This is a genomic window from Paenibacillus sp. GYB003 (assembly GCF_036577625.1).
GTDB lineage: Bacteria > Bacillota > Bacilli > Paenibacillales > NBRC-103111 > Paenibacillus_AB.
The window spans coordinates 1-57,671 of sequence record NZ_JARBDC010000065.1 but is presented as its reverse complement, the minus strand read 5'-3'; the positions used below and the strand labels follow the sequence as shown (position 1 = coordinate 57,671).

The following is a 57,671-nucleotide window of genomic DNA, read 5'->3' as shown; positions in this document are numbered from 1 at the left end:
TCATCCAACCGCCCATGTACATTTTTCGACGGGACGAACGAAAATCCTGCAACGACTTACACGAATTTGCCAATTTTTAACCGGACTCTTCCTTTTTTCGTCTCTCCCCCGGCTTCGAGCAGCTTGAATCGGCCGAATCCTTGGAAGGAGACGACGTCGCCTTCCCGAAGCGGCTTGGACGGGTCCTCTTCGGGCTTCCAGTTCACTTTGCACCGTCCGGACTTGATCGGAGCGAGCACTTTCGCCCGGCTCAGCCGATAGACGTCGCTGACGATGCCGTCCAATCGCATCGACGCGACCGTCAAGTACATTTCCTCGAAAGTCTGCGACGCGGGCAGCAGCTTCTCCGTCGGAAGCGTTTCGGTAAAGACGCGAACCCGGCTCACTTGCCGCAGGTTCAGGTGGACGTAATCGATAATTTCGCCGGCAACGAGACAGTGACAGCCGTCGCCGCGAACGTGAATGTCGCCGAGCTTGTCGCGTTTGATGCCTACGCCGAGCAGCGAGCCGAGAAAATCGCCGTGGTCCAGCTGCGAAAATTTCGCATCGTCGGAAGTGATCGACAGCAGTCCGACGTTCGCCTCCTCCGCTTCAATATCGCTGTAGAGCGGAGCGATGATGGCCCGTTTGCGCTCGGCCTGCTCGTAGCCTCCGTCGAACCGGACCCGGACGTCGCCGCTGCGGCCGGCGAGCGACTGCACGATGAACGACTGCCTCGGGTCCAAAAAATCGGTCAGCTTCACGGCGTGCTGATCGGCGGCGCGCCGAATCCAGTCCTCCGCTTTGTCGACAAACCGGTGCTCGTCGGGATGGAAATGGGAATACAGCTCCGTCGTCGCCACAGCCGTCACCCGAACGCGTTCAGCACGTAGGCGACGACCGTCTGCAAGCCGAAAATGACGAAACGAAGCGCGATCAGCGCGATGATCGGGGAAATGTCGATCATGCCGCCGATCGGCGGAATAAAACGGCGGAACAGCGACAAGTAAGGTTCGACCAGCTTGCCGAGCATTTCGCCGATAAAGCTGTCTCTGGCGTTGGGCAGCCACGACAGCAGCACGTACGCGATCACCAAATACGTATAGACCGTGCCGACCTTGTCGATATACCCGAGTATGTTAGCGATCACTACATCACTCAATAACATTCACCTCTATCGAATAAATTCATCCTGTTCGCTTAGCATCTCCGAGATGGCCCCCTGAATTTCAACCGAATCGGGGGTGCAGAGGAAAATGTTCGGTCCGATCTTCGTTATGCCGCCGTTCAAGGCGTATACCGTGCCGCTCAAAAAATCGACGATCCGGATCGCCTGATCGGTGCGCACGCGCTGCAAGTTGACGACGACAGGACGCCGCGAGCGCAAATGGTCGGCGATCTCCTGCGTTTCTTCGTACGAGCGCGGTTCGTTCAAAACGACGCGGATGTTTCGCTGCGAATGGATGCTGACGATATTCCCCTTATTCGTTTTACGCGCGTCGGCCGGAGAGGTTTCATGCTCCTCCGTTTCTTCCGCTGCGGGCCGCGTATCGCGTTCGACGATTTCTTCCTCGTCCTGCAGGCCGACAAAATTCAAAAAACGATTCATAACTCCCATTACGATTGTCCTCCTTTACATCGTTCGGTTTATTCGTTCCGTCGGCGCTCCCGTGCAAACGCGAGCGGGCGGAATCGCCGGACGCGAGGCCGGACGATCAGCCTTCCTTGCCGACCAGCACCGTCCCGAGCCGAACCCAGGTGGCCCCCTCTTCGATGGCGACCTCGAAATCGTTCGACATGCCCATCGAGAGATGCTTCACCTCGTAACCGAGCGTCCCCGCGCGGTTCAAATCGTCGCGCAGCCGCTTCAAGCCGCGGAATACCGGCCTCGTCTCCTCGGCTTCCGCTTCGAACGGCGCCATCGTCATCAGCCCCGCGACGCGCAGGCGCGGGAAGTCGGTCAGCCGTTTCGCGAACGCGCCGAGCTGCTCGGGAGCCAGTCCATATTTCGTTTGTTCGCCGGAGACGTTCACTTGAATGAAGCAATCGACCGTTATGCCGAGCTTCGCGGCGCACCGGTCGAGCTCCTCCGCCAGCGACAGCCTGTCCAGCGAATGAACGTACGCGAATTTACCGACGACATATTTCACTTTATTCGTTTGCAAATGCCCGATAAAATGCCAGACGGCATCGGGCCCGATCGACAGCCATTTCGCCTCCGCGTCCTGCCAGCGGTTTTCCCCGATATGGCGCAGACCGCTTGCGACCGCTTCCCGCGCTGTTTCGGTCGATACGTATTTCGTAACCGCGATGACGTTTACATCCTCGCGATTACGCCCGCTTCGCGCGCAAGCATCGGCAATCCGCGCTTCGACTTGGCGAATTCGTTCCAGCATACCCAAGGCGCCTTCCAGTCCTTTCCGTCACCCGATCGCGCCCCATTGCATCGATCGCTGATTTGTTCGTCGTTATTCGGCCTAGGAGCCGTTCAGGCGAAGTCCGATCCAGGACGCCATCCGGCCGGTCGATCCGTTTTCTTTCCGATGGGAATAAAACAGATCGGTGCGGCAGCCGGTACACATCCCACACATTTCGATATGCATCGGCAATATTCCTGCTTTTATCATAATTTGTCTGTTCAATTCTTGCAAGCCGAGCATCGCCTTGCCGCCTTCCGCCGGCGTATACACGCGCGCCCGCGCCTCCGCGTCCGCTCCGATCCCGGTCAAGCAGTCTTCGATACGTTCGATGACGCGGCCGTCCACCTCGTAGCAGCACGGGCCGATCGAAGGCCCGATTGCGGCGAGTACGTCTACCGGCTTCGTTCCGAACGCCGCCGACATCGCTTCGACCGTATGGCGCGCGATTTCCAGCACCGTTCCTTTCCAGCCCGCATGCGCCAGCCCGACCGCTCCGCGGACCGGATCGAAAACATAAAGCGGCACGCAATCGGCGTAAAACGACGTCAGCCATATTCCCGGCTCGTTCGTGATGAGCGCATCCGTATCCGGGATCGCGTCCTCGCGGGCGAGAAGCCCCCGGCCCCGGTCGCTTCGCCGGACGACCGCCACGTTGCGGCCGTGCACTTGTTCCCCGCACGTCCACGCTTCGAGCGGGACGCGAAGCGCGTCCGCGAGCCTTTTGCGGTTTTCCGCCACATGCTCCGGAGAATCGGCGACGTGCAGCGCGCAGTTCAGCGAATCGTAATGTCCGGCGCTAACCCCGCCGAGCCGAGTCGTAAAGCCGGCGCTAAGCCCGGGATAGTCCCGCTCCCATCGTTCGATATGCAATCGGGCCGGCTGCCCCGGCGTCGTCGTCAAGCGAAACGGTTCCAATGCTCGTCCTCTCCTCTCGGTTACCAGTATACCATATGCGCGCCGGAGGGGTTGCAAATGCGCGGGCGACAAGCCGGACGCCGACGAAACCGCACGACGCGGTAAGCCGCCGGCCCGCCGCCGCGAGCCGCAGCGGCTTCCGGGACGGCAACCGGTACGTCGCCCGCTTCAATAGCTTCGTTTATACTCTACGGCCGACTCGCCTTCGTTTTCGACGCGGTACGTTTTCGCCTCGTCGAGCTTGACGAGCACGACGTCCATCCCGATTTTGACGATGTTGCGCCAGGGGATGACGACGTCCGTTCCGCCGCCGAACATGCCGAAAAATTTGCTCTGGTTCGGCACGACGATCGCGTCGATGCGGCCTTGACGCAAATCCAGCTCGAGATCGCTGATTTGGCCCAGCTTTTTGCCGTCGACGATGTTGATGACGTCCTTCGATTGGAAATCGGAAATTTTCAAGGCGAATCACCACGAATCGCAGAAGTTGGGAGCCTATTCGCTCTACTTCATGTATATGTGGCGTACCGGCAAAATGTCCTGCATCTTCCCGCGGACGGGCTCTAATTTGTTCGAGCGGCGCGGACGGGAAAAACGCGGGTCCATATGAAAAAGCCGTCGACTGAAACCAGCCCGACGGCTTTGCTCGTTTGCCAGATATGGTACCGGCCCGTCCGCCGGTTACGTTTTGACGTGCTTCTGCATTTGCGAAATCGCCGACTTTTCGAGACGCGACACTTGCGCTTGCGAGATGCCGATCTCGTCGGCCACCTCCATCTGCGTTTTGCCTTCGAAAAAACGCATCGACAATATCATTTTTTCGCGGTCGTTCAGCTTTCGCATCGCCTCCCGCAGAGCGATTCCTTCGATCCACGAAACGTCCTTGTTCCGTTCGTCGCTTATTTGGTCCATGACGTAGATCGGATCCCCGCCGTCATGGTAGATCGGTTCGAATAACGATACCGGGTCCTGAATCGCGTCGAGCGCAAAGACGACGTCTTCCTTCGGCACGTTCAGCGCCTCGGAAATTTCGTATACGGTCGGCTCGCGCGAGTTCGAATTCGTCAGCTGGTCGCGCACCTGGAGCGCCTTGTAGGCGATATCGCGAAGCGATCGGGAAACCCGGATCGGATTGTTGTCGCGCAAATAGCGGCGTATTTCGCCGATAATCATCGGCACCGCGTACGTCGAAAATTTGACGTTCTGGCTTAAGTCGAAATTGTCGATAGCTTTCATGAGGCCGATGCACCCGACTTGAAACAAGTCGTCGACGAATTCGCCGCGGTTGTTGAAGCGTTGAATGACGCTGAGCACTAATCGCAAATTGCCGTTTACCAATTTCTCCCTTGCTGCTCGTTCGTTTCTCGACTGAAGCTCTACGAACAATTCCCGCATTTCCGCGTTGGACAGAACAGGCAGTTTCGAAGTATCGACACCACATATTTCGACTTTGTTTCGGGTCAACGTGTATACCTCCCAAGGAGAAACATTACTGTTAATTATCTCCCTGGAAGTTTTTTTTATGCGCTTCGGAGCGGGAACGGACGTTCGCAAAATGCCTCGGAAATCGCTTACAGCCTACTCTCCGTAATGCCGCGCTCCGCCAACTTTTTGACCGGGGGCGAAAGCGAAAAGAGAAGCGTCCGCCTCTCCTTCGTCACACCATTTTATTGAATTCTTTGCGCAGACGTTTGATGATCCGCTTCTCCAAACGGGATATGTACGACTGGGAAATGCCGAGCAAATCGGCGACGTCCTTTTGCGTTTTCTCCTCGCCGTCCTGCAGACCGAAGCGAAGCTCCATAATGATGCGCTCCCGCTCCGTCAATTTGTCCAGCGCCTTATGCAGCAGCTTCCGGTCGACCTGCTCCTCGATGTTGCGGTAAATCGTATCGTTTTCCGTCCCGAGCACGTCCGACAGCAGCAGCTCGTTGCCGTCCCAGTCGATGTTGAGCGGCTCGTCGAACGATACTTCCGTCCGCACTTTGCTGTTGCGCCGCAAATACATCAAAATTTCGTTCTCGATGCATCGCGACGCGTACGTGGCCAGCTTGATTTTTTTCTCCGGGTCGAACGTGTTGACGGCTTTGATCAGGCCGATCGCGCCGATCGACACGAGGTCCTCGATATTGATCCCGGTATTTTCGAACTTGCGGGCGATATAGACGACAAGCCGCAAATTCCGCTCGATCAGCATGGCGCGAATGGCCGCGTCTCCCGTAGGAAGCTTGCCGAGCAAATATTCTTCTTCTTCCCGCGTAAGCGGGGGAGGCAGCGCCTCGCTGCCGCCGATATAGTAGATTTCCTCGCTTTTCAATCCGAGCAGGAACAAGATTCGGTAATACAGCAGTTGGACCGCCAGTTTCCATTTGAGCAGCATGTGGGTTCCTCCTAAGAGCTTTTCCCCGAAAGCGGCTTGGTCGAGTTTAAGGGAAAAGCTGGCTTCGTAAGCATCCGCCGAGCTTTTCCCCGAAAGCGGCTTGGTCGAGTTTAAGGGAAAAGCCGGCTTCGTTAGCATCCTCCGAGCTTTCGGCTTCCTGTATAGGGACCCGCGCCGCGCAAGAGCGGCAGCTTCCGCCGCTTAAGCTTCCAGCTGCACGAGCGTCGGGTGAATGATCGCCTGGTACGATCCGTCGGCGCAAAGCTTGCCGCCGTCGAGGCCGACGAGCACTTTCTCGTTCACGATTTCCGCTTCGTTATGGACGATCACCACCTTATCGGGCTTGACAGCCAGCATGAATTGCGTTCCGCGGTTCACCCCCCGATAAGGAATAAGGCGGAGCCGGTCTTGCCAGACGAACGTATCGTCCGCGATGCCGGCGACGAGCTGATCGACCTCGCTTCGCTTGATCCGGTTCAGCCACGAATCGGGCAGCACCCCGTTCCATTGCGCCGCTTCGATCACCATGACCGGGGTTCGCGTCAGCGGGTCGTACAGCCGGTTGCCGGTATCGATCAAACCGGTGCAAACCGACTCGAAGTCGTCGATGCGGATGCGCACCTCGGCCAAATAATGCGTCAGCTCCTTCCTTCGCTTCGCGCTGACGAACACGGACTTGAACATCCAGACGAGCGGCGGAACCGTCAGCAGGACGAACAGCAGGCCGACGTCGATTCGGTGCGCTAGGCCGCCCGAGCTCGTAACGAGTATGCCGTTCATCACTTGGCCGGGCGACCGCATGAAGTAGTGAATGCCGAACATGCCGCCCGCCACGGCGAAGTTGACCAAATAAAACGTGCCCAAATTGCGCAAAAACGTCTGCAGTCCGCCGAAGCCGAAGGCGATCGCGATCATCGCGAGCGAAAATAAGCATTTCACGGCGAACGTAAACATAAAAGATAATGACGGCATCAGCATCATGACGACGTAGGAGGCGCCGAGCACGGCGGATGCGAACAGCCGCCACGGGCTTGGCCGGATATGCCGGATGCGCGCCGTGACGGACAGGATGGCGCCGTCGATCAACAGATTGGCAAGGAAGATCAGATCCAAATATACGACCATACACTATCCCCCCGCCCGCGGGAAAGCCAAAGACGGCGAACGCGCCGCTGCGGCGCGCAAAGCCTGTACGCGGTATGAAGCCGCGGCGATTTCGAACGGCTTTCGAATCGCGAAATCGATTTTAAGTATATAGTAAGCATATTTCAAAGTCTGTCTAAACTTGTCACTGGGCAGCGTCTTTTTTTAGCGAATTTTTATCGGAATAGTTGCGGGCGGAAACGGCATATACGTAAAGATCGAACAAAAAAAAGACAACTACGCCATGCGTAAGTTGCCTTGTTCGTACGTATTCGATTGTCCGGTCAACGGCCCGGATTGTTTTTGCCGCGATTGCGCAAAAACGTCGGAATGTCCAGCTGATCGCCGGAAGGCTGGGCTCCGAACGGACGCACTCCGCCCGGAGACGAAGGCCGTTCGACGCTTTCGGCCGACGACATTCCGGCAACGCCCCGCCGCTGAGGCTGGGACGGCGCCGGTTGATGCTCGAAGCCGGTGGCGATGACCGTGACCATAATTTCGTCGGTCAGCTTATCGTCGATCCCTGCGCCGAAAATCATGTTCACTTCCGGATCCGATGCGGTGGCGACAATATCCGCGGCCTCGTTCACTTCGTACAGGCTCAAGTTGACGCCGCCCGTAATGTTCATCAGGACGCCGCGCGCCCCGTCGATCGACGTTTCCAGAAGCGGGCTCATGATCGCCTTCTTGGCCGCCTCGGCCGCACGGTTTTCGCCCGTGGCGATGCCGATGCCCATAAGCGCGGAGCCTCGCTCGGTCATGATCGTCTTCACGTCGGCAAAATCGAGATTGATGAGACCCGGTACCGCGATCAAGTCGGAAATGCCTTTGACGCCTTGGTGAAGGACGTTGTCCGCTTGGCGGAACGCTTCGAGCATCGGCGTTTTCTTATCGATAATTTCGAGCAAACGGTCGTTCGGAATGACGATAAGCGTGTCCACTTTTTCCTTGAACGCCATAATGCCTTGTTCGGCTTGTCCCGCGCGCTTGCGGCCTTCGAACGTAAACGGCCGGGTGACGACGCCGACGGTCAGCGCGCCGCATTCCTTCGCGATCTCCGCGATGACCGGAGCCGCGCCGGTGCCGGTTCCGCCGCCCATGCCGGCGGTGACGAACACCATGTCCGCGCCGCGAAGCGCGTTGACGATCTGATCCCGGGATTCCTCGGCCGCTTTTTTGCCCACGTCCGGATTCGCGCCCGCTCCGAGCCCGCGGGTCAGCTTCTCCCCGAGCTGCAGCTTGATTTCGGACTTAGCCGTTTGCAGCGCTTGCGCGTCGGTGTTCGCCGTAATGAATTCGACGCCCTTCAGGCCGAATTCGATCATGCGGTTCACCGCGTTGCTCCCGCCGCCGCCGACGCCAATCACCTTGATCTTGGCCAGCGATTCCATCTCCACATCAATTTCAAACATAAATGTTTTATCCTCCCTCAAGTGCTCGTGATCGCCTTAGTCGCGAGAGCTAAATGAATTCGCTCAAATAATTTTTGATCCGTTCGAACAATCCGGGCTTATTCTCGCTCGTCGCCTTTTTGCTCGCCGTCGGAAGCTTCTTGACCGTCGCCCCCGGACGCTGACGCGAAAACTTGGATACGAAATGAACGATACCCACGCCGCTCGTATAAGCGGGGTCGCGAACGCCGATGAAGTCGGGAACCGCGAGCCGGACCGAATTTTCGAGCTCCGCCTGCGCGATTTCCAGCATGCCGGGCATCGACATGGCGCCGCCGGTCAGCACGTAGCCGCCGGGCACTTCGACGTAGCCGAGACGCGCTACTTCGGCGCGGATCAGCTGGAATATTTCCTGCACCCTCGGCTCGATAATATGGGCCAAATCGACCTGCGAAAATTCTTTGTCGACGTTGCTGCCGATCCGGTTCACTTTGAACAGCTGGTCGGCCGCCGCGTCTTCCGCGACCGCGCAGCCGAATTTCAGCTTGATTTTTTCCGCGATATCGAGCTGCGTGCGAAGTCCGATCGAAATGTCGTTCGTAATGTATTCCCCGCCGATCGGCAGCGTCGAAGTCGCGACCAGGCTCCCTTCCTCGAACACGGCGATCGTAATCGCGCCGGCGCCGATATCGACGAGAACGGTCCCGACCGTCTTCTCGTCCTTGGACAGCGACAGTTGCCCGGAGGCCAGCGCCATAAGAACTACGCCGGATACGCGCAGCCCCGATTTCTCCACGCAGCGGAGCAGGTTATGTATGGACGTCTTCGCGCCGGTAATGATGGTCGCTTCCACTTCCAGCCGAACGCCGATCATGCCTCTAGGATCTTGAATTCCCTCCAAGCCGTCAACTACGTATTGCTTCGGTACGACGCCGATGATTTCCCTCTCCGGCGGCAGCGCGATCACTTTCGAAGCTTGCAGCACGCGCTCGATGTCCTCTTCCCCGATTTCCCGGTCTTCGTTGGAGACGGCCACCACGCCGTGGCTCGACTGCAAGGCGATATGATTACCGGCTATGCCGACGTACACTTCCGATATTTGTATGCCTACCATCCGTTCGGCATGGTCGATCGCCCCGCGGATCGATTGCACGGTTTGATCGATATCCACGATCGCTCCTTTGCGGATACCTTCCGAGTCGGCCGAGCCGACCCCGATTATATTAATGGCGCCGTTGTTCAATTCGCCGATAATCGCTCGCACTTTGGACGTACCGATGTCCAGACTCACAATGATGTCATTGCTGCTCAACCTTTGGCACCTCCTAAAGATTCCTCATGATTGGTAAAGGTGTATAAAACGCCTTTGTACTTATTCCACACGGTTACTGGTTTCCCTCTTTTTTTCACAATTTTTTATGCGGTTTCGGCCTATCAATTATTGGCAATTTGCGAGTATAACCGACAAGAGCTTACACGATCCCATAATTACAATTCTACCATTTATTAAAACGATTGAGTAGTTTTTTTTAGTAGGCTGCAAGACCGATGCCGAACCCGAAAATAAGCCAAAAAGAGGCCTAAGACTCGCCTCTTTCGACCGGCTTCTCCGTTATGTTTGCGGCTTCCGCGGCGCGCCCTCCCGCATCCGCCATCCTTACAGCTTTCGTATCAATTTCCTTTTTTCTGTGGATCCTTGGCGTCCGATTTTTGTCCGCCCGCGGCCGTACCTTGCGGCTTGCCGTAATACATCTCGAACGGGATGAACGTGTCCGCTTCCAGCAGCTCCAAAACGCCCGGATCGGTTTGCTTGTCCATCACCTGGAAATCGATCATTTCTTCCACGTACTGAATTTTGTCGGGCAAATAAGTCACCGTCGTATACACCTCGAATTGCGAGCGGGTGTACATCTTGATTTTATCCTCGTATGTATTCGTCGGAGACGGCCGGATTTCGGATATTTCCGCAAGCATTTTGTCCGATATGCGCCGGAGCGCACCGCAAAGCTCCAGCTTCCAAGGGTTCGCGTCGTCCCAGCCGGACAGGATCGGCTTGTCCATCACGATGTTGCGCTCCTTGACGGGCAGAGCGAGGCCGTTTGCGAGCACCATTTCTTTCTCGCCGGTCGGCCGGATTTGAAACGCGACGTGCGGATATTCCTGAACGGCGATGCGGAGCGAGCCGGGAAACTTTTTCGTGACCGTCACGCTCTCGACCGCCGGCAGCTGCCGGATGCGGTTCTCCACCGCCGAAGAACGGAAGCCGAAAAAATTGTCGCCGATCGCGATCGCGGCCGCTTGTCCGACCTCCTCCGCGGTCAGCGCCTTGTTGCCGGTTATGTCGATGCTGGCGATTTTGCTCAAGGAGGAACGGAAAAACAGAACGGCCAGCAGCGTAACGAACAGAAGCAGCAAAAAGAAAAGCAGCTTTCGGCTGCCGCGGCGCGGTCTCGGTTTCTCCTCGCGGAGCACGGGCATTCTTTCCTGCAATGGTAACCCTCCAATCGCAAAAAGCGGATGTCGCTATGAAACGCCGTACATCCCCTTCCATCCAGCAAGAAGGGGACCTCACGGGCGAAATATTTGTCTTTTCGGTTGTTACGGTACTTTCAGCTGCCGGATCGGGCTGTAGCGCTCGATTTTGGCGCCGAGCCGCCGGAACATGTTTTCGATCCGGTCGTAGCCGCGGTCGATATGATGAACTTGCTCCACGACCGTCGTGCCGCTGCAGGCCAGACCGGCGATGACGAGCGCGGCTCCCGCCCGCAAATCCGTCGCTTCGACCGTCGCGCCGTACAGCCGCGGCACTCCGCGAATGTACGCGCAGCTGCGATCGACCCGGATGTCGGCCCCCATGCGCGTCAGCTCGTCGACGTGCTTGAACCGTCCTTCGAAAACCGTCTCCTTCATGACGCTCGTTCCTTCGGCAAGCGCCAGAAACACCATCATCTGGGCCTGCAGATCGGTCGGAAACGAAGGATAAGGCGACGTAATGACGCGCTCCACCGCTTTCGGACGGGACGAACTGCTTACGGTCATTATATCATCGCTCGCGGCGATTTGAACACCCGCGCGCTTCATGACGTGTATGACGCTCGTCAGATGAGCGGGGTTTACGCGTTCGAGCGTAACGCTGCCTTTCGTTACGGCGGCCGCGATCATGAGCGTTCCCGTCACGATCCGGTCGGGGATGATCCGGTACGCCCGCGGAGTCAGCCGCTCGACGCCTTCGATCGTAATCGTATCCGTTCCGGCGCCGATCATTTTCGCGCCCATCGCGTTCAAAAAGTTTTGCAAATCCTGGATTTCCGGCTCGCGGGCGGCGCCCGAAATCGTCGTGATCCCCTCGGCCAACGCCGCGGCCATCATAATGTTTTCCGTTGCGCCGACGCTCGGATAATCGAGCGCAATGTCCGCCCCTCTCAGCCGGCCGGCGCGGCACGTAATCGTATTGCCCGATTCCTCGATCGTCGCGCCGAGCGCATGAAGACCTTTCAAATGCAAATCGATTTTGCGCTCCCCGATCGCGCAGCCTCCCGGCTGATGCACCTGCACCTCTCCGAAGCGGGATAGAAGCGGCCCCATCAAAAAGATGGACGATCGCATCTGCCCCATCAGCTCCTCGGGAACGTGCGACGAGTTCATGGACAACGTTTCCAGCGAAACGACGTCGCCCGCCAGCTCCGCCTTGCAGCCGAGCGCGCGCAAAATGTCCAGCATGACGTGAATATCGAGCAAATCCGGCACGTTCCCGATCCGGTGAACGCCCGCCGCCATCGTGCAAGCCGCCAAAATCGGCAATGCGGCGTTTTTGGCGCCATGAATCCGGACGCTGCCGGATAAAGGTTTCCCGCCTTCGATAACGAGCTTCTCCAATGTGTATACCCTCCCGAAAGCCTGCCTTGCAAGCCGGGAACCGGATCATACCGCGAATTACCGTTCGCCTACGACGAGCACTTCGGGCGTGAGCGACACGCCGAACTTGTCGCGTACCGTGCTCCTGATGTGATCCATCAATTGCAAAACGTCGCTCGCCGTGGCGCCGCCGGTATTGATGATGAAGTTGGCGTGCAGCGGCGACACTTCCGCCCCGCCGACGCGGTACCCTTTCAGGCCCGCCTCCTCGATCAGCCTGGCGGCGTGATGATCGTCCGGGTTGCGGAACGTGCTGCCGGCAGTCGCCAAATGAAGCGGCTGCGTTTTGATCCGACGTTCTTTGTTCGCCGCCATCGCCTGCGCGATTTGCTTGCGGTCCGCGCGAGCAAGCTCGAGCACCGCTTCCGTCACGATGCCGGGGCGGTCGTGAAGCAGGGAATGGCGGTAAGCGAACTTCATTTCATCGTTTCGCAATCGAACCGTTTCTCCGGTTTCCAGCACAATTTCGGCTTCTTTGAGAATACGTGACATATCCGAGCCGTGAGCCCCCGCATTCATGTAGACGGCGCCCCCTACGGTGCCGGGAATGCCCCCGGCGAATTCGAGCCCGCTCAATCCTTGCTTGCCGACCACGTTGGAGAGCGTAATGAGCGAAACGGCGCCACCGGCCGTAACGGCGGTATCGTCGATCCGAATGTGGTCCAGTCCTTTGCCGAGCTTCACGACGACGCCGCGGACGCCTTTATCGGAAACGAGCATGTTCGAGCCTCTGCCGATCGTCAGGAACGGCTGCCCGCTGCGTTGCAAAATGCGGATCGTCTCCGCCAGCTCCGCTTTCCCGCTCGGAGCGACGAGAACGTCCGCGGGGCCGCCTATTTTCCATGTCGTATACGGGGCAAGCGGTTCGTTCGGAAGAATGTCGCCCACTCGGGCTGCAAGCAAATCTTGTATAACCTGGCGCATAGGGAACCTCCTTCACGAAGTCGGGGGACTTGGCGAGTCGCCGCAGTCGTCTGCAGTCGTTTGCGGCGTTCCAAGTCCGAACACGATGAGAAAAACGGCCATTTTTCCGCAAGAAGTGCTTCCGCGGTATCCCGGTATATGTCACGGCTATAGTGTATAGTATGTAAGCCGGCGGGATGTGTGACAAACGCCCAGAGGACGGGCGGCCCGCTGTTCGGACGCGTCAACCGCGCGGAAGCGGCGAAGCCGGCGTCAGCGGGCCGATTGCTCGATCAGCCCGATAATGCGGGCGATGCTGTCCTGGTTCGAGTGCGATTGCATGCGCGCGATATACGTGTCGCGATGTTCGTACAAGCGCAGCAGCTCCTCGGTCAGCGAGTCCGGGGTCATTCGCTCTTCCTCCAGCACTTCGCCGAACCCTTGCGAGCGGAACGATTCCGCGTTCAGGATTTGGTCGCCGCGCGAAGCGTTTTTGGTCAGCGGGACGAGCAGCATCGGCTTGCGAAGCGACAAAAACTCGAAAATCGAAGTCGAGCCGGAGCGCGAGACGACGACGTCGGCCATGGCCAGCAGGTCCGGCAGCTCGGCCGTGACGAATTCGAACTGGCGGTAGCCGCGAACGCCGGCCAGCTCCGACGCGATATGGCCTTTGCCGCAAATGTGGACGATTTGGAACCGCTGCAGCAGCCGGTCCAAGCCGCCGCGCACCGCATCGTTGATCGCCTTGGAGCCGAGGCTGCCGCCCATGATGAACAGCACCGGCTTTTGCGTATGGAACTCGCACAGATGGCGACCTTTGACGGCGCTGCCGCGCAGCATCTCCTCGCGGATCGGCAGGCCGGTGCACTCCGCCTTGCCGCGCGACAGGTGGCGCATCGTTTCGGGAAAGGTGACGCAAATCCGGGACGCGAACGGAAGGGACAGCTTGTTCGCCAAACCCGGCGTCATGTCCGATTCGTGGATAATGACGGGTACCCGGTTCATCCATCCCGCGACGACGACCGGAACGGACACGAAGCCGCCTTTGGAAAAGACGGCGTTCGGCTTCAGCTTGCGAATGATCCGGTAGGCGTCGACGACGCCTTTCATCACCTTGAACGGATCTTTGAAATTTTTCGGATCGAAGTAGCGGCGGAGCTTGCCCGACGAAATCGGGTGGTACCGGATTCCGGCGCCTTCGATAATCGACTTTTCGATGCCGTCCGTCGAGCCGATATAGTCGACCCGCCAGCCGCGTTCCTTAAGTTTGGCGATCAACGCCAAATTGGGGGTGACGTGTCCCGCCGAGCCGCCGCCGGTGAAAACGATCGATTTCAACATCATTCACCTCGCATAGCGGGAAATATTGAGCAGCACGCCGATGGCAGTCAGCATAAGAGTCAGGGACGATCCGCCCGCGCTGATCAGCGGAAGCGTAATGCCGGTAACCGGAAACATGCCGATCACGACGCCGATGTTGATGACGACCTGGACGGCGATCATCCCGACGATGCCGACCGCCAGCAGGCTGCCGAACGTGTCGGGAGCCGTGATGGCCGTTCGCATCCCTCTCCAGACGAGAAGGGCGAACAGCAGCAATACGGTCGCGCCGCCGATGAAGCCGAGCTCCTCGGCGATGATGGAAAAAATGAAGTCCGTTTGCGGCTCCGGCAAATAGCTGTACTTTTGCCGGCTCATGCCGAGTCCGAGCCCGGCCAGTCCGCCCGGTCCGATCGCGTACAGCGATTGGATCGATTGGTACCCGGCGCCGAGCGGATCCTGCCACGGATCGAGAAAGGCGGTAATCCGCTTCAGCCGGTAAGGCGCGGCCGCGATCAGCCCGACGAACCCGACGAGTCCGACCAGGCCGAGGTACGCCAAATGCGAGATGCGCGCGCCCGCCGTATAAATGATGAGCAGCGAAGCGCCGACGAGCACCGCGCCCGTGCCGAGGTCCGGCTGTAGCATGATCATGCCGAAGGCGAGGCCGATGAGGCCGAGCGACGGCAGCAAGCCGCGCGTAAAATGCGTAATTTTCGACTGTTCCTCGGAAAGCAGCTTGGCGAGAAACACGATCATGCCGAGCTTCATGAACTCCGACGGCTGAATGCCGAACGAGCCGATGCCGAGCCAGCTGCGGGCGCCGCCGCGCACGACGCCGACGCCGGGAATAAGCACGATGACGAGCAGCGCGAAGCAGACGATCAGGCCGACCTTCGCGTACTTTTTCCATACCCAATAGTCGACGTTCATCGTAAAAAACATCGCCGCAATGCCGAGAACGGCAAAGATGAGCTGCCGCTTCAAATAGTAAAAATGATCGCCGTAGTCGTGAAAGGCGAGAACCGCGCTGGCGCTGTACACCATCACAACGCCGATGGACAAAATGAGCAGCGTGGATATGAGGATCCACGGATCGGGGAACGAGCGTATCTTCGACATCGCCGCATAACCTCCATAGACGGGGGGAGCGTGAAAAGGGGCGTTCGGCCCTCGGCGCTCGGCACTCGGCCTGCGGCCTGTCCGGTCCGGCCCTCTTTTCTGCTTCCCTCTCTCGGGCTTGTTTGCAGCGATGATCCGTCGTGCGCCAATCTCCTTTTGACGGATTAGGGAAACGAAATGAACCGCCGAAGGGACGGAGGAGTACAGCGGAAAGTTTACGGCCCGCCTTTGAAACGGCGTCCTCCCCGCATCGTCCAATCCAAAGGACGCCGTTTCAACAGCGGGTGGAGCGTACTTCCCGTTCCTGTCATCCGCCGCTTCCTTTTCGTTTTCCCGGTGTTCGTCAAAAGCGCTCGATCTAGGCGCATGCGGCAATCGAAGTAAACAAGCCCTCTCTACAACTTATGCACCGACTCTTTAAACATGCGTCCCCGAATCTCGTAAGATTCGAACATATCCCAACTGGCGCAAGCCGGCGAGAGCAGCACGACGTCGCCGGGGCCGGCGAACGACCGGGCGTCCCGGACCGCTTGTTCGAGCGTTTCGGCTGCGCTACTCCCAGTATCGACCGTTTTGACGAGACTAATCCCCGCCTCCTTCGCCAGCCGGGCGAATTTGTCGCGCGTTTCCCCGATCGCCACGACCGCTTTCACGCTCCGCTTCAAATAAGGGAGCAGCGGCGTAAACTCGGACCCGCGGTCTTTGCCGCCGGCGATGAGCACGATCGGCTTGTCGAACGACTGCAGGTCGGCGATCGTTGCCGACCAATTGGTCGCCTTCGAATTGTTGTAATAGGCGATGCCGTCCTTCTCCTCTACGAACTCGAGACGGTGCTCGACGCCGCGAAACTCGCGAAGCGCCTTGCGAATCGGCTCCAGGCCGGCTCCGGCGGCAATCGCGACGGCGACGGCGGCCAACGCGTTTCCCGCATTGTGCTTGCCGGGAATGCCCAGCTGCTTCGCGGGCAGCACGACCGTCTCGCCGCCGGCCTCGTCCTTGTAAACGATCCGATGCGACTTCGTCAGCGCCTCGTCGGCCGAGGCGAGAGGCGGCTCCATGTAAACGCCCCTCGCCAGCCGCTCCTTCATCGAGAACGGCACGAGCCGCGCCTTAACGGTCGGCGCGATGCCGCGGCATACCGCATCGTCCCAATTGAGGACGGCGACGTCTTGCTCCGTTTGATTCGCAAAAATTTTCGCTTTGGAGGCGATATAGTCCTCCATCGTGCCGTGATAATCGAGATGCGTCTCGCATACATTCAGAAGGCAAGCGATGCTCGGGCGAAAATGGACCGTCCCTTTCAGCTGAAAGCTGCTCAGCTCGACGACCATCCGGTTCGCCCCGGTCGCCTCCATCGCCGCTTCGCACAACGCGCGGCCGATATTGCCGGCCACGATTGGCCGAAGCCCGGCTTCGTCCAGCATGAGGCCGACCCAAGTCGTCGTCGTCGTTTTGCCGTTCGAGCCCGTAATGCCGATGATCGGCGCTTCGCATATGTAGCTCGCCACCTCGACTTCGGTGACGACCTCGATGCCGAGCCGCAGCGCTTGCCGGACGGGCTCGATCGAATAAGGAATCCCCGGGTTTTTCACGACAAGCTTCACGCCGGGATGAATCAACGTATCCGGATGACCTCCGCATAGAACAGAAATACCCAGAGCCGCCAGTTCGTCGGCCTCAGGGCATAAAGAACGCTCCTTCTTATCGTTAACCGTGACGACGGCGCCGCAGTCCGCAAACAGCTTCGCGACCGCAACGCCGCTTCTCGCGAGGCCCAATACGACGACTTCCTCGCCCCGGTATCGCTCGGGATGATTCATACGTGTGCAATCCCACCTTTACAAGTTGAACAGCGCAAGCCCCGCGCAAACGAGACCGGCAAACCAGAACGTCACGACGATCCGCCATTCCGACCAGCCGACCAGCTCGTAATGGTGGTGGATCGGGCTCATGCGGAAGACGCGTTTGCCGCGCGTTTTGAACGAAACGACCTGGATGACGACGGACAGCATTTCGACGACGAAGACGGCGCCGACGATCAAAATGAGCAGCTCCGATTTGGTCAGAAGAGCGGCCGCGGCCAGTCCGCCGCCGATGCCGAGCGACCCCGTGTCGCCCATGAACACCTTCGCCGGATGGGCGTTGAAGACGAGGAAGCCGAGCACCGCCCCGACCATCGAAGCCGAAAAGATCGCCGTCTCCATCTCGGAGTGCACCATCGCGACGATCGTATACGCGCCGAACGCGATCGCGCTCGTGCCCGCGAGCAAACCGTCCAAGCCGTCGGTGAAGTTGACCGCGTTGGACATCCCGAGCATCATGATGACGACGAACGGCACGTACAGCCACCAGCCGATTTCGATCGAATAATCGGTGAACGGGATCGCAAGACTCGTAGAATGCCCGCTCCGATATAAAAGGTAGCATACGACGCCGGAAAAAAACAACTGCCCGAACAGCTTCTGCTTGGCGGTAAGGCCGAGCGACCGCTTGAACAAAATTTTAATATAGTCGTCCAAAAAGCCGACGAGCCCGTAACCGAGCGCAGCGACCAGCAAAATGACGCTGTCGATCGTCATATCGGTAAATCGCAAAAAAGCGATCGATAATGCAAGCAAAATAATGGTGCCGCCCATAGTCGGGGTACCGGCCTTCTTCAGATGCCCTTGCGGACCGTCGGTGCGTATTTGCTGGCCGAATTTGAGTCGCCGCAATATCGGAATGCAGATCGGCCCTAAAATGAGCGCGAGCAAAAATGCGGCTCCCATCGTAAACAAGATCACTTTCATTTCCATGACGGCCTCGCTCCCCCTCCTATCTTACAGTCGTGCGGCCACCAGCCCGTGGACGGCTTCTTCCAGCTTCATCCCTCTCGAGCCTTTGACCAGCACGATATCGGACGGCTCGGCGACGCCCAGAATATCGCGCAGCAATTCTTCCTTGCGCTCGAACCATTTGACCCGCCCTTCCGGAAACGCGGGCATGGCCGATTCCGCCGTATATTTCGACAGCGGTCCGAACGCGTACACGTAATCGAACCGGTCCGGCGTGAGCAGCGCGCCGATATCGCGATGAAACCGCTCCTCTTCCTCGCCGAGCTCCAGCATGTCGCCGAGGACGACGATTTTTCGCCCGTAGCCGGTCAAATCCGCCAGAAGCTCCAATGCGGCGCGGGTCGAGGCCGGACTGGCGTTGTACGCGTCGTTCAGCACCGTGAAGCCCGACTCCGCCTCCAGCTTCTCGATGCGCATCCCGGTCGGCCGCATCGCGGCGAGACCGGCGGCGATCGCCGCCTCGTCCATGCCGAAATGGCGGCCTATGGCGATCGCCGCCAGCGCGTTCACCGCGTTATGCCGGCCGAGCAGCGGAATGCGGTACGTCCGCTCCGAGAGGCCGCCCGGTACGAACTCGGTGCCGTCGGGTCCCATCCCGACGTCCCGCAGCCATAAGTCGTTGTCCGCCGATTCGCCGAACCGGACGCTCGTCATCGCATCGGGCTTCGCCGTCTCCGGGAGCAGCGAGTCGATCAGCGGCTCGTCGCCGTTATAGACGAACAAGCCGCCTCGCCGCAGCCCGCCGAGTATTTCCAGCTTCGCCCGCGCGATGCCTTCCCTCGAGCCGAGCCGCTCCAAATGCGCCTCGCCGATCATCGTCACGACCGCCGCCTCGGGGCGGGCGATTCGAGTCAGCAGCTCGATTTCCCCGAATCCGCGCATCCCCATCTCGAGCACGGCGATTTCGGTCGTGCCGTCCATTTGCAGAATCATGAGCGGCAGTCCGATATCGCCGTTCAAGTTGCCTTCCGTTTTATGCACGTGAAACCGCTGGGCCAATACGGCCGCGATCATGTCTTTCGTCGTCGTCTTCCCGTTGCTGCCGGTAACGCCGACGATGCGCACCGGCAGCTGCTCGCGATAACGAGCCGCAAGCCGCTGCAAGGCCGCCAGCGAATCGTCGACGACGATCGCCGGCACGCCTTCCGGCGGCTCGCCGCGGTCACGCTGCCACAAAGTCGCCGCCGCTCCCCGGTCGTGCGCTTCCTTCGCGAAGTCGTGTCCGTCGAAACGCTCCCCGATGATCGGGACGTACAAGTTGCCGGCCTGAATCGTTCTCGTGTCTTTGGAGACGCCGCGAACGACGAGCGAATCGTCGCCGTTTGTTCCCGTTCCCGATACCATGTCGGCGATTTCGCCGAACGTGCGAATGATCACTTCGATCTACTCCTTATCGCTTCCTGGGCAACCAGCCGGTCGTCGAAATGATGCTGGACGCCGCCTACGATCTGAATCGGTTCATGCCCTTTTCCCGCAATTAATATTACATCGCGGGGGCTTGCCATTTCAACTGCTTTATAGATCGCCTCGCGCCGGTCCGCGATAAGCGCGTAGCGTTCCGCCGAGGCGCCCTCCGCCGTCAGGCCGGGCTCGATGTCGGCCATGATCGCCTCCGGCCGTTCCGATCTCGGATTGTCGGACGTGACGATGACGTAGTCGCTGCCGCGGGCGGCGACCGCCCCCATGAGCGGCCGCTTCGACCGGTCGCGATCGCCGCCGCAGCCGAAGACGGTAATGATCCGGCCTTCGCAAAATTCGCGGATCGTCTCGAGCGCGTTTTGCAGGCCGTCCGGCGTGTGCGCGTAATCGACGACGACCGAATAACCGGCGGCCGCGCCGGCGTCGACCGTCTCCATCCGTCCCGGGACGCCGCTCACCCTCTCTAAACTATTCGCGATCGCCGGAAGTGGAATCCCTTCGATCAAAGTTGATGAAATGGCCCCGAGCGCGTTGTAGACGTTGAATTTGCCGACCAGCTTCATCGATACGTCGGCCCGTTCGCCGAACGCCGTAACGGTGAATCGGGTTCCGCCGGGAGCGATGCGAATGTCGGTCGCCCGCACGTCGGCGCCTTCCCCGAGACCGTACGTGACGACCTGGGCGCTCGTCATTTTGGCGTAATCGGCCGAAGCGTCGTCGTCGCCGTTCAGCACGGCATATACCGCTTCGTTCGGATCGCTCGAAAATTCGTTGCCGAGCCGCGAGAAAAACAATCCTTTGGCCGCCTTGTACCGGTCCATCGTCCCATGGAAATCGAGATGGTCCTGGGTCAAATTCGTAAACAGCGCGGTGCGAAACCGGCACCCTTTCACCCGGCCGAGTTCCAAAGCGTGGCTCGACACTTCCATGACGGCGTAATCCGTGCCGGCGTCCCGCATTTTGCGCAGGTTCATTTGCAAATCGGCCGCTTCCTGCGTCGTCCGCTCCGCTTCGAACCAGGCGTCGCCTATTTTCATGCCGATCGTTCCCATCAGGCCGGTGCGCAGCTTTTGATCGCGCAATATATGTTCGATCAGCGAGGCCGTCGTCGTTTTGCCGTTCGTTCCCGTCACTCCGATCAGCTTCAGCTCCCGGCTCGGGTACTCGTAAAACCGGCAGGCGATGACCGCCATCGCATACCGGGCGTCTTTGACGAACAGCTTCGGAAGAGAGACCGGAACGTCCCGCTCCACGACGAGGGCCGCGGCTCCCGCCTGCGCCGCTTTCGCCGCAAAGTCGTGGCCGTCGCTGACGAAGCCGGGGACGCAAATGAACAAGTCTCCCGGGCGCACGCGGCGCGAATCGGTTTGGATGCCGGTCACGGCCGTTTGCCCGTCCCCGTCGATCCGGGAGCCGATGAATAGCGATGCTAGCTGCTCAAGCCGCATGGAACCACCTTCTTTTTTCCGTCACATTGGTTATGCCGTATGAAATCCAAGTGTTACCAGTATTGACACGTTTGCCTGCGAAAACACGGCCGGACCGCCGATTTTTCCGCGCGGGTCACGATTCCGGATGATTGCCCATGTAAATACGGATCGTGCTGCCCTGTTCGACGCGGTCGCCCGCCTTCGGCGCCTGGCTGATCACTTCGTCGCCGGTGCCGAACTTTTCCAGCCGGAAGTTCATGTTCATGTCTTCGTAAATGTCGCTGACCGAATGACCGATCAGATCGGGCACTTCGACGACCTTCGTCTCTCCGTACCGGTATTCCCGCTCGATCTGGTCTTTGCGCGGCTCGACGCCCATATACCGAAGCGCGTCGGTCATGATGTTTTTGACGACGGGAGCGGCGACAAGCCCGCCGAACTGAATGCCGGCCGGGTCGTCGATCGCTACGTACACGACGATTTTCGGATCGTCCGCCGGCGCGAAGCCGATAAACGACACGATATGCTCGTCGGGCGAATAACGGCCTCCGATAACTTTTTGCGCCGTACCGGTTTTGCCGCCGACCCGGTAGCCGTCGATGAACGCGGGACGCCCGGTTCCTTTCGCCACCACGCTTTCCAGCGCTTCGCGCACCTGCTTCGACGTCGACTCCGAGATCACTTGGCGAACGAGCGTCGGCTCGACCGTCTTCACCTTCTCGCCCGTTTCCGGGCTGTACCACGCCTTCGCCACGTGCGGCTGGAACAGCTTGCCGCCGTTAACCGCGGCCGACACCGCGGCGATTTGCTGAATCGGCGTCACCGATACGCCTTGGCCGAACGACGTCGTCGCCAGCTCGACCGGTCCGACCTTCGACAGCTTGAACAAAATGCCGTTTTCTTCGCCGCCGAGATCGATGCCCGTCTTCTGCCCGAAGCCGAACCGGCGGATGTAATCGAACAGCGTTTCTTTGCCGAGCCGCTGCCCCAAGGCGACGAAGCCGGGGTTGCACGAATTTTCGACGACCTGCAAAAACGTCTGGCTGCCGTGCCCGCCCCGTTTCCAGCAGCGAAGCCTGGCGCCGCCGACCTCGACGAAGCCCGGGTCGAAAAACGTGTCGCGCTGCAGGTTCACCTTCTTCTCTTCCAGAGCGGCGGCGAGCGTTATGATTTTGAACGTCGAACCGGGCTCGTACGTCATCCAGATCGGCAAATTGCGGTTGTACACCTCGCTCGGATAGTCGAGGAAGTTGGTCGGGTCGTACGTCGGCCGCGCCGACATGCCGAGTATTTCGCCGGTGTTCGGGTCCATCGCGATGGCGATCGCGTTTTTCGCCTGATGCTGCACCATCGCCTGATCGAGCTCGCGCTCCAAATACGACTGGATGTTTTTGTCGATCGTCAGCTGCAGGTTCATGCCGTCCCGCGGCGCCCGGTAATGCTCCGACGAATTCGGCATGACGCCGCCCGACGCGTCGGCCAAAAACGAAACGTTGCCGTTTATGCCGGCCAGCTCGCCGTTATAGGAGGCTTCGACTCCGGTCAGCCCTTTGTCGATGCCGGTAAAGCCGAGAATGTGCGAAGCGAGCGATCCGAACGGATAATACCGCTTGTTGTCCTCCGCCACCTTGATGCCAGGCAAATTCAAATTGCGGACTTCGTTCGCCTTCTCCTCGGAAATTTTACGTCCGCCCGGCCGTATATAGACGCTCGATTCGCGCTTCGTAATCATTTTATAGACGTCTTCCTCGTTCATCTGCAGCACGTTCGCGAGCTGCGCCGCCGTAGCGCGCGCATCCTCGATTTGCGCCGGAATGGCCAGGATGGACGGGGAGCTGACATTGTAAGCGAGCCTGACGCCGCTTCTGTCCCAAATTTCGCCGCGCTTGGCGGCGAACGGGATTTCCCGGCGCCACAAATCTTCGGCTTTCGCCGCCAAATCGCTGCCGATGACGAGCTGCACGTAAGCGAGGCGCACGACGAGCGCGGCGAAAATGATGCCGCTGCCGAGCAGCGCGATAACCAATCTGCGTCTGACCGTTACGCTGGATACTTTCACGATGGATACCCCCTCCGATCCCTGTTCCGATAGCTAGAGCGTTTCATAACATAGCTATTCGAGGGACGAAGGGGTTAGAACAAGCTTATGGCTTCTTCGACGACTGCGACTGGGTTTGCGATTGCGTCTGCGTTTGCGTCTGGGACTGCGAGCGATTGCCGCCGGCCTGCCCCGAGCCCGACGTCTGCACGTTTTTGCCGGAAGCTTGAGACTGGGTTTGCGACGCCGTCTTGGCCGCTTCCGCCTTCGCCTTCTCCAGCTCGTTCCACGGCACGAGCTGCAGGGCGACCGTCTTGTGCTCCCCGCCCGCAACGATCGTTTGCGAGGCGACGTAGCCTTCGCCGCTAACCGAGCAATCGACTTTCATAAACGAGCAGACGGCCAGCGCGTCGCGAAGCGATTTGCCTTCCAAATTCGGCAGCTCGACGCCTTCGCTCTCTTCGGTCAACAAATAGATTCGTTGGTTCGGGCTAATTTCCGTACCGGCCGCCGGAAATTGGGCGATTACTTTGGCGCCTTTGCCGAGAACGTCGTAGCGCAGCTTCATGTCGCCGAGCTGCTTCTTGGCCTCTCCGATCGTCTTGCCGGCCGAATCCGGGGCGACGACCTTCTTCTCGACGCCGGACAGCTCCTGCGTCACGGTCGCCTTTACGTTCATATATCGCAAGCTTTGCGACATGATTTCCTTGAATACGACGGGGGCGACGAGACCGCCGTTATGGTAGTTCCCGTGCAAATCCGGCTGGTCGGCGAGAACGAGCACGACGATTTTCGGATCTTCGACCGGAGCGTAGCCGGCGAATGTAATAACCCACTGATCGTCGGCATATTTGCCGTTGATAACGATGTTCGCCGTACCGGTTTTGCCGGCGACCCGGTACCCTTCGATGGCGGCGTTTTTGCCGGTGCCGTATTCGCCGGAGACGACCTGCTCCAAATATTCCGTCACTTTGGCGGCCGTTTGCGGCGAGACGACTTGGGCGACCTCTTTCGGCTCGAACGTCTGAATCGGCTCGTTCGTTTTCGGATCGAGCACCGCTTTGACGACGTGCGGCTGCATCATTTTGCCGCCGTTTGCGATCGCCGCGTAGGCGGCGATTTGCTGGATGGCCGTGACCGAAACGCCGCCTTGGCCGTACGTCGCGGTCGCATAATCGACCGGATAGCCGAAACGGATCAAGCCTTTCACTTCGCCCGGCAGGTCGATTCCGGTTTTTTGGCCGAAGCGGAACTTGTTGATGTATTCCTCCAGCTTGGCCGGCTTCAGCTTCTCGTAGCCGAGCTTGACGAACGCCACGTTGCTCGATCGCTTCAGCCCTTCCAAATAGTTAATCGTCCCCCAGCCCGCGCCGTTGTTATGGTCCTTGAGCGTCCGGTCGTAAATTTTGATCGAACCCGACTTGAACGTTTCGTTCGGATCGAACAGCCCTTCCTCCACGGTGCCCGCCAGCGTCACGAGCTTGAACGTCGAGCCCGGCTCGAACTGCGACGAAATGGCGTTGTTGCGGAACGCATCCGGCTTCGCTTCCCAATATTTGGCCGGGTTGAACGTCGGCATGTTGGCCATCCCGAGTATTCCGCCCGTTTTCGGATCCATCGCGATCGCCGTCATGCTTTTCGGCTTGAACTCGTTGAACGACCGCTCCATCGCGGTTTCCAGGTACGACTGAATATTGCGGTCGATCGTCAGCTTGAGCGTCTTTCCGTCTTCCGCCGGCTCGTAGCTTCCTTTGGCGTCCGGCAGCTCGTACCCCATCCGGTCTCTTTCGGTAATGATTTGTCCGGGCTTGCCCTTCAGCAAGTCGTCGTACATGGCCTCGAGCCCCATGACCGCCTTGCCGTTTTTATCGAAATAGCCGATCACGTGCGCGGCAAGACTGCCGCCCGGATAGTAGCGCTTCGGCGACTCTTCCAAATAGACGCCGCGCGTATACAAATTGCTTTGATTGTTAAGCGGCGTTTCCAGCTTGAGCGCCGTGGCGATTTTATCGGCCGTTTCGGCGTCGACTTTCCAGCCCTCGCTTCGCACCTCCACCCATGTTGCGAGCGTGCCGTCGTCTTTGCGCTTCGTGATCAAGTCCGTCAGCTCGGATTCCGGCTTGCCGAGTATCGCCGACAGCTCCCTGACGACCTCTCTTCCGTTTTTAAGCGAATCGATGATTTTCGGGTTGACGACGACCGTATACGACGGGCCGTCCTCGGCCAACACTTGGTTGTGGGAATCGACGATCGAGCCCCGAACCGGCTGAATCGTTTTCGTCCGCTCCCACATGACTTGCGCTTTTTTCAGCAGCTCCGACGCGTTCACCACTTGAACCCAATATATTTTACCGATCAGGACAATAAAAAATAGGGTGAACAATCCCCCTATCCATACGGTGCGCAGCTTTACTTTTTTGGTCATCGTCTACTACCTCTTTATTCTTTTTTCATCGCGACCGAATCGCTGCCGGAAGACGACTTCGTCACCTGGTTCAGCTCCTCGTTCGGCACGAGCCCGAGCGACTTCGCCTGATCGAGCAGCCGTTTCGGATCCTGGTATTTCGTTATTTCCAGCTTCAGCTTGTTGTTTTCGATTTGCAGCGCTTTGATCTGGCTCTCTATTTTTTGCATTCTCGTGTTCAGCTCGTAGATTTGCGCATAACGCCATATGATGACGCCCGCCACCAAGACGCACACGATGACGGTGAACAAGTACAGCAGCTTCTCCTGTACCGGAATCGTTTTGCGTTTGACGACGACCTTCTTCTTTTCCTGCACCTTCGATTTTTTCGTGGGCTTCGGCTCGATCGCCAAGTTTCCGTTAATGTATGCCGACATTCGGGCGTCTCCTCCTTCGGGCTATCCCCATATGGTTCGTGCTTCGTGTTACGTCTCCAGCTTTTCCGCTACGCGCAGCTTGGCCGACCGCGCGCGCGGATTTCGCTCCAGCTCTTCGCCTGTGGGCAATATCGGCTTCCGGTTCACAAGGCGAATATTCCCCTTTTTTTGACAAACGCATACCGGAAAATCGGGCGGACACGTGCATGTTTCAACAAATTTCGCGAATTCGCGCTTGCAAATCCGGTCTTCGAGCGAATGGAACGTAATGACCGCCGCCCTTCCGCCCGGCGCGAGACAGGCGATCGTTTGCGACAGCGCGTCCTCGAACGCGCCGAGCTCGTCGTTGACCGCGATGCGGAGCGCCTGGAAGCTTCGCTTCGCCGGATGCGGTCCGGTGCGCCGCGCCGCCGCGGGAATCGCCTCTTTGATCAGATCGACGAGCTGCCCGGTCGTTTCGATCGCCCCTTCGTCGCGGCGGCGAACGATCGCCCTGGCGATTTTGCGCGAAAACTTCTCCTCTCCGTACTCGAACAAAATGCGGGCGATGTCGCTTTCGCTCCATTCGTTAACGATCGTTCGGGCCGTCAGCTCCGTGCTACGGTCCATCCGCATGTCGAGCGGCGCGTCATGGTTGTAGCTGAATCCGCGCTCGGCCTCGTCGAGCTGCGGCGAAGAAACGCCCAGATCGAACAAAATGCCGTCCACCTGCGGCACGCCGCGTTCCTTCGGCACGAAATCGAATTGCTCCAGCACTTCGCGCAGCCGGCGAAAGTTGCTTTTGACCAAACGAACGCGCTCGCCGTAAGGAGCAAGCCGCTTCTTTCCGTTTTCAAGCGCGGCGTCGTCCTGATCGAACGCGATCAGCTTGCCGCCGTCGCCCAGCTTCGAGGCGATCAGCGAGCTGTGTCCCGCTCCCCCCATCGTGCAATCTACGTAAATGCCGTCAGGCCGTATATGCAAGGCGTCTACCGATTCTTCCAATAATACCGTCACATGCTCGAACAATCGCAAATCCTCCTGCCGCTGTTTCCGGCACCCCGCTGCAAACCGGAGCCGAATTACAAATCAAAGTTGAAGTCGACGAGTTTTTCGGCGATTTCGTTGAACGACTCTTCCGACTGTTTGAAGTAGTTTTCCCAATTTTCCTTGCTCCAAATCTCCACCCGATTCGAAACGCCGAGCACGACGCACTCTTTGACCAGCTTGGCGTGTTCGCACAAATTGTTCGGAATGTTGATCCGGCCCTGCTTGTCGAGCTCGCATTCGGTCGCGCCGGAGAAGAAAAAGCGGGTGAAGGCGCGCGCGTCGGCCTTCATCAGCGGCAAGCTTTTCAGCTTTTGTTCGAGAACGCTCCATTCTTCCTTCGGGTAAACGAACAAGCAGTTGTCGAGACCGCGGGTGACGATGAACTGGGGGCCGAGAGCTTCGCGGAATTTGGCGGGAACGATCATGCGACCCTTCTCATCGATCGAGTGCTGATATTCCCCCATGAACATTCCGAGCGCCCCCCTTTCCCTCCACTTTCCCCCACTTTGCACCACTCTGTTTGTTGTATTCGGCAAAGACAAAAAAAATCCTGCCTCGTTCGGGCAAGATTTTTTGAAATAAATAATTCGCCAACCGCGCTCCGGGAGGAAACGCGATTCATTCCGCGCCGGGCGGCAGCGGTTCGGCCGCCGTTTCCGCCGCGGCGGCGTTTTGCCGCCTCAGTTGTTTCGCCCGCTCCTCCATCTCCTTCATCCGCCTTCTGCGGGCTTTGTAGACGAAATAGAGCGGAATCCCGATCACCGCCAAGACGGCCAATACGGGAAGCGCCCCGGCCAAGACGATGAGCAGCCCCTGGAAAAAGCCGAACACGACGCCGGCGCTCCCGTTAAGCGCTTTGGCCAGCTTCGCGCCGAAGGCGGCGTCCGGCTTTTCCGCGTCGACCTTCGCCTTCTCGATTTTTTGGTACAGCCGGATTTCCACGGTCGAGTAGGCGACGTTTTGCTCCAAATAGCGCATCCGTCCTTTAATTTGCTCGATCTGAGTCTGCACGCTGCCGATTTGCGAGGAAAACGCGACGAGCTCGTCGCTTTTCGTCGCTTTGGCCATAAAGTCGAGCAATCTCGCTTCCTCCGTCTGCTTCGATTTCAGCCGCGCCTCCAGGTCGACGAACTCCTCCGAGACGTCCTGGCCCTGCACGCTGCGCTGTATCGATTTCGGCTTCATCCCTTCGAGATCGGCGAGAAAGGCGGAAAAGCCGTTTGCCGGCACTTTCACGACGAGCGTGCCGCTCTGCTCGTAGTCGGTCCGGTTTTCCGAAAATTGCAGCAAATAGCCCCCCGCCAAATGAATCCGGTTGTTGATTTCCGTATTCGCGCTCCCGAAATCGGCGACTTCCATCGTCACGTTCGCCTTATACATGATTTGCCGCTGCACGCTCGTTCCCGCCGTCGCCGTTGCCGATACCGGCGCCATTTGCGCCGCCGCTCCCGCGCCGGCTCCGGAGGCGACCTTGTCGCTCGGCGTGGCCGAACCCGATTCTCGCGTCTGGCTCGAGGCGTTCGCCAGCTCCCCGCTCCTGGCGGCGTCCGCTGCGGTGCCCGCCTGCGGCGCCGGCAAGCTTTCGCCGACGGACGCTTTATCGTTCGAGCCTCCGCACCCTGCCAGCGCCAAGACGATGAGCAAGCTTGCCGCCGCGGCCGCCGTTCGTTTCCTATTCGTGCCTTTTGCCATTTGAATCCCCCCGTTTATCAGTAAAGAAAACGCTGACAACTTCTAAACGGAACGGACGAACGAATGGTTGCAAAGAATTGGATTCGCGTAAAAAGATTTCCACCCTCCGACTGACTTCCAAGCGCCGCCTGACGGCGGAAAATGCATAAACGCGGCCTCGGAATGGGATAACAAAGAGTGAAAACCATGACGACCAAAAGGAGGCTTTCGCATGGTAACGAATCTCGTCTGGCTGATCGTGCTCATTACCGCCATCGGCCTGGTGCTTTCGTTCGTGTTGAACCGAAGGCAGCAGAAGCGGACGTACGACGGAGGCACGAACGAAACGACGGCCAAGCATCCGTTTTTGGCCAATCCGATCGTAATCGCCTATGTTCTGTTTCCCGTCGTGATCGTGATCGGCGCCATCATTTTGATGTTTTATTCTTGACCGGAGGAGGCGTTCCAGCATGGAGAAAAAAACGTATTATGTATCCGTACAAGCCGGATCGGTGCTCGAAAACAAGGAAGACGCCGCTTACGAATTCGAAATCGTCGCCACCGAGCAAGAAGTCGAGCAATTGGCGGAGCAGTTCGAAATGCTCAGCGACGCGGACAACGCGACAGCGGCGCGCGGCATCCTTCCCGGCGTGCCGTACCACCAGGATGACGAGCAGGATATATACGACCATACGCTGACCGATATATACCGGAGGCTGTACGAGCTCGGCACCGAAGAGACGCGGCACGCGATCGCGAGCATGAGGCCGATCGGGGATCAGGACAAGCCGGTGAATTAAACCGCTCGAACAATGGAGCGGTCATAGTTGTGGGCGCAAAACTTCGATTCCGTTGCACAAGCGGTTTCGGAGTTTTTTAACATCGGGCTGCGGCGTGATATAATAAAAGCGTCTACTCGGAGTTCGTCTACGGGAGGAGGACACCCCATTCTTTCTGCGGCCAACAAAAAAATCGAATCGTTCGAAGGAAAGCGCTTTCCATTCAAAATGAGCATCCAGCGCGACCGCTCCGTCCTCGTCGCATCCCATTGGCACGAGCATTTCGAGCTGATCATAGTCTTACAAGGTCCGGTGCAAATCCAAATCGATCAACACAGCTTTACCGCCCAAACGGGCGAAATATATTTTATTAACAGCTGCCAGATTCATTCCGTCACTTGCGTTCCCGGACAAAACGGCGTCATTCAAGGGATGGTGTTCGACAAAGCGCTGATGTACGCCTTGGAACACTTGGAAATGCGGCATTTGCTGTCCCTGTTTCTCCGATCGAATAAGGTTGCCAACCGCTATCCGGGCACCCATCCGCTATGGACGGATCTGAACGCCGAGATGGATAAAGCTTATGAGGAGTTCACGAAAGCGCAAATCGGGTACGAATACGCCATTCTTTCGTGCCTGTATCGGATCGTCGTCCCGATGCTGCGGTTATACCGGCAGGAGTTGGACAGCAGCCCGCCTTACCGGTATGCCAACCAGTATATGCGGCTGAAGCCGGCTATCGACTACATGGAGGAGCATCTTGCCGAGAAAGTGTATATGGAATCGGTTTGCAAAAAAGTGAATATGAGCCTTTACTACTTTTCCAGCCTGTTCAAAAAAGTATTCGGCATGCCGCCCGTTCAATATTTGGTGCAATTGCGGATCGACCATGCCAAACGGCTGCTGCTCGACGAGGAACGATCGATTTCGGAGATCGCCGAGCTTTGCGGGTTTTGCAATATTAACTATTTTGACAAAGTGTTCAAAGAAAAAAGCGGGGTAACGCCTATGGAGTTTCGCAAGCGTTATGTCCGGCAGGAGACTTAAAAGAGACTGCCCCGCATCGGGCAGTCTCTTGCTTCTCGAATCGCATATCGCCCGCGTCGCTACTCGGCGAAAGTGGTTACGCTTTTCGGCGCAAGCGTGTACGTAAAGCTGCCGCCGCCCGTCGCATAGCTTCCGATCGAGGCGATCTTTTCGGTGTCGCTCGTCCGGTATATCGAGACGTCCGAACCGCTCATCCCGTTGATTGTCACCGTTATCGGCTCCGTGGAGCTGTTGGCCGCAACGAGCGTCGCCTTGCCGGTCGTCATGTTTTTGGCCGCCGTCACGGTGACCCGATTATCGCCGCTTTCCGCCTTCACGTTGTAATCGCCCGGACGGATGAACCGGCTGAACTGTCCCATCGTATGCAGCCTCTTGTTGATCGCATACGTACGGTCCAGCATCAGGTTGACCAGTCCTTCCCGCATAGCGGCGGAAGTCGGCGCCGCAGGCTTCGTCACAAACAGCCAATACAGGTAGGAGCTATAGCCTTGCTCCAAGGCGGCATTGATCTGATCGGCGACCTCAAGCCCCCCGTTCATCGTGGAATCGTTCGGACTCGGCATGCTGTATTCCATCATGAACAACGGTTTGTCGAACGAGCGCAAGTCATAATTATACGCGTCATACGTATTCCACGTATAGAAGTGGGTACCGATATAATCCAGCTTTTGCACTGCCGCCGGGCCCATCTGATTCAATAATTTCCACGTCGAGCCCAAATGCCCGCCTTCGGGAGCGCCCAGCCCCACATCGATTCCATCCGCGTGGAAAGCGTCGTACACGGCAGACACCACGCCGGCGAGCTCCTGCCCCGTATAAATAGCCGAGGCGTAATCGACCAATGCTTCGGGCTCGTTTTGCATGCTTAGCCAGCGCAAATCGTATCCGTAGTCCTCCTTATATTTTTTTGCCCAGGTCCGCAAATATTCGGCAAAATCGTTAACATGCTCCGGCTTCAAGCGTCCCCCGCGAACGGCCGACCCGTTGTCCTTCATCCAGGCGGGCGGGCTCCAGACCGATGCGGCGAACCGCATGTCCGGATTTCGGCCGACGGCCTCATCGGCGAACCACCTTTGATGATGATCCGTATCGAAGTCCCATACCCCCGGCGACGGCAGTATCGTGGCCTGCAGCGCATTTCCCGGGTCGGGGTCGTCCTTCGTGAACGGGTTGACCTCCAGTCTGACGATCGAAAGACCGGCCTGGTCATCCTCCATGCCGAACAGTTGATCGAGAATGAATTCCCGGGTCGAAGCGTCGGCATTCATCAAATCGTGAACCGGGCCGTTGGCGGTTGCGCCGAATCCCCAAATTTCCTGCCGAACCTCGCTCGTATCGACATCGATCACATTTACTTTCCTGGATTCGATCGAAACGATTTTTTGCTCCGCATCCCAATGCACTGTCGCTTCCAGCGCATCCGCGACATACGACGCCGGAACCATCAGCACGCCGTCCTTCACGTAAGGCGGAGCGGCCAGACCGACGGTCGTCCCGTTCACATGGGCAGTCGGATCGCCGGCGGCAATCGTGCTCGTTCTCCCATTTTTCACGGCGGTCGCCGTTTGCGTCAGCTCATCCCACGTCACATCCGCTCTCAACGCAGCGAACGTTTTCGGCAATTGCAGGAACGGGATTTCGTCTTTGACTTCGGGCTTGGCGTTCAGGTAGACGACCGGCTTGCCGTCCACGACGATCCGCATCTCTTCGGGCGGGATTCGCGATGGCGGAATTTCCGTCGTTACCCCGGTTTTAACGAGCTCTACATCGTCGAAGTACACATCGCCGACAACTCCGGCGTATCCGGGAAGCGATATTTGCTCGACGGCAATTCCGTACAGGGGATCGACCCCGACCGTATAGGGCAGCGTTATTTTGACCCAGTCCTGGTCGGTGACCAAGGTCCGATGGTTCGTTCTGTCGTTGTAGTAGGACATGCTTCCGGTCAGGGTGCCGTCGATGTCGATGACGGAAATATAAAAGTATCCGGCGTTCACGGGACTGGCCGCGCCTACTTTCGCATATACGGACACGTCATACTGGGTTCCCGGGGTAACATCAAGCCCCGTAAACGCATCGTTGAATTTGATTCGGTTGTAGTGCCGGGTCCGTTCGGCGACATGAAGGCTTTTGCCGCCATAGACGCCGCGCACGACCGTATTGTCGAGAGACAACCCCCAGGTAGGCTGTCCGCCTCCGACTCCGATATTCGCCTGCTGCCAGCTTGAGGCATGATCGAACGTAATGAGCTTCGAAGCGGGCGGCGGCACTTCCGCAATCTCCACATCGTCGATATGGATTGCCGGCACCGTCTCGGTCCAGCTTCCGGAAGCGATCTGCTCGACGGCAATCCCGTATACCGCGCTGCCGGTCGTCAAGTACGGAAGCGTAATCTTCGTCCACCCGTCCTGACCGACCAAACATTTGTAATTGGCCGGATCGGCATAATATGGCGGGTCCGACGGGCCGCGGAACCCGGATACGTAACGACGGACAGGAAAAAGTATCCGTTCGACACGCTGCTGTCCAAAGCGACCTTGGCCCAAACGGAAATATTGTAATGCTTGCCCGCCTGCAAATCGAGTCCGTCGAAAGCGTGCGGTTTTTTTACCCGGTTATACGGTTGCGTCCTTCCGCTGATTTTGACGCTCTTCCCGGAATCGCCGCGGTAAACGGCGGAATCCAGACTGAGAACGGACGATCCGCCGCCGAGGGCCAGGTTTGCCTCGGAAATATCCGAATAGTCGTCGAAGGTGATGCTGACGCTTGGCAGGGACGATCCCGCACCGCCTTCCTCCGCCGCCGCGGAGACGATTCCGAACGTTTGCAGCAGCAGGCAAACGATCAGGAATAAGCTTGCCTGGCGTGCATACTGCCTTTTCCATGCCCGGTTCATTCGCAAAGCTCCTTTCCAACGCAATGGAAACGCTTTCATAAAGGCGAATTCGCTTGGAGCCTCCAGCCTTATGCTTCGTTTATTTCATTTTGTTCGTTTCGATCCATTGGTTGATCTTTTCCTCCGCTTCTCTTAAAGCGGTGTTCAGGTCTTTGCCCTTCATATAGTCTTCGAAGCTTTTGAACGATATATTTCGTACATCCGAAGAATCATATGGCGAGAAGGCGGGAGCGGGCGGCGCGGTGCTTTTGAAAATGGACTTCAAATTTTTTCCTTGCAAAAACGGCATGTCCGCTCCCAACGCTTCCTTCATCGCGGGATTTTTCAAGGAGGACAATCGGGCCGTCTTTCGCGCGCTCAGCAGCTGCACCTCGTCCGAGGTCACGACGCTGAGCAATTGCGCCGCCTGTTCCTTGTATTTGCTCGTTTGGGAAATCGTAAATAGTTGCGCGTCGACGAACGCATACAGATTCGGCTTTTCCTTGTAGCTGGGATATTGGACCAGATCCCAGTTCAATCCGTTTTTCGTCGCTTCCTCCAGACCGATATTGAGCAAATTGTTGTAGGGCAGCATCGCTATATTTTGCTCTTTCATAAACCAGTTCCGCGCCTGAAACGTATTCAGCTTTTCCGGCATGTTGTTCGGAATCGTCCATATTTCTTTGGCCAGCGCAAAGACGGTCCGCCATCCGTCCGAATTGATCGACGCCCGGTTCGTCTTGGCGTCGACGAGCGTAATCGACAAGGGCATCGCCAGTCGGGCGATCGTATCGGGATCGAGCCCCTTGTACGTGACGCCGCTTTCCACGCGAGACACTTTCTTGGCCAATTCGATGACGTCCTCCCATGTCATGCCGTCCTGCGGATAAGGAACGCCGAACTTGTCGAAAATCGTTTTGTTGTAGTAATTGGCGTTGAAGTGCGCGAAGAAAGGCAGCCCGTATACTTCTCCCTGCTCCGACGAGGCGCCGGCCAGCATCTGCGGATCGAATCGGCTTAAGTCCACCCCGTACGTTTTCAGTAGCGGGGTCATGTCGCCCAGCAGGCCGTACCTTTTGTATTTGCCGATATCGGCGATGTTCGTGTAAAAAATATCCGGCGTTTGGCCCGAAGCGAGCAGCTCTTCGATCGTCGTTCCTTTTCCGTTTTTGATCGTTTCAATGCTGATATGCGGATACAGCTTTTTCACCGGTTCCTCGATCAGCATCGTAACATCCTGGTCGCTCAACGAGCTGTTGGACAAATACAGCTTCAGCGTCGCCGGGCTCGTATTGACGGCCGGCTTTTTGGCTGCGTCCGCGGATTGGCTATTGTCGCCGGCGGCTCCCGGGCCGGTTCCCCCGCATCCGGTCGCCACAACGAACGCGGCGAGCGTGGACAAACCGGTTATCGCGTAACTCCTTCTCATCAGGCTCTCTCCCCTTCCATTAACTTAAAGCGCCCCGTGCATTTACACTATAACAGATAAACCGGGCTCGACTCTACGTAACTTTATTGCAAAAATTTATGTTTTTTTGCTATGCCCACAAACCGAAGGTTGAGAACGTTCGCGTACTTCGTGTATAGAAACGAAAAACGTTCGCCATCGATTCCGATCCCCCCGTCGCTGCTTGATGCAAAGGTTACCGGTAAAACCTCCTGTTAGTGTTACCGATCTGCCCTTGCTGGCTTTTTTTAGAAGGAAATCCTCCCGATATATTCGCCTGAGCTGCGCTTTTTGCCAGTGCATTGCCAATTTATCGGTAGCTTTTCCCGTTGATGCGAACCGACACCGATTTATAAACGAAATAGATGGAGAAATTCCGGTTAATCTAGAACGCCGGAATAGGTTCGGCATGACACTATTCGCTTTACCGATTGGCGATTTTTAAACCTAGCAAAACGCAAACAAAAGCCCCTTCGACGAAGGGGCTTTCTTTCTGCTTGCCTATGGTTTGCGGGCGATGGCGCCCGGCCGATCAATGCTCGACCCAGCTGTCCAAATACGCTTTCTGCTCGTCGCTGAGCGAGTCGATGCCGATGCCGAGCGACTCCAGCTTGAAGCGGGCGACTTCCTCGTCGAGCTCGTACGGCACGTTGACGACCTTGTTGCCGATCGCCTTGTACTGGTCGTTCACATACTTGAGCGACATCGCCTGAAGGGCGAACGTCATGTCCATAATTTCCGCCGGGTGGCCGTCGCCCGCCGCCAAATTGACGAGGCGCCCTTCGGCGAGCACGTACACTTTGCGGCCGTCCTTCAGCTCGTATTCCTCGATGTTGCGGCGAACGGTCCGTTTCGATTTGGACAGCGCCTCGAGCTCCGGCTTATTCACTTCGACGTCGAAGTGACCGGCGTTGGACAAAATCGCGCCGTCCTTCATCACTTCGTAATGCTCGCCGCGAATGACGTCGCGGTTGCCCGTAACCGTCACGAAGTAGTCGCCGACTTTGGCCGCTTCGACCATCGGCATGACCGCAAAGCCGTCCATATACGCTTCGACCGCCTTGATCGCGTCGATCTCCGTCACGATGACGTTCGCGCCGAGCCCTTTCGCGCGCATCGCGACGCCTTTGCCGCACCAGCCGTAGCCGACGACGACGACGGTTTTGCCCGCAACCACGAGATTCGTCGTCCGGTTGATGCCGTCCCATACCGATTGGCCGGTGCCGTACCGGTTGTCGAACAAATATTTGCAGAACGCGTCGTTGACGGCGACCATCGGGAATTTCAGCTGGCCTTCCTTCTCCAGCGCCTTCAGACGCAGAATGCCCGTAGTCGTTTCTTCCGCGCCGCCGCGCACGCCGGCGAGCAAGTCTTGACGCTCGGAATGCAATATCGTGACGAGATCGCCGCCGTCGTCGATAATGAGATCCGGCTTCGTTTCCAGCGTATGGATGAGCAGCTGCTTATACTCCTCCGGAGACGGATTGTACTTGGCGAAAACGGTAATGCCGTCCTCCACGAGCGCGGCGCATACGTCGTCCTGCGTCGACAGCGGGTTGCTGCCGGTAATCGTGACGTCGGCTCCGCCGGCTTGCACGACTTTGGCCAAATAAGCCGTTTTCGCTTCCAAATGGAGCGAGATGGCGACTTTCAGCCCTTTGAACGGCTGTTCCTTCTCGAAACGGTCGCGGATCCGGTTCAATACCGGCATATGAGCCCGCACCCAATCGATTTTCAAATGGCCGTCCTTCGCCAGCGACGGATCGGCGATTATACTGCGTTCCTTTGCGCTCAAGCTCATGTTCGTATTTCCTCCTCGACCTGTTTAGAAATATACTATTCGGTGACTGCCGTCGCGGGACAAAGGCGTTTCCGCCAATTCGCGAAGCCAGCCCCCGCCGTATTTGACCCAATATTGAAACACGTTGTAAACGCGTTCCTGCGGCTTGCCGTTCGGCATGACCGACATCCGGATGCGTTCCCAATGCCGCAAGGCGGATTCATGCTGGGAACGGAACCCTTCTGAAGCCTTCGCCTCCAAAAACTCGATCTGCTCGACGATTTTTTGCATATTCGTCTCCCCGAGCTTGCGCAGCCCCGGATTGATGCCCGATACCGAAGCGACGACCGGTTCGTACAGCGCGGCGAATTTCGCCTTCGTCTCCGCGAACAGCTCCTCGACCTGCAGCGAGCCTTGCGCTTCGAGCCAGGCGGCCTGCTTCTCGTCCAAGCGATGGACGACGTCGTCGAACTCGAGCCCGAATTTGCCCATCTGCTTCTGAATCGTTCCTTCCAGCAGCGTAAATTCGTACCTCGGCACGACGACCGGCATTTGCAGCCCGAACAGCGAAAAAGCGCGGCGCAGCAAGCCCCAATACGCGATCTCCGACGGTCCGAGCACAACCGACAGCACCGGAAACAAATAATCCTGCATGAGCGGGCGCGACATGACGTTGTTGCTCAGCCTCTCCGGCGAACGTTCGGCCAGCTCGACAAGCTCCCGCTCCGTGAACGAAACCGTCCCTTTGCGATCCGCGAACAGCTCGCCCTGCCTCGACAGCAGCAACCGTTCCCCTTCGTGATAAACGAACAAATGCGCCTGGCCCGGCTGAAGCTCGACCTGTGCCTTATACCCGAGACGCTCCAGCTCGTCCTTCGAACGAAGCAGCGTTTCGCTGAACTCGCCCTGCTTCCGCACGATCGACGCGAACAAGCCGCTTTCCAGCTTGCGCAGCTCCGGATCGTCGGAATCGACCAGGATGAGCCCGAATTCGCCGAACAGCCATGCCATGATCCGCGCGAACTGGCCGGTCAAGGTGGACGATGCGTCCGTCAGCGAGCGAAGCCGCTGCATCAGCTCCGGCTTAAACTCCGTATTCATGAGCGACTGCTCGAGCTGGCCGAGCGCATCCTCCCACGCCTCCGGCGAAATGGTCCATTTGCTGACCGACGATTTTTTGTTCTGGGCGGCGTTCAGCTTGATCTTTTGCGCGGCGAGCGCATCGGTCAGCACGTACGTATGGTTCGCCTCGTCCAAATCGTGGTCTTCCCCGGCGATCCAAAATACCGGAACGACTTGGCGGCCGAGCCGCTCCGACGCCTGCTTCGCTTCGGCAATGACCGTGATCGCCTTGTATACGACGAGCAGCGGTCCGGAAAACAGCACCGCCTGCTGGCCGCCGATCGCCACCAGCGTATCCCGGTCGCGAAGCGCCTCGATATGCCGAATCGCCGCTTCCCCGTTGCCGATCGATTCGTTGTAGGCGAGCAGCGCCTTCACGAGCCCGTCGCGATCCGCCCGGGGTCTCGATTCGTCGCCCAGCCAAGCGGCGCGCTCGCGTTCGCTCGCTTCGTTCCAAGGATTATGCTCGTACAGGGAAGCCACGGAGGCATATTCGTATATATAATCCCGCGTTATCGGCTGGGATGGCTCCAGGCGGAATCGTTCCACTCTCATACGGCATCCCCTTCTGTGCAATATGTATCGGATTTGCCGGCTGCAAGTCGCGGCATCGTTTTTTGCACAATACGATTGTACACGCAAGGACAATTTTCGTCAAAGAAGCGGTTCTTGCCGCGGAAACGGTCATAGAAAAGCCGTCTTCTCCGCAAACGCGAAGGTCGACGGCCCATCGTAACGGATATCGGCGCCCCCTGCTTAATCGGCCAACACTTTGTCGATCGCGTATGTCAATTCGCGGTACACGTCGGTTTCGACCTGGGCGCGAAGCTGCGTCTTGGCGAACATTTCGCCCTTCGACGTCGACACGTATTTCGGAGGCAGCTTGTTCAACGCGAGCGCCATAATGTCGCTTTGCTGCTTCACGTCCAGGCCGCCGAGCGGCTCCCGGTTCGCCATCAGCTCGTTCAAACAGTTGCGGACGATGTCTTCCATCATATTGTGCACGTTCATGCGATAACCCGCCCTTATGTAGAGTCACACCGATAGAATCGACTTGCCGAGCCCGACGACGAGAAACAGCAAGTACACGACGCTCAGCGTCAAAAAGCCGAACCGCCAAAGAAGGCGGAATATGCGCCGGTTGTCGATTTTCCCTCTGACCCGGTATTGGAAATTGCCGAGCAGCCCGTAGCCGATCAGGAAAAAGAGCAGGATGAGGAAAAAGCCGAAGCTCGAGCCGAGCAAATCGTGAAACAAAAACGAAACCGAACCGATCAACAACAGCGTCGTGACGTCCATCGCCAGCTTCGTCGCCTTTTTGCCGTCCCTGCGCCAAATATACGTTCCGATCCACAGCACGAAAAACCATAAAAACGGCACCGACGCGGAAAACGCATAAATATGGATCAACACGTTTACGATTCCGTTCAACCTGCACCACCCGGTTTTCAGCTTCCTCTATATGTTCGTTCTTGCCGGCCGTCCCGACCGGCGGCCGGTTCGGCCGCTTTCACCAACCGATAGATCGTCTCGTGCATGGGCGCCGGAATGCGCAGCCGCCGCCCGGTACGAACGATCGCTCCGGTAATCCAGTCGATTTCGGTCGAACGGCCGTCCGACAAATCCTGCAGCATGGACGACGCGTTATCGGCCGTCTTCGCGCATACGTCGATAAGCTGCTCCCACAAATCGTCCCGGGTCGGAATTCCGGCGCCGGTCGCCACGGCGATCCCTTCGTCCAGCAGCGTGCGCATAAGCCCGATCCGGTGTTCGCCGACGGGCAGCTCGCCGTTGCGGACGCGAAGCAGAGCGGTCAGCGGATTGACGACCGAATTGATCAGCAGCTTGTTCCATACGATCTCCTCCATTTGGTTCGACAGCGAAGCCCGGAATCCTGCCTCGCAAAGCGCATTTTGCAGCAAATTTTGCGCTTTTTGTTCGGCCGGGGGCGACATTTGCCCGCGATCTCCCGATTGCGCCGGTCCGATCCACGTGATGCCCGATCCGGTATGGGCGACCCGGTTCGGCGCCAGCTTTTTCGCCCCTTCCGTCGTCACCGCCAAATATAGGCGCTCCCGCGGCACATGCCGCTCGATCGCCTCCACATGTCCGACGCCGTTCTGAAAGCACAGCAGCCGTCCGCTATCGCCGAGCAGCCTGCTTGCGGGTTCGAGCAGCGAATCGGCGATATGCTTTTGCTTGACGGTAAGCAGCACCCAGTCGAAGGGACCGTTTTTTTCTATACCGGCCCCGGCCCGCTCCCCGGGCGCTTTCAGCCGCTCGAACGAGATCGCGCGAACTTGCATCGTCTTCTCGGCATCGCGCTCGACCAGCGTCAAGCCGGCGCCGGCGAGCAGCGACGCCTGTTCGTCGGTATGGGCGATCAGCAGGACGTCCGCTCCGGCGGCCGCCAGCTTCGCCGTCACGAGCATGCCGATCGAGCCCGCCCCGATGCACGCGATATTCATTTTGCCCATTCGCCCCACGTCTCCCGCTTTCGAATACAAACCCGACGCGCAAAAAAAGCCCGCCGTCCCACATAGTTCGGCGAGCCTTCCTTTATTTCCTTCGCAGCGACTCGAAAATCAGTCGATCCGCTCCAGGTTTCCGTTTGCGTCCATTTTGAACCGCGCCTTCTGCTCGTCTTCCTCCTCGGCGAGAAACGCGAGCTTCCGGGCCCGATCCATAATTTGAATGAGCGCCTTGTAATCGTCGTTCACGACGCGGTAATCGGTCTGCACGTTGTTGATTTGCTTATCGAGCATTTCCTTCTCCCGGCGCAACTCCTCGAGCTCCTCGTCTTTTTCCTTCAGCTCTTTTTCGAGCGCCTTGATCTGCCGGGTCATTTCCTGATAGGTTCCTTTCCATTGGCGCAAAAAGCGGATGACCGCGTCGATCGATATCGTTTCCTCGCTCACGCCGTCATGCTTGCCGGCCGCGCCCGCTTCCCCGGATTCCATAAGTGCGATCGACGAAACCGACGATCCGCTGACCGCGCTTTTCCGGTACTGGCTTCTTTTTTGCCGTTGCATTTTCGCGATCGAAATCGCGGCGTCGTATTTTTTGCGTACGCAGCTGTTCCAGCGGAAGCCGCAAGCCGCAGCGGTTCTTCCTATCTTTTCGCCTACTTCTTCGAAAGCGGCAAGCTGGGTTCCGCCTTCGCGAATATGGCGAAGCGTCACCTCGGCCAGAATGAGATCGTCTTCCTCGCTCCATGCATCTTGTCTAACCGCAGTCATGTACCAAAACCTCCCAACAAACTGATATCGCCACTACTTATCTCTATGCCCAAACTAGATTTCATAGAATCTATTTGATACTACTTGGTATTACCATTTTTTTGACCGCTCATACATGTTTTCGGGACGGGCGGATAAGCTAGGGATGGGCGACCGAAAAAGTTTGCATTTTCGTCACGAATGATCGTTTACATTTTGAAAAGGGAACGGTTATAATGGACAATAGGATTTTGTGTACATGACCGCTTCAACAGAGAGGGGGAGTAATGGTGGCTCGCATGTTCAGAGTGCTCGGATTTTGGACGCTCGCGATCGGTCTGATGGCGCTGGCCGGCGACATGAAGGAGATGGCGCTGCTGTTCTTTTTCCAAACCGCCGCTTTCGTCGTCTTAGGGTATATGAATTTGTCCGAACGTACGTACATTATGCTTTTCTGGGGATATATGATCCTCTCCTTCCTCGGATTTACGTATTGGTCGTTTTTCCAGATGGAGGTTTAATACGGCCCGTCCGCACAATACGCAAAAAGGTGACCTACCGGAGCATGTCTGTACATAACCGGTCGGATCACCTTTTTTTCGTTTGCACGAGCACTTTGAACAGCTCGGCCCCGCTGTCGCCGAGCAGCAGTTGGCGCACCGCGCGGTTCCGTCTCGCCTCCGGGCCGAACGGGTCGCGGCCGTCGTGCGCCGTCAGCATGTCCAGGACGCCCTCCTCCAGCAAAAACTGCCTTTGCGTCCGGAGCGTCCCGCCGGTCAGGCCCGCCTCCCGTCCCGCCCGTTCCAATGCCGTAAAATTGACGTGCGACGTCATATCCTGCTCGCCGGGATAAGCGAACGGATCGTCGTGGGCCGTATGGTTCCGGTAGCAAAGCAGCGTTCCGCGCATGCGATGCGCGGCGTACAGCTCGTCCGCCGTATCGCCGTAGTCGATCGTTATGACGGCGCCTTCGGAAAGGCGCTTCCCGATCCGCCCGATCCACTCCAAGGCGCCCGGGTTCGCTTCGACGAGCTGGCCCTCGCGCGGGACGATCGCTTCCCGCTCGATGTAAACGGCGGCCGGGCTTCCCGGCTCGAGCGGGAGCCGGACCGGAACGAACCGGTCCGTTCGTTCGTCCCGGCCGACGTGCCATTCGAGCAGTTCGCCGTTCCGGCGTTCGACGATATGAACGGGAAACGCGTCGAGCAGCTCGTTCGAAAAAACGATGACCGCTCCTTCCCCGGCTTCGTTCAACCAGTCGTCGGCCTCCGCGTGCCGCACCATGCGATGCCGCCGCAGCTCCTCCCGCTGCAGCCGGCGATGATACGGACTGATCTCGATCATGACGTAATCGAGCCGCTCGTACAGGTCGGGCGATCGGGCCGCGATCGTGTCCAGGACGATTCCCGCCAGCCGGCCGGTCCCGCCTCCCCATTCGACGACGGCGATCGGGCGGTCCGGGTCGTACCGCTCCGCCAGCCGCGACATGTAACCGCCGAGCACTTCCCCCATAATCGTTCCGACCGAAACGTTCGTATAAAAATCGCCGTCCTTCCCGACTTTCGCCGCCGGACGGTTATAATAGCCGAAGGGGACATGGTACAAGCACAGATTCATATAGTCGCGAAACGAAATCGCGCGCTGCGGACTGCGGTCGATCGCCTCGCGGATCGCGTCCGCGACCGGCGAAACGCCGGCATCGGCTTGTCGGGTCACGGCCGGACACCTCCATGTTCGTTCGATAAAATCGCTCGTACTTACAGTTATAGCAAAACGGCCGCGGCGTTTCCACTCCGCACGCATAATTCGTCCGTCCCGTCGATACATTTAGTACGGATAGGACGGGGGGACAAACCGATGCCGAAACGATGGATGGGCCTGATCGCGCTCGGCTTGCTTCTGTTTCATGCCGGCGCCCGGACCGCCGCGGCCGAGCCGGAATCGGGCGACAAGCGGCTGCTTATGGAAAAAGGGCTTGCCGTCTACGAGCTGGACCGCGAAATCGGGCGGCTGGAAGACGAACGGCGGCAGCTGAACGTCCGCCTGGAGGAGACCGGCCGGCAGGTCGAACAAGCCGCCAAGCAAGTCGAGGAGCGGAAGAAGAAAACCGGGGACGTGATCCGTTCCTACTACAGCGGCGAACGAAACGCCCTATGGGCCGCCGCGTTGAACGTCCGCACGTTTCAGGACGCCTTGTACGTATGGGATCAGCTGCAGTTCATTTGGGAAAGCGATCGCGACGCGATCGGCCGGTATATGGAACGGTACGAGGAGCTGAAAAAGGCGAAGACGGAGATGGAGGATCAGCGGCTTTGGCTTGAGGCGGCGAAGTCGGCGTACGCCGCCGAAAAAGCGAAGCGGCTGCAGGCGCAAGCCGAAGTCGACCGGCTGCTGGCGGCGAACGCGGAACGGTTGAGGCTGGAGAACGAGATGGAAGGCGTCCGGACGCAGTGGGAGGAGCGCGGCCTGCCGCTATTCGAGCGATACTTTTCGGCGCTGTCGGAATCGATGCAGCATGTGCCGGAACTGTTCGGGCAAAACGGCGGCACGGTATCGGTCAAAGGGCTATCGCCCAAAGTGACCGTCGCGGACGACGAGCTGAACCGGTTTTTGCAGAACAAAAGCAAGGAGCTCGCCGGGTTTTCGTTTCGCTTCGAAGACGACTCGGTGACGGCGGGCGGCAAATCCGGCGCGATCGATATCTCGGTCAAGGGGCGCTACGCCGTCGAAAACAAGCCGGTCAACGCCGTCAAATTTTTCATCGACCGTCTGTCGTTCAACGGGTACGCGATGCCGGACAGCACCGCGAAATCGCTCGAGCGAAAATTCGATCTCGCCTTTTATCCGAGCAAGCTGGCTCCGTTCCTCCAGGCGACCGACGTGAGCATCGAGCGGGGACGGATGACGGTGACGCTGCGGATCGGCTTATAGCGGGACCGCGAGGCGATGTCCCGCTTCATTTCGAAGCCGGCGTCGACGGCGGAACGGTCGTGCTCCATTCGGCCGTCGTCCGCTCGACGAACGTTTTGAACGAAACTTCGCCCTTCCATAGCTGGTCGAGCTGCGCCTGCAGCGCCGTCATCTGCTTCGCCCGCTGCGGGGCGTAAGGAAGCGCCTCGTCCTGATCGATGTAGGCGGCGACGTTTAGAAAGGCCGGATCGTTTTTGATCCCGCTGGCATAGGCGGCCGTTTGCGCCGGCAGCCCGTCGCCGACGCTCCAAAATCGGAGCGCCGCCGGCGTCGATACGAGGTCGCGAATGAGCTCGAACGCTTCCTTGCCGTTTTCCGTCCTGGCGGATATCGTATAGCTGGTGCCGGTCAGCCAGGCTCCTTTCCACAGCTCCTCACCTTTGGGCAAAGGCAGCTTGTCCATGACGAAAGCGGACGAATCGTTCTGCCTCCAGTCGGAAAACTTCGTCATATAGCCGGCGAGCTTCCCCGCCGCCAGCTGGTCCCACGCCTTCCACGCCGCGCCTTGCACCGGAAACGATTTCACGAGCGGCTTCGCTTCCTCCTTCGCCCCTTCCGGCTGGGCGAACAAAAAAGCTTCGAGCGATTTGACGACGGCCGGATCGGCCAGCTCGACGGGCGACGTTTTCGAAGCCGTTTTGGCGCCGCCCAGCATGCGGGCCAAACCGACGAACGAACGGGCGTCGGGCGCGTTGAAATAAATGCCGTATTTCCCTTCGTCCGGCTTGTGCGCGGCCTTATGTAAAGCGAGGAGCTCGTCCGCGGCCGCCGGCGGCTTGCCGCCCCATTCGGCCAACCGTTTCGCGTTGTAAACGATCACGTACGCGTCCAAATTTTTCGGGACTCCCCACAAGTAACCGTTCCATTTCACTTGGGCGATCGCTTTCTCCATCTGTTCGGCCTGCAATCCGCTCGACAGCATGCCGTCGACGGGCAGCAAATAGCCGAGGGCGGCGAACTCGCTTACCCAACTATTGTCGAGCAGCATCACGTCGGGAGCTTCCCCGAGCTGGGCCGCTTTTTTCAATTTCGTATACGCCGTCTCGTCCGGGATGTTCTCGAGAACGATCTCGACCCCGGGATGCGCGGTCTGGTACTGCTCCTTCAGCTGCTGCAGCAGCGCGAACGGCTTCGACGGCATGGATACCGCCATTTTGAGCCGCATCGCCTTCTTGCCCGCCGCGGGAACGGGCTCGTCCTCCGCGATTCCCTCTCCCGCGATCGGCTGCGAGCGATTGCCCGCGCCGCCGAACAGCGCGGTGGCGACGATGACCGTAATGCATGCGGCAGCGAGCAGCAGCAAATATTTCGAGCGGTACAAGGCTACTCCTCCTTTGGAAAACGACAATCGCGAAAAGGTTGCTAGTGCGAAAGACTTATTTTTCTTAATACTATATCAAAAAAGCGCTTTCGGGAACCTTTTTTTGCGCGTTCGTCGAACCGGAAGGCGGCGCGTCGCCGCCGTCCCTTGGTCGACACGGGGAGGCGGGATTGTTACAATATGGTAAACGACGCGAAACGGAGGCGCACTATGCGGAACTACGGTTTGGAGCCGATATGGCCCGAGGGCGGGGCGCGGGAAGACTTTGACGGATTCGTCGAAGAGCTGAAGGCGCTGGCCGCGCCGACCGACCGGGACGGGGAGCTGCTGATCGCGGACGGCGAACGGGAGCGCGACGCCGTCGCCGCGCTGCTGCGCAAGCGCCGGATCGAATTCGAGGAGTTCGAGCTGCTGCGGCTGCCCGAAGGAGCGGAGGCGACGCCGCTGTTCGTCGATTACGGATTCGTGTCCGATGCGGGAGCCGCTTACGTATACGGCCATTTATGCGCCGTCTTCCGCTTTGCCGGCGGCGAGGCGGACGCCGAACCGGCTCAGGCGGAGCTGCAAATGGAGGAGCATCTGATCGCGAAATTCAAGGACGGCGGGCACCTCCTGTTCGTCGCGGACCGGGCGCAAACCGACCTCCATCGCGGCATCGCCAAGGCGTACCGGTGCAGGCTGGAGTTCGTGTACGGCGGCGATACGCCGTAATCCCCGCGACAGGCGCCTTGCCCCGGGGAGACGGGACGAGCATATTTAGAAAATCGGTCGGAGGAAACCGCAATGCAGCGTTTATGTGCGACTTCGATGTCGTCCCCGTGCACAGCGAATCCAAAATCGCCGATAACGAGCGTCGAATCGTTATTTCGATCCAAAATAGCGGAAACGGGGCAATAAGAAATCTGTTGACCGACCGCCCCGATGCGTCGATCGGCTTAGAAAAACGTCTATCGACGTATTTCGAGGATGAGCGAAAACGGTCGGCTTCCGCAACGTAACGGACGCCACGACGCTTATTTCGCGAAAATCGGCCGTTTTCCAAACGTAACGGACACCACCTGCGCTTATTGGCTCCGAACACCTTCCAAAAGGGGGATTTTCGCCAAATAGCCGCGCCTGTGTCCGTTAGAATCAAAATAAGCCGAAATGAGGCTCGATAGCGGCCGCCATGTCCGTTAGACACTTGGAACTGAGGCCCGTCCCGCCGCCGCCCCATGCTCGCCCCCTTGCCCGAATCCCGACGACGCCGGCGCATTTCATACGCGCCGTATCGCCGTATCCCGCCGCCAAGCGAAGGTCGGGACGGACGGTCTTTTCTGTTGGTTGTGCCGAAACGGCGGCGGAGCGGGATGGAAATGCTCCCGCTATTTCCGGTCGTTTCCCGTTTCCGGGCAAAACAACGGGAAAACATCCCGTTACATTCGTCCAAACCGCGCTTTTCGCCGATTCGACGCGATTTTATCGGGAGCTTTTCCAGTTATTTCGAAAACGACGCCACTAGGAGAGCGAGTCAGCGGGAGGTTTTCCCGTTCGTTCGATTCCGGCGGCCCGGCAGGTTTCGGATCCGTCGGACGCGGAAACAAAAGGCGCTGCTTGCTGCATCCTTTTCGTCAAAAAGGAACCCGAAAAGATATACATTCTTTACGAACTAGAAAAACCGTCCGGGAACATACCCGGACGGTCCTTCGGACGTACAAAATCCGCAAAGAGCGCATACGTTGCGATTTCACCCGTTTCCGATCCGGATCGTAAAGCCGTCATAAGCGCACAGTGCTCCGTATCGTTTCAGCTACTCCTCCATCTCCTCGCGGGGATGCGCGCCGGCCCGATCCATCAATCGTTGCAGTCGTAAATCGTTCTCCCGTACGCTTCCTGCCGGTATTCGGTCGGCGACCGGTCGAACCGTTTTTTGAACTGCTTCGAGAAATAGAGCGGGTCGGTAAAGCCGACCGAGGCCGCGACCTGTTCGACCGTTAGCGGCTCGCGCAGCAGCAGCTTGGCGCGCTCCATGCGGATTTTCAGCAAAAACTGGGTCGGCGTCATGCCCGTATGCTGCTTGAACATTTTGGACAAATGCGTCCGGTTGTAGCCGAGCGTCCGCGATATTTGCTCGATGGACAGCGGCTGCGAATATTGCACGGTCAGCCAGCGAATCGTTCTTTCGACCTGCTGCTCGATCGGGCTTTGCTTGCCGCTTCGGCTTTCCGCCTCGTCCGCCTCGCCCTGGCCGTATTCGGCGAGCAGCATCCGCATCAATCCCCCGCTTCGCAAATCGCAGCCGGGCTTTCCTTCCGCCAGCATCCGCTCCATCTGATAATACAGCGCCGCGGCGCGCTTATGCCGAACCGGCTTCGCGACCGGCGAATGGCGGGTGATGCGAAGTCCGGAGAGCAGCTCTTCGGCGCGGTCCCCGCGGAAGCCGATCCAGCGGTACAGCCAAGGCTCGTCCTTGTCCGCCGTGTAGCGGAACAAGTCGCCGGGGAAGATGAAGAAGCTGTCCCCGGCCTCCAGCTCGTACGTTTGCCCCATAAACTGAAACGAGCCTTTGCCGGCCAAAACGTGATGGACCAAAAAATAATCGTGCACCTGCGGACCGACGTTATGGCCGGGCAGCGTATGCTCGCGGCCGCTGAACAGGACGGTCAGTTCGCCCTTGCCGGGCTTCGGATTAACCGAAAGCGAGAAACGTTTCTCCATATGATTGCATCGTCCTTTCCATGCTCGGAGCGCCGGATCGTGTTCTCTCTTTATTGAAAACGAAGCGCGCGAACAAATCAAGGGCTTGTTCGGGGGTGCTTTAGGAAACGGCAAAGTTCCATGCGTATCTCGCTTTTCTCCATATTCATTTTCGTCCGCGGACTTTATGATGTCTATTAGAACGAGACAAGGAGGAACTATTCGATGCCAAAAATTACGTTTATCGGGGCGGGCAGCACCGTATTCGCCAAAAACGTGCTCGGCGACGTCATGATGACGCCGGCGCTGCAAGATTTCGAGCTGGCGCTTCACGACATCGACCCGGTCCGGCTGAAAGATTCCGAAAACATGCTGAACAATTTGAAAGCGACTTCGGGCAGCACGTGCCGCATCGTCGCCTATGCCGACCGGAAGGAAGCGCTGCGCGGCGCCAAATACGTCGTCAACGCGATCCAGGTCGGCGGCTACGATCCGTGTACGATTACCGACTTCGAAATTCCGAAAAAGTTCGGCCTGCGCCAAACGATCGCCGACACGCTCGGCATCGGCGGCATTTTCCGCAACCTGCGCACGATTCCGGTCATGCTCGACTTCGCCAAGGACATCCAGGAAGTTTGTCCGGACGCCTGGTTTTTCAACTATACGAACCCGATGGCGGTGCTTACGAACGTGATGAACACGGACGGCGGCGTCAAGACGGTCGGCCTGTGCCACAGCGTCCAGGCGTGCATTCCGCACCTGTTCAAGCCGCTCGGCCTCGATATGGAAGGCGTGCAGGCGAAAATCGCCGGCATCAACCATATGGCGTGGCTGCTCGAGGTGACGAAGGACGGCGTCGATCTGTATCCGGAAATCAAACGCCGCGCCGCCGAAAGACAAAAAGAGAAGCATAACGATATGGTCCGCTACGAGCTCATGTTCCGCTTCGGCTATTATGTGACCGAATCGTCCGAGCATAACGCGGAATACCATCCGTACTTCATCAAGCGCAATTATCCGGAGCTGATCGAGCGCTACAACATTCCGCTGGACGAGTATCCGCGCCGCTGCATCCGCCAAATCGACCGTTGGAAGACGATGCGCGAAGAGCTCGTCAACAACAAAAACTTATCGCACACCCGTTCCCACGAGTACGCTTCGTACATGATGGAAGCGATGGAGACGAACAATCCGTTCCGCATCGGCGGCAACGTGATGAATACCGGCCTGATTACGAACTTGCCGAAGGAAGCTTGCGTCGAAGTGACGTGCCTCGTCGACCGCAACGGCATTACGCCGACCTACGTCGGCGACCTGCCGCCTCAGCTGGCCGCACTGAACCGGACGAACATCAATACGCAGCTGCTGACGATCGAAGCGGCGCGCACGCGCAAGAAGGAGCACATTTACCACGCGGCGCTGCTCGACCCGCATACGTCGGCCGAGCTGTCGATCGACGATACGGTCGCGCTGTGCGACGCCTTGATCGAGGCGCACGGCGACTGGCTGCCGAAGTTCCACTAATCGAACGAAAACGAGGAGACGGCTCCGGACGATTGCGTCCGGGGCCGTCTCCTCTTCGTTTCGCCTCGCCGCAAACCGGCGCGGCTACAGCAAATCGGCGGCCAGCTGGGCCAAATGGGACCGTTCGCCGCGCTCCAAATTGATATGGCCGGCGATGCCCTGGCTTTTGAACCGCTCCACCACATAAGTGAGTCCGTTGCTGTAAGCGTCCAGGTAAGGATGGTCGATCTGCTCGGGATCGCCCATAAGGACGATTTTGCTGCCTTCGCCGACGCGCGACACGATCGTCTTCACTTCGTGCTTGGACAAGTTTTGCGCTTCGTCGATAATGATGAACTGTCCCGGAATCGACCGGCCGCGAATGTAGGTCAGCGCCTCGACCTGGATGCTGCCCATGCCCGCCAATATTTTTTCGATATCGCCGGATTTTTTCGTATCGAACAAAAACTCCAAATTATCGTAAATCGGCTGCATCCACGGGCGCAGCTTCTCGTCTTTCTCGCCCGGCAAGTAGCCGATATCTTTGCCCATCGGCACGACCGGTCGGGCGATCAGCAGCTTCTTGTACTTGTGCTCGTCTTCGATTTTCATCAATCCGGCGGCGAGCGCGAGCAGCGTTTTGCCGGTGCCGGCTTTGCCGGTCAGCGTGACGAGCGGAATTTCGTCGTTCAGCAGCAGTTCGAGCGCCATCCGCTGCTGGACGTTGCGCGCCCCGATGCCCCAGATCGGCTCGTTGCTCAAAAATAACGGGTCCAGCCGTTTCGCCTCCGCGTTCGCCTTCAGCAGCGCCGATTTCGACGTGCCGAGCTCGTCTTTCAGGATGACGAATTCGTGCGGGTGGAACGAATAGCCGACGTTCAGATCGGTCACCGGCAAATACCGCGTGTTGTAAAAGTTGTCGATAACGCCCGGATGAACGTGGAGCGTCAAATAGCCCGGGTACAAATCGGTCGTGGATACGACCCGGTCCGTCAAGTAATCTTCCGCCGTAATGCCGAGCACGTCCGCCTTGATGCGGACAAGCGTATCTTTGCTGACGAGCACGACGGGACGCGGCTGCTCCTTCTGCTGCTCCTCCAGAAGGTAGTTCAGGGCGACCGCCAAAATGCGGTTGTCGTTCGTAATTTCGCCGAACAAATCCTGCAATTTATGAAAGCTCCGGTGGTTCAGCTCCACCTTGACGCTCCCTCCCCGCTCCAAGGCGATGCCGTCGTGCAATCGGCCTTTTTCGCGGAGACCGTCAAGCAAACGCGAAACGGTTCGGGCGTTGCGACCCAGCTCGTCGGCGTTGCGTTTTTTCGAATCGATTTCCTCCAGCACCACCGCGGGAATGATCACTTCGTTGTCTTCGAACGCGAAGACGGCCTCAGGATCCTGCAACAGGACATTCGTATCCAACACGTAAATTTTTTTCATGAGCGTCCCCTCCCGGCTCGGCTAATGGTTAAAGCCCACACATATTCGAATGTCGATACGGACAAACTAACCATGGCGAATTCAGGTACAGGTAGATAGGAGCGATGTTCAGATGCGAAAAGTCGTTGTCCTCGCGCTTGCGATCGCAATGACGGGCGGCTGCGGCAAAGCGCCGCGCAATGAGGCTTCCCCCTCTCCGGACGGGCAAAACGGAGTGAAAGTGCAGCAGACGGTTCCGGAAAAGCCGGAAATCCGCAACAGACAAGAGGTGACCGCTCGGCTCGAGGCGCTCGCGGCCAGCATTCCCCAAGTTCAAAGCGCAACATGCGTCATTCTCGGCAATACGGCGATTGTCGGCATCAACGTCGATCCGATGCTGGATCGGAGCCGCGTCGACGTGATCAAATATTCGGTCGCCGAAGCGCTGCGCAAAGATCCATACGGCGTGCACGCCTTCGTCACCGCCGACATCGACATGGCGGGGCGGATCGCGGAAATTCGCGAAGACATTCGCCAAGGGCGGCCTGTCGCCGGCTTTGCGGAAGAGCTCGCCGACATGATCGGCCGCATCGTGCCGCAAATTCCGAAAGACATTACGCCCCAGGGCAACCCGCCGGCCCGAACCGACGATGCCAATCAGATGGGCGGCAAGGAAATGTAACGCGGGTACGTTCGAATGACGGACATAAGCCCAAAAAGACGCAAAAAGCCCGGTTCCTTCGGAACTAGGCTTTTTTCATGGCGGCGAACACTTGTCCGTCCAGCTTTTCCGCCGCGCGTTTGTCGTACGTTTTCTCGTATTCGGGCTCGACGGAAATGCGGGAGCCGTAAAACATCGCGTCCCGAACCGCCTCGACCGACACGTCGTAGCAAGCCAGCTTGAAAGGAACGCCTTCCAACGCTTCGGTTACGACGGCCGCCGTGCCGTATACGGCATTTACTTTTCCGTCTCCGAAAAACGTCAGCGTCACTTTCGGATGCTTGGTCATGTTCGCCACGATGCGGGACCGTTGATCGATCGCGAAGCGAATCCGGTCGGCGCCGCCCGCGTACACCCACGAAATGGCGCTTACGCTCGGAAATCCGCTTTCCGCGTCGACGGTGGCGAGCAGGACGAGCTTTTCCTTTTGCAGCTGGGCCATTTGCTGCTCCGACAAAGCGGTAATCGTTTCAGCCATTCGTCAATCCTCCTGAGGTAACGGCTTGCCTTCAGTATACCATACGGCTTGGCCCGGGAGCCATAGCCGATTGTGCGGCACGGCGGCGTCCGCCGAGACGGCGGACGCCTTGTCACTTCAGCTGCTCTCGGAGAGCGGTTTGCGCGCGCTTCAGTTCGTCCGGGCGAACGATAATGTACGGGCTTTGCCATTCGCCTTCCAGATGAACATAGTTTATTTTATCGCGGTCCGCGGCCATATATGTCCGAATGAAGCTTTTGATTTCCGAAGCGGGCATGTCCGTGTCGACGCTGTCGCCGGCCGCTTCGATGACCGAACCGAGCTTCAGGACCCCTTCGACCGACTTCAGCTTGCCGATCATTTGGTCGATGACCTGCTGCTGCCGCTCGTTGCGCTTGATGTCGTTGGAGTCGGCCGCGTTCTGGCAGTTGCCTTTCCGGTAACGGACGAAATCGAGCGTCTGGCTTCCGTTCAGCAGATGCGTCCCTTCGGTCAGCCGGATCGAAGTTCCGTCCGCCTTGTCGGTATAGCACATGTTCATGTCGACCTCGAGCTTCAGTCCGCCCAGGTTGTCGACGATTCGTTCGAACCCGTTGAAGTCGAGGCGCGCCACGTAATCGATCGGAACGTTCAAATATTTGCCGAACAGCTCTTTCGTTTTTTTGTCGGCCGTCGCTTTGTTCGCGTGATGAAACGCCGCGTAATAGGCGTTCGCCTTCAGCTGCGAGTAGCCGCTCACCTTGATCAGCGTATCCCGCGGGACCGAGACGACGGTCGCCGATTGGCGGTCCGGGTTGAACGAAGCGATCATGATGACGTCCGTGTTCAGGCTCGGATTTTGCGGCCTCGTATCGGTGCCGAGCAGCAGCACCGTGACCGGATTGCGGTCGACCTGCCGACCGGCGGAAACCGCGCCGGACGAGCCGGCCCGGTCGATCGCCGCATTGATTTTGTACAGCACGTAGCCGGCGTAGCCGAGGGTGGCGACCAGCACGAGAATGATGATGAACAGCAGCGTTCGTTTCAGCGCCCGCCGTTTCGGCGGTCGCCGGGGCGATGTAGGCGGCGAGGCGTTGGCCTGCACTTACGGTCCCCCCTTTCAGTTGTATTTCGGGTTTGCCGTAATGTCGCCGAGCAGCTGCTCCGCGTGCTCCTTGTCGAACATGTGCAGCTTCGATTTGCCTTCCCGCTCGTACCGGATATGGATCATCGTGCCTACGACGCCCTCGATCCGGACGTTTTCCAGCATATGGTCGTCGCGCAATATTTCCGCGAAAAACGATTCCGTTTCCTTCGCCGCGTTGTCGTCCGGTCTGGCGTCGGCGACGATACGAATTTGCAGCCAATTGAACAAAGCGTCCTCCAGCTTCATGTTACGGCTCCTCCTTCAGCAAAATGACGGCCCATCCGCGCTCCGCGAAGCGGCGCAGCGAGCCCGCCAATCGGGCCGCATCGGTTCGCGCCTCGGCTTCGAGCGCGTCTTCGAGAGCGGCGATCGTTAACGGCGTCTCGCCCGGGTCGGGCAGACGACTCAGCATCGCTTGCCCGCAAGCCGACAGGCGCAGACGTATTCCGTCGAAGACGATGTCGCCGGGCGCCGACAAGTCGAACGGCTCCCGCACCGCGCCGCAAACCCCGCTGTCCGTTTCGCCGGCGAGCATGCGCGACTTGAACGGAACGAGCAGCCGGGAAAGATCGCCGGGCAGCATTCGGCGCAGCTCCGCCGCCGCTTCGCCGTCTTCATAGCTAATGCGTTCGGCGCCGAGCGTAAACGGCGTGCGGGAAATTACCGGCGCAAGCCAATAGCGGGCCATACGACAACGCTCCCTTCGCGCTTGTTGCATGACGGCTGCCGGTCAGCCGCGTCGCTTTGCCGGCTTGCGCCGTCGCGGCCGATCACATCGGGTCGGCGGCGCCCGGCTTTCCGTCGCCGTCGCCCGCTTGTCCGTTTTGCGCTTTTTTGCGGTTTTCCCGGTCGATCATCCAGTAGCGGACGCGAACGGTCAGCATAAGCGCCACGGCGACGCCGAGGCTGATCACGATCGGCAGCTCGAGGTCGAGCTGGAACAGCAGCAAAATGAACGCGCCGACGGCGATCGTCAAATAGATGACCGCGTCTTTCAGCAGCGGCAGCTTCCGCATGCGGAACACTTTGTTATAAATATAGATGAGAAACACCAAAATCAGAATATACGTCACGACCGGATGATCGAACAGCCATTGCTGCATTCGGATAGCCTCCCTGTACCGTCATGAGCCGAAAGGCCGGTCGAACGTCAGACGTTCGATTCGGCCATTTTACGGTTTTTCTCCGCTTTTTCCCGTTCGCTTTTGTTCAATATTTTTTTGCGGAGACGAATCGATTTCGGCGTCACTTCGCAGTACTCGTCGTCGTTCAAATATTCGAGCGCCTGCTCGAGCGAGAAAATGCGCGGCGTCTTCAGCCGAACCGTCTCGTCCTTGCTGGCGGCCCGCATATTCGTCAGCTGCTTCTCCTTGCAGACGTTGACGACAAGGTCGGTATCCCGCGTATGCTCGCCGATAATCATTCCCTCGTACACGTCCGTGCCGGGGTGCAAAAACAAAATGCCGCGATCTTCGATCGACAAAATGCCGTAGGTGGTCGCTACGCCCGTTTCGAACGAGACGAGCACCCCTTGATGGCGTCCGCCGACGTTCGCGCCGGCATACGGGCCGTATTTCTCGAAGGCGTGGTTCATGATGCCGTAACCGCGCGTCAGCGTCAAAAAGTGCGTGCGGTAGCCGATCAGGCCGCGGGCCGGAATCATGAACTCCAGCCGGACCGTTCCGGTGCCGCCGTTCGTCATGTTGATCATCTCCGCCTTGCGCGAGCCGAGGCTTTCCATGACCGCGCCCATGCTGTCTTCGGGCACGTCGATGAGCAGCCGTTCGATCGGCTCCATCTTGACGCCGTCGATTTCCCTGACGATGACCTCCGGCTTGGACACTTGCAGCTCGAAGCCTTCGCGGCGCATGTTTTCGATCAAAATGCCGAGATGCAGCTCGCCGCGTCCGGAAACGATAAACGCGTCCGGGCTGTCCGTTTCGTCGACCCGCAGCGATACGTCGGTTTCGAGCTCCTTGAACAGCCGCTCGCGCAGCTTGCGCGACGTCACCCATTTGCCTTCTTTGCCGGCGAACGGGCTGTTGTTGACGACGAACGTCATCTGCAGCGTCGGCTCGTCGATCTTGAGCACCGGCAGCGCCTCCGGATTGGCCGGATCGGCGACCGTTTCTCCGATATTGATGTCTTTGATGCCGGACAGCGCGACGATGTCGCCGGCTCCCGCTTCGTCGATCTCGATCCGCTTCAGCCCCTGGAAGCCGAACAGCTTCTCGATGCGGGCCTGCTTCACGCCGCCTTCGCGCGTCATGACCGCGACCGTTTGGCCTTGACGAATCGTGCCGCGATTGATGCGGCCGATGGCGATCCGTCCCAAATATTCGTTGTAATCCATCAGCGTGACGAGAAATTGCAGCGGCAGCGCGGGATCTTCCGTCGGGTGGGGAATGTGGCCGACGATCGTGTCGTACAGCGACTGCATGCTCGGCTCCTGCCGGTCCGCGTCCAAGCTTGACGTTCCTTGCAGCGCGGAGGCGTAAACGACCGGAAAATCGAGCTGCTCGTCGTTCGCGCCGAGCTCGATGAACAGGTCGAGCACTTCGTCGACGACTTCGGCCGGGCGGGCGTTCGGACGGTCGATTTTGTTCAGGACGACGATCGGAGTCAAGTTTTGCTCGAGCGCCTTGCGCAGCACGAACTTCGTCTGCGGCATGCAGCCTTCGAACGCGTCGACGACGAGCAGGACGCCGTCCACCATTTTCATGATCCGTTCGACTTCTCCGCCGAAATCGGCGTGTCCCGGCGTATCGACGATGTTGATCAAGTAGTCTTTGTACGTAATCGCCGTATTTTTGGCCAATATCGTAATGCCGCGTTCGCGCTCCAGGTCGTTCGAGTCCATGGCGCGCTCCTGGATCGCTTCGTTTTCCCGGAACGTGCCGGACTGCTGAAGCAGCTTGTCGACGAGCGTGGTCTTGCCGTGATCGACGTGAGCGATGATGGCGATGTTGCGGATTTTGTCTCTGGCGTGCATGATGGGTTGATTCATCCTTTCTGTTTTCCCCCGGGTATGAAACGATCGCGATGATAGGGCATCATGGACGCCGCAAGGGTGAGCGGCCGCGATTCGGACGTATCGAAACGGATTGGGACGTACGATCAAAATAAGCGTCGGACTTTGGCGCCGACGCTTGACACATTCTGAATTATAGCGATTCTGGCCCGAAAATGCAACAAAGGGCGGAGGTCGTCGCAGTCTAAACGGAGCAGGAGCGAACGATCGGCCGCATGTTCCGTTTCAGCGTCCGGGCATGCGGTCGACCGACCGCCGTCATGCAGCGAAACACCGCGTGCCGGGAGCTGCGCTCGAGGCAAAGTACTCCTCGTTTCGTCTGCCCCCAAAACGGTCCGCCCCTACACTCCCCGCCTTGCCGAGCAACTCGCAACCCTTTTTTCCTCCGTCCTGCCGAGCAACTCGGAACCCTACCCTCCTCCGTCCTGCCAAGCGACTCGGATAGATGAATTTTTTCGGCTCACAAAGCCGGACGAAGTATGGAAACGGGAATTTCTCCCGTTATTTCGACCCGGAATAGACGCCCGTCCGTTTGAACGGGAAAAGCTCCCGGTATTTTTGCGATTTTCCGGCGAAAAGAGCGAATCGGGGGACATTATCGGGAGAATTTCCCGTTCATGCGGCCTTCTGCAACGAAATCGGCCAAACGAACCGGAGGTTTTCCCGGTATTCACCCGCTTCCCGGTTCGGGGACGATGGCCCCGGCTCTTACCAGGAGCGGCGTTTGTTTACGATCATGTAAACGCCCAAGCCGATCAGTACGATCGCGATAAAATAGATGCCTACGGTAAACAAAATCGTCATCCCGAACAAAACGCCCGCGATGACGGCCAACGCGACGGCGGCCATCAGCGTGCCGCGCGGGCTGTATTTGTCGAACATATGAAACTCGTACAAGCCGACGGCGACCGCGAAAATGAAGCCCGGCCAAATGTACGCCATCAGACCCCAGCCGAAAAACGTGCAAAGGAAAAACAGGACGGAGATCGTAACGAGAATGCCGCCTGGAATCAGGACGCCGGAAGGCAAAGTTTTGTTGAAGTACAGCGCGTGCAGCAGCAGTCCGACGGCCAAAATCAAAGCCGGCCAAAACAGCTCCCAGACGAATCCGAACACGCCCAGCTTGCCGAGCAGCAAGATGACGCCAATGACTACGATGATGATGCCGACCGAAAACCGATTACCCGCCAAATGGCTTTCCCTCCCGTTTGAACGTAGGAGCGACGGTCGTCCGCAGCTTCCTCTTATATGAATTGTAACAGAAATTAGACAAAAAATGCTAGCTTTCGCGCGCGCGGCGAAGTCGGGCACTATCGCAGCGGCGGGCCAGGCGCGATGGCCGCGGCAGGGCCGGGCGCGAATGCGGCGACGGAGCCGAGCGCGATGGCGCGGCGGGCGCGATGGCCGCGGC

54 protein-coding genes are annotated in these 57,671 nt (G+C 58.4%); 8 read left to right on the top strand and 46 right to left on the bottom strand.

The genetic code is table 11. The features are described 5' to 3' along the window. Positions 1–56: 56 nt before the first annotated feature. From PV407_RS20600 to PV407_RS20475, 26 genes are all read right to left on the bottom strand, one after another. On the bottom strand, positions 57–842 hold the full coding sequence (locus PV407_RS20600; protein WP_332091872.1) for a YlmH family RNA-binding protein: 786 nt from the start codon (positions 840–842) through the stop codon (positions 57–59). 5 nt (positions 843–847) lie between these two features. Further along, positions 848–1,141 (bottom strand): YggT family protein, encoded by a 294-nt coding sequence (locus PV407_RS20595; RefSeq protein WP_332091871.1) that lies wholly within the window; start codon positions 1,139–1,141, stop codon positions 848–850. A gap of 12 nt (positions 1,142–1,153) precedes the next feature. Then, positions 1,154–1,597 carry a cell division protein SepF gene (locus PV407_RS20590; protein ID WP_332091870.1) on the bottom strand — a complete coding sequence of 148 codons (444 nt, stop codon included), beginning with the start codon at positions 1,595–1,597 and terminating at the stop codon, positions 1,154–1,156. Between the two features lie 97 nt (positions 1,598–1,694). After that, positions 1,695–2,381, bottom strand: coding sequence for a YggS family pyridoxal phosphate-dependent enzyme (locus PV407_RS20585; protein WP_442951685.1), 687 nt, complete (start codon positions 2,379–2,381; stop codon positions 1,695–1,697). 75 nt (positions 2,382–2,456) lie between these two features. Next, a complete protein-coding gene (gene pgeF / locus PV407_RS20580; protein ID WP_332091868.1) occupies positions 2,457–3,314 on the bottom strand; it encodes a peptidoglycan editing factor PgeF in 858 nt (285 codons plus the stop codon). 168 nt (positions 3,315–3,482) lie between these two features. Next, positions 3,483–3,776 carry a YlmC/YmxH family sporulation protein gene (locus tag PV407_RS20575; protein WP_332091867.1) on the bottom strand — a complete coding sequence of 98 codons (294 nt, stop codon included), beginning with the start codon at positions 3,774–3,776 and terminating at the stop codon, positions 3,483–3,485. A 219-nt stretch (positions 3,777–3,995) separates the two neighbouring features. After that, a complete protein-coding gene (gene sigG / locus PV407_RS20570) occupies positions 3,996–4,778 on the bottom strand; it encodes an RNA polymerase sporulation sigma factor SigG (RefSeq protein WP_332091866.1) in 783 nt (260 codons plus the stop codon). Positions 4,779–4,971: 193 nt separating this feature from the next. After that, positions 4,972–5,694 (bottom strand): RNA polymerase sporulation sigma factor SigE, encoded by a 723-nt coding sequence (gene sigE, locus PV407_RS20565; RefSeq protein WP_332091865.1) that lies wholly within the window; start codon positions 5,692–5,694, stop codon positions 4,972–4,974. Positions 5,695–5,895: 201 nt separating this feature from the next. Then, positions 5,896–6,819, bottom strand: coding sequence for a sigma-E processing peptidase SpoIIGA (gene spoIIGA / locus PV407_RS20560; protein ID WP_332091864.1), 924 nt, complete (start codon positions 6,817–6,819; stop codon positions 5,896–5,898). A gap of 302 nt (positions 6,820–7,121) precedes the next feature. Next, positions 7,122–8,249: a cell division protein FtsZ gene (gene ftsZ, locus PV407_RS20555; protein WP_332091863.1), complete on the bottom strand. Its 1,128-nt coding sequence runs from the start codon at positions 8,247–8,249 to the stop codon at positions 7,122–7,124. A 49-nt stretch (positions 8,250–8,298) separates the two neighbouring features. Continuing rightward, the gene (gene ftsA, locus PV407_RS20550; protein ID WP_332091862.1) at positions 8,299–9,540 is read right to left on the bottom strand and encodes a cell division protein FtsA; all 1,242 of its coding nucleotides are present in this window, start codon (positions 9,538–9,540) and stop codon (positions 8,299–8,301) included. A gap of 359 nt (positions 9,541–9,899) precedes the next feature. Then, on the bottom strand, positions 9,900–10,718 hold the full coding sequence (locus PV407_RS20545) for a cell division protein FtsQ/DivIB (protein WP_332091861.1): 819 nt from the start codon (positions 10,716–10,718) through the stop codon (positions 9,900–9,902). A 108-nt stretch (positions 10,719–10,826) separates the two neighbouring features. Further along, positions 10,827–12,104, bottom strand: coding sequence for a UDP-N-acetylglucosamine 1-carboxyvinyltransferase (gene murA, locus PV407_RS20540; protein WP_332091860.1), 1,278 nt, complete (start codon positions 12,102–12,104; stop codon positions 10,827–10,829). A 57-nt stretch (positions 12,105–12,161) separates the two neighbouring features. Next, entirely contained in the window at positions 12,162–13,067 is a 906-nt protein-coding gene (murB, locus tag PV407_RS20535; protein ID WP_332091859.1) for a UDP-N-acetylmuramate dehydrogenase, read from the bottom strand. A gap of 252 nt (positions 13,068–13,319) precedes the next feature. Continuing rightward, on the bottom strand, positions 13,320–14,387 hold the full coding sequence (locus PV407_RS20530) for an undecaprenyldiphospho-muramoylpentapeptide beta-N-acetylglucosaminyltransferase (RefSeq protein WP_332091858.1): 1,068 nt from the start codon (positions 14,385–14,387) through the stop codon (positions 13,320–13,322). 3 nt (positions 14,388–14,390) lie between these two features. Beyond that, the gene (gene spoVE, locus PV407_RS20525) at positions 14,391–15,488 is read right to left on the bottom strand and encodes a stage V sporulation protein E (RefSeq protein WP_332091857.1); all 1,098 of its coding nucleotides are present in this window, start codon (positions 15,486–15,488) and stop codon (positions 14,391–14,393) included. A 395-nt stretch (positions 15,489–15,883) separates the two neighbouring features. Further along, positions 15,884–17,308 (bottom strand): UDP-N-acetylmuramoyl-L-alanine--D-glutamate ligase, encoded by a 1,425-nt coding sequence (murD, locus tag PV407_RS20520; RefSeq protein ID WP_332091856.1) that lies wholly within the window; start codon positions 17,306–17,308, stop codon positions 15,884–15,886. 18 nt (positions 17,309–17,326) lie between these two features. Further along, entirely contained in the window at positions 17,327–18,283 is a 957-nt protein-coding gene (gene mraY, locus PV407_RS20515; protein ID WP_332091855.1) for a phospho-N-acetylmuramoyl-pentapeptide-transferase, read from the bottom strand. 24 nt (positions 18,284–18,307) lie between these two features. Further along, positions 18,308–19,699, bottom strand: a complete 1,392-nt coding sequence (locus PV407_RS20510; protein ID WP_332091854.1) for a UDP-N-acetylmuramoyl-tripeptide--D-alanyl-D-alanine ligase — start codon at positions 19,697–19,699, stop codon at positions 18,308–18,310. Beyond that, complete coding sequence (locus PV407_RS20505; protein WP_332091853.1) at positions 19,696–21,189, bottom strand: UDP-N-acetylmuramoyl-L-alanyl-D-glutamate--2,6-diaminopimelate ligase; 1,494 nt, start codon at positions 21,187–21,189, stop codon at positions 19,696–19,698. Before PV407_RS20505 ends, PV407_RS20510 begins: the two co-directional genes overlap by 4 nt. A gap of 115 nt (positions 21,190–21,304) precedes the next feature. Further along, complete coding sequence (locus tag PV407_RS20500) at positions 21,305–23,230, bottom strand: stage V sporulation protein D (protein WP_332091852.1); 1,926 nt, start codon at positions 23,228–23,230, stop codon at positions 21,305–21,307. Positions 23,231–23,315: 85 nt separating this feature from the next. Further along, entirely contained in the window at positions 23,316–25,634 is a 2,319-nt protein-coding gene (locus PV407_RS20495) for a penicillin-binding transpeptidase domain-containing protein (RefSeq protein WP_332091851.1), read from the bottom strand. A gap of 14 nt (positions 25,635–25,648) precedes the next feature. After that, complete coding sequence (ftsL, locus tag PV407_RS20490; protein ID WP_332091850.1) at positions 25,649–26,050, bottom strand: cell division protein FtsL; 402 nt, start codon at positions 26,048–26,050, stop codon at positions 25,649–25,651. A 48-nt stretch (positions 26,051–26,098) separates the two neighbouring features. Next, positions 26,099–27,058 carry a 16S rRNA (cytosine(1402)-N(4))-methyltransferase RsmH gene (gene rsmH, locus PV407_RS20485; protein ID WP_332091849.1) on the bottom strand — a complete coding sequence of 320 codons (960 nt, stop codon included), beginning with the start codon at positions 27,056–27,058 and terminating at the stop codon, positions 26,099–26,101. Between the two features lie 53 nt (positions 27,059–27,111). Continuing rightward, entirely contained in the window at positions 27,112–27,549 is a 438-nt protein-coding gene (gene mraZ, locus PV407_RS20480; protein WP_332091848.1) for a division/cell wall cluster transcriptional repressor MraZ, read from the bottom strand. A gap of 148 nt (positions 27,550–27,697) precedes the next feature. Next, on the bottom strand, positions 27,698–28,771 hold the full coding sequence (locus PV407_RS20475; RefSeq protein WP_332091847.1) for a DUF4349 domain-containing protein: 1,074 nt from the start codon (positions 28,769–28,771) through the stop codon (positions 27,698–27,700). Between the two features lie 211 nt (positions 28,772–28,982). Here PV407_RS20475 and PV407_RS20470 point away from each other — a divergent pair, with 211 nt between their 5' ends. The 3 genes from PV407_RS20470 to PV407_RS20460 all read left to right on the top strand — a co-directional run bounded on the left by PV407_RS20470 (position 28,983) and on the right by PV407_RS20460 (position 30,576). Beyond that, entirely contained in the window at positions 28,983–29,201 is a 219-nt protein-coding gene (locus PV407_RS20470) for a hypothetical protein (protein ID WP_332091846.1), read from the top strand. Between the two features lie 19 nt (positions 29,202–29,220). Continuing rightward, entirely contained in the window at positions 29,221–29,550 is a 330-nt protein-coding gene (locus PV407_RS20465) for a hypothetical protein (RefSeq protein ID WP_332091845.1), read from the top strand. A gap of 207 nt (positions 29,551–29,757) precedes the next feature. Then, positions 29,758–30,576, top strand: coding sequence for an AraC family transcriptional regulator (locus tag PV407_RS20460; RefSeq protein ID WP_332091844.1), 819 nt, complete (start codon positions 29,758–29,760; stop codon positions 30,574–30,576). A gap of 59 nt (positions 30,577–30,635) precedes the next feature. Here the strand turns inward: PV407_RS20460 and PV407_RS20455 are convergent, their stop codons facing one another. The 9 genes from PV407_RS20455 to PV407_RS20415 all read right to left on the bottom strand — a co-directional run bounded on the left by PV407_RS20455 (position 30,636) and on the right by PV407_RS20415 (position 41,039). Continuing rightward, positions 30,636–32,954: a stalk domain-containing protein gene (locus PV407_RS20455; RefSeq protein WP_332091843.1), complete on the bottom strand. Its 2,319-nt coding sequence runs from the start codon at positions 32,952–32,954 to the stop codon at positions 30,636–30,638. Next, positions 32,951–33,472 carry a hypothetical protein gene (locus tag PV407_RS20450; RefSeq protein ID WP_332091842.1) on the bottom strand — a complete coding sequence of 174 codons (522 nt, stop codon included), beginning with the start codon at positions 33,470–33,472 and terminating at the stop codon, positions 32,951–32,953. The genes PV407_RS20455 and PV407_RS20450 overlap by 4 nt, the downstream gene beginning before the upstream one ends. Before the next feature lie 79 nt (positions 33,473–33,551). Further along, on the bottom strand, positions 33,552–34,880 hold the full coding sequence (locus PV407_RS20445) for an ABC transporter substrate-binding protein (protein WP_332091841.1): 1,329 nt from the start codon (positions 34,878–34,880) through the stop codon (positions 33,552–33,554). A gap of 550 nt (positions 34,881–35,430) precedes the next feature. Then, positions 35,431–36,699 carry an adenosylhomocysteinase gene (locus PV407_RS20440; protein WP_332091840.1) on the bottom strand — a complete coding sequence of 423 codons (1,269 nt, stop codon included), beginning with the start codon at positions 36,697–36,699 and terminating at the stop codon, positions 35,431–35,433. 24 nt (positions 36,700–36,723) lie between these two features. Beyond that, positions 36,724–38,355, bottom strand: a complete 1,632-nt coding sequence (gene bshC, locus PV407_RS20435; protein WP_332091839.1) for a bacillithiol biosynthesis cysteine-adding enzyme BshC — start codon at positions 38,353–38,355, stop codon at positions 36,724–36,726. Between the two features lie 201 nt (positions 38,356–38,556). Further along, positions 38,557–38,811, bottom strand: coding sequence for a late competence development ComFB family protein (locus PV407_RS20430; protein ID WP_332091838.1), 255 nt, complete (start codon positions 38,809–38,811; stop codon positions 38,557–38,559). A gap of 24 nt (positions 38,812–38,835) precedes the next feature. After that, positions 38,836–39,231: a DUF3397 domain-containing protein gene (locus tag PV407_RS20425; protein WP_332091837.1), complete on the bottom strand. Its 396-nt coding sequence runs from the start codon at positions 39,229–39,231 to the stop codon at positions 38,836–38,838. Between the two features lie 17 nt (positions 39,232–39,248). Then, complete coding sequence (locus PV407_RS20420; RefSeq protein ID WP_332091836.1) at positions 39,249–40,277, bottom strand: ketopantoate reductase family protein; 1,029 nt, start codon at positions 40,275–40,277, stop codon at positions 39,249–39,251. Positions 40,278–40,385: 108 nt separating this feature from the next. Next, positions 40,386–41,039, bottom strand: a complete 654-nt coding sequence (locus PV407_RS20415; RefSeq protein WP_332091835.1) for an RsfA family transcriptional regulator — start codon at positions 41,037–41,039, stop codon at positions 40,386–40,388. Between the two features lie 269 nt (positions 41,040–41,308). On the opposite strand from PV407_RS20415, the gene PV407_RS20410 reads away from it, so the two are divergent. After that, positions 41,309–41,539 (top strand): DUF2626 domain-containing protein, encoded by a 231-nt coding sequence (locus PV407_RS20410; RefSeq protein ID WP_332091893.1) that lies wholly within the window; start codon positions 41,309–41,311, stop codon positions 41,537–41,539. 67 nt (positions 41,540–41,606) lie between these two features. On the opposite strand, the gene PV407_RS20405 is transcribed toward PV407_RS20410, so the two are convergent. Continuing rightward, complete coding sequence (locus tag PV407_RS20405) at positions 41,607–42,734, bottom strand: class I SAM-dependent methyltransferase (protein WP_332091834.1); 1,128 nt, start codon at positions 42,732–42,734, stop codon at positions 41,607–41,609. Between the two features lie 141 nt (positions 42,735–42,875). Here PV407_RS20405 and PV407_RS20400 point away from each other — a divergent pair, with 141 nt between their 5' ends. Further along, complete coding sequence (locus tag PV407_RS20400; protein ID WP_332091833.1) at positions 42,876–43,949, top strand: coiled-coil domain-containing protein; 1,074 nt, start codon at positions 42,876–42,878, stop codon at positions 43,947–43,949. A 25-nt stretch (positions 43,950–43,974) separates the two neighbouring features. On the opposite strand, the gene PV407_RS20395 is transcribed toward PV407_RS20400, so the two are convergent. Continuing rightward, complete coding sequence (locus PV407_RS20395) at positions 43,975–45,309, bottom strand: extracellular solute-binding protein (protein ID WP_332091832.1); 1,335 nt, start codon at positions 45,307–45,309, stop codon at positions 43,975–43,977. Between the two features lie 210 nt (positions 45,310–45,519). Here PV407_RS20395 and PV407_RS20390 point away from each other — a divergent pair, with 210 nt between their 5' ends. Further along, a complete protein-coding gene (locus PV407_RS20390) occupies positions 45,520–46,020 on the top strand; it encodes a hypothetical protein (RefSeq protein WP_332091831.1) in 501 nt (166 codons plus the stop codon). A gap of 1,122 nt (positions 46,021–47,142) precedes the next feature. Here the strand turns inward: PV407_RS20390 and PV407_RS20385 are convergent. Beyond that, the gene (locus tag PV407_RS20385; protein ID WP_332091830.1) at positions 47,143–48,006 is read right to left on the bottom strand and encodes an AraC family transcriptional regulator; all 864 of its coding nucleotides are present in this window, start codon (positions 48,004–48,006) and stop codon (positions 47,143–47,145) included. A 204-nt stretch (positions 48,007–48,210) separates the two neighbouring features. Between PV407_RS20385 and PV407_RS20380 the strand changes: the two genes are divergently transcribed. Then, entirely contained in the window at positions 48,211–49,509 is a 1,299-nt protein-coding gene (locus PV407_RS20380; protein ID WP_332091829.1) for an alpha-glucosidase/alpha-galactosidase, read from the top strand. 84 nt (positions 49,510–49,593) lie between these two features. Here PV407_RS20380 and PV407_RS20375 read toward each other — a convergent pair whose 3' ends face one another. Beyond that, the gene (locus tag PV407_RS20375; RefSeq protein WP_332091828.1) at positions 49,594–50,925 is read right to left on the bottom strand and encodes a PhoH family protein; all 1,332 of its coding nucleotides are present in this window, start codon (positions 50,923–50,925) and stop codon (positions 49,594–49,596) included. A gap of 112 nt (positions 50,926–51,037) precedes the next feature. Between PV407_RS20375 and PV407_RS20370 the strand changes: the two genes are divergently transcribed. Further along, on the top strand, positions 51,038–51,586 hold the full coding sequence (locus tag PV407_RS20370; RefSeq protein ID WP_332091827.1) for a YhcN/YlaJ family sporulation lipoprotein: 549 nt from the start codon (positions 51,038–51,040) through the stop codon (positions 51,584–51,586). A gap of 64 nt (positions 51,587–51,650) precedes the next feature. Here PV407_RS20370 and PV407_RS20365 read toward each other — a convergent pair whose 3' ends face one another. The 7 genes from PV407_RS20365 to PV407_RS20335 form a co-directional block, all read right to left on the bottom strand. Further along, a complete protein-coding gene (locus tag PV407_RS20365; RefSeq protein ID WP_332091826.1) occupies positions 51,651–52,103 on the bottom strand; it encodes a pyridoxamine 5'-phosphate oxidase family protein in 453 nt (150 codons plus the stop codon). A gap of 112 nt (positions 52,104–52,215) precedes the next feature. After that, positions 52,216–53,187: an LCP family protein gene (locus tag PV407_RS20360; RefSeq protein ID WP_332091825.1), complete on the bottom strand. Its 972-nt coding sequence runs from the start codon at positions 53,185–53,187 to the stop codon at positions 52,216–52,218. 15 nt (positions 53,188–53,202) lie between these two features. Then, positions 53,203–53,475 carry a hypothetical protein gene (locus tag PV407_RS20355; protein WP_332091824.1) on the bottom strand — a complete coding sequence of 91 codons (273 nt, stop codon included), beginning with the start codon at positions 53,473–53,475 and terminating at the stop codon, positions 53,203–53,205. A gap of 1 nt (position 53,476) precedes the next feature. Continuing rightward, positions 53,477–53,917: a hypothetical protein gene (locus PV407_RS20350; protein WP_332091823.1), complete on the bottom strand. Its 441-nt coding sequence runs from the start codon at positions 53,915–53,917 to the stop codon at positions 53,477–53,479. Positions 53,918–53,999: 82 nt separating this feature from the next. Beyond that, positions 54,000–54,332, bottom strand: a complete 333-nt coding sequence (locus PV407_RS20345) for a YlaH-like family protein (protein ID WP_332091822.1) — start codon at positions 54,330–54,332, stop codon at positions 54,000–54,002. 47 nt (positions 54,333–54,379) lie between these two features. After that, complete coding sequence (gene typA / locus PV407_RS20340) at positions 54,380–56,221, bottom strand: translational GTPase TypA (RefSeq protein WP_332091892.1); 1,842 nt, start codon at positions 56,219–56,221, stop codon at positions 54,380–54,382. A gap of 747 nt (positions 56,222–56,968) precedes the next feature. Next, positions 56,969–57,451: a hypothetical protein gene (locus PV407_RS20335; RefSeq protein ID WP_332091821.1), complete on the bottom strand. Its 483-nt coding sequence runs from the start codon at positions 57,449–57,451 to the stop codon at positions 56,969–56,971. Positions 57,452–57,671: the final 220 nt, after the last annotated feature.

Excerpts from the sequence above, each read along its gene's own strand:
- mraZ (WP_332091848.1), bottom strand. The coding sequence starts at position 27,549 with ATGTTCATGGGGGAATATCAGCACTCGATCGATGAGAAGGGTCGCATG.
- PV407_RS20465 (WP_332091845.1), top strand. The coding sequence starts at position 29,221 with ATGGAGAAAAAAACGTATTATGTATCCGTACAAGCCGGATCGGTGCTC.
- spoVE (WP_332091857.1), bottom strand. The coding sequence starts at position 15,488 with ATGTCGAAGATACGCTCGTTCCCCGATCCGTGGATCCTCATATCCACG.
- murD (WP_332091856.1), bottom strand. The coding sequence starts at position 17,308 with ATGAATCATCCCGAGCGATACCGGGGCGAGGAAGTCGTCGTATTGGGC.
- PV407_RS20375 (WP_332091828.1), bottom strand. The coding sequence starts at position 50,925 with ATGAAAAAAATTTACGTGTTGGATACGAATGTCCTGTTGCAGGATCCT.
- PV407_RS20420 (WP_332091836.1), bottom strand. The coding sequence starts at position 40,277 with ATGGGCAAAATGAATATCGCGTGCATCGGGGCGGGCTCGATCGGCATG.
- PV407_RS20400 (WP_332091833.1), top strand. The coding sequence starts at position 42,876 with ATGCCGAAACGATGGATGGGCCTGATCGCGCTCGGCTTGCTTCTGTTT.
- PV407_RS20460 (WP_332091844.1), top strand. The coding sequence starts at position 29,758 with ATGAGCATCCAGCGCGACCGCTCCGTCCTCGTCGCATCCCATTGGCAC.
- PV407_RS20415 (WP_332091835.1), bottom strand. The coding sequence starts at position 41,039 with ATGACTGCGGTTAGACAAGATGCATGGAGCGAGGAAGACGATCTCATT.
- PV407_RS20530 (WP_332091858.1), bottom strand. The coding sequence starts at position 14,387 with ATGTTGAAATCGATCGTTTTCACCGGCGGCGGCTCGGCGGGACACGTC.
- typA (WP_332091892.1), bottom strand. The coding sequence starts at position 56,221 with ATGCACGCCAGAGACAAAATCCGCAACATCGCCATCATCGCTCACGTC.
- ftsZ (WP_332091863.1), bottom strand. The coding sequence starts at position 8,249 with ATGTTTGAAATTGATGTGGAGATGGAATCGCTGGCCAAGATCAAGGTG.
- PV407_RS20370 (WP_332091827.1), top strand. The coding sequence starts at position 51,038 with ATGCGAAAAGTCGTTGTCCTCGCGCTTGCGATCGCAATGACGGGCGGC.
- PV407_RS20470 (WP_332091846.1), top strand. The coding sequence starts at position 28,983 with ATGGTAACGAATCTCGTCTGGCTGATCGTGCTCATTACCGCCATCGGC.
- PV407_RS20505 (WP_332091853.1), bottom strand. The coding sequence starts at position 21,189 with ATGCGGCTTGAGCAGCTAGCATCGCTATTCATCGGCTCCCGGATCGAC.
- PV407_RS20345 (WP_332091822.1), bottom strand. The coding sequence starts at position 54,332 with ATGCAGCAATGGCTGTTCGATCATCCGGTCGTGACGTATATTCTGATT.
- bshC (WP_332091839.1), bottom strand. The coding sequence starts at position 38,355 with ATGAGAGTGGAACGATTCCGCCTGGAGCCATCCCAGCCGATAACGCGG.
- PV407_RS20475 (WP_332091847.1), bottom strand. The coding sequence starts at position 28,771 with ATGGCAAAAGGCACGAATAGGAAACGAACGGCGGCCGCGGCGGCAAGC.
- PV407_RS20390 (WP_332091831.1), top strand. The coding sequence starts at position 45,520 with ATGCGGAACTACGGTTTGGAGCCGATATGGCCCGAGGGCGGGGCGCGG.
- PV407_RS20590 (WP_332091870.1), bottom strand. The coding sequence starts at position 1,597 with ATGGGAGTTATGAATCGTTTTTTGAATTTTGTCGGCCTGCAGGACGAG.
- PV407_RS20380 (WP_332091829.1), top strand. The coding sequence starts at position 48,211 with ATGCCAAAAATTACGTTTATCGGGGCGGGCAGCACCGTATTCGCCAAA.
- PV407_RS20450 (WP_332091842.1), bottom strand. The coding sequence starts at position 33,472 with ATGAACCGGGCATGGAAAAGGCAGTATGCACGCCAGGCAAGCTTATTC.
- murB (WP_332091859.1), bottom strand. The coding sequence starts at position 13,067 with ATGCGCCAGGTTATACAAGATTTGCTTGCAGCCCGAGTGGGCGACATT.
- PV407_RS20445 (WP_332091841.1), bottom strand. The coding sequence starts at position 34,880 with ATGAGAAGGAGTTACGCGATAACCGGTTTGTCCACGCTCGCCGCGTTC.
- spoIIGA (WP_332091864.1), bottom strand. The coding sequence starts at position 6,819 with ATGGTCGTATATTTGGATCTGATCTTCCTTGCCAATCTGTTGATCGAC.
- PV407_RS20385 (WP_332091830.1), bottom strand. The coding sequence starts at position 48,006 with ATGGAGAAACGTTTCTCGCTTTCGGTTAATCCGAAGCCCGGCAAGGGC.
- sigE (WP_332091865.1), bottom strand. The coding sequence starts at position 5,694 with ATGCTGCTCAAATGGAAACTGGCGGTCCAACTGCTGTATTACCGAATC.
- PV407_RS20430 (WP_332091838.1), bottom strand. The coding sequence starts at position 38,811 with ATGAACGTGCACAATATGATGGAAGACATCGTCCGCAACTGTTTGAAC.
- mraY (WP_332091855.1), bottom strand. The coding sequence starts at position 18,283 with ATGGAAATGAAAGTGATCTTGTTTACGATGGGAGCCGCATTTTTGCTC.
- PV407_RS20355 (WP_332091824.1), bottom strand. The coding sequence starts at position 53,475 with ATGAAGCTGGAGGACGCTTTGTTCAATTGGCTGCAAATTCGTATCGTC.
- PV407_RS20495 (WP_332091851.1), bottom strand. The coding sequence starts at position 25,634 with ATGACCAAAAAAGTAAAGCTGCGCACCGTATGGATAGGGGGATTGTTC.
- ftsL (WP_332091850.1), bottom strand. The coding sequence starts at position 26,050 with ATGTCGGCATACATTAACGGAAACTTGGCGATCGAGCCGAAGCCCACG.
- PV407_RS20365 (WP_332091826.1), bottom strand. The coding sequence starts at position 52,103 with ATGGCTGAAACGATTACCGCTTTGTCGGAGCAGCAAATGGCCCAGCTG.
- PV407_RS20350 (WP_332091823.1), bottom strand. The coding sequence starts at position 53,917 with ATGGCCCGCTATTGGCTTGCGCCGGTAATTTCCCGCACGCCGTTTACG.
- PV407_RS20440 (WP_332091840.1), bottom strand. The coding sequence starts at position 36,699 with ATGAGCTTGAGCGCAAAGGAACGCAGTATAATCGCCGATCCGTCGCTG.